The following is a 56178-nucleotide window of genomic DNA, read 5'->3' as shown; positions in this document are numbered from 1 at the left end:
CAACGACCAGCAGGAGGAGGACGGCAAGGACAGCGACGACGATAAAGCCGGTCTCGTTCATCTCCGAGTGCTTTCCTTCGGGCTCGGATGGTTCTCCCTGAGGAACGACAGAACTTCCGAGGCCGGCACGTCCTTGGCGATGAAGGCTTGGCCGATGCCGCGCGTCAGGATGAAGGTCAGCGCGCCGCGCGACACCTTCTTGTCCTGGGTGATGAAGGCAAGCAGGGTTTCGGCGTCCGGCAAATCGCCCGGGATATCGGCCATGCGCCAAGGCAGGCCGACGGTGCGCAGATGTGCCTCGACGCGTGCGGCATCGTCGGGACTGGCCAGGTTGAGCCGCGACGAGAACCGATGTGCAAGGGCCATGCCAATGGCGACACCCTCGCCATGGACGAGGCGGGATCCGTCATACAGGGTGGCGGCTTCCAGTGCGTGGCCGAACGTGTGGCCGAGATTGAGCAGCGCGCGGTCGCCGGTCTCGAACTCGTCGCGCGCAACGACGTCGGCCTTGGCCCGGCAGGCTTCGGCAATGGCCTGCGCCCTCTCCGGTCCGCCGGCAAAAACCTGGCCCCAGTTCTCTTCCAGCCAGGCGAAAAACTCCGGCCGGTCGATGAGCCCATATTTGGCGAGTTCGGCATAGCCGGCGCGGAATTCGCGGATCGGCAGCGTGTCGAGCACTCCGGTGTCGGCCAGCACCAGCTTCGGCTGATGGAAGACGCCGACAAGGTTCTTGCCGCGCGCACTGTTGATGCCGGTCTTGCCGCCGACGGAGGAATCGACCTGCGCCAGCAGCGAGGTCGGGATCTGCACGAAATTCATGCCGCGGCGCACGATGCCGGCTGCAAAGCCGGCAAGGTCGCCGATAACGCCGCCGCCCAAGGCGATGACAATGTCGCCGCGCTCCAGTTTCGCAGCCAGCACGCCATCCACCACCTCTTCGAGATGGGCAAAGCTCTTGGTCTTCTCGCCGGGCGGCAGCGTGATGACGGCCGACTCTATACCGCCCGTTTCGAGGCCGGCCTTCAGCACATCGAGATGCGCTGCCGCGACATTGGCGTCGGTGATCACAGCGGCGCGGGTGCCCGGCAGGCGGCGCGAAATCTCCGCGCCGGCGCGTGACAGCAGTCCCGACCCGATCAGGATGTCATAGGTCCGCTCGCCGAGGCCGACTTGGACAATGACTGGCTGATCCAGGCTCATGATCTGACCTCGCCAGTCGCGGCAGTCTCATCGATGCCGAAATGCCGACACAGCGCCTCCACCACCTCGGTTGCGATGATCTCCTTGCGATCGTCGCGGGTCGGCACCGTGACATCGGATGTCGCATAGACCGGATAGCGCTCGCTCATCAGCCGCTCCAGCACAGCGCGGGGATCGGCGCTTTTCAATAGCGGCCGGTTCTGCTTCTTGGAGACGCGGTCCATCAAAAGGTCGAGTTCGGCCTTCAGCCACACCGACACGCCGTGCGCAGCGATCGCCTCGCGCGTCTGCGCGTTCATGAAGGCGCCGCCGCCCGTCGACAACACTTGTGGGCCATTTTCCAGCACGCGCAGGATGACGCGCTGCTCCAGCGCTCTGAATTCGGTCTCGCCGTAGCGCTCGAACAGCTCCGGAACGGTCATGCGCGAGACGCTTTCGATCTCCTGGTCGCTGTCGATGAAGGGCAGCGACAGCATCGTCGCCACCTTGCGGCCGATCGCCGTCTTGCCGGCGCCCATCAACCCGACAAAGACGATGGAACGGCTGCCCAGCCGACCGAGCAGCACGGCGTGGGTCTCGTCTGGAGGATTTGCTGGCAGCGCGTTCATCGGATGTATCGAGGGCCCTCTTTGCCGGCGTATCGACATGAAAAGCCCGTTTGCGTCAAGCGTGGCAAGCACGTTGGACCCGATATGAGCTGACGGGGTCTGCATCGGAAGTTCCTGACAGGCCTCAGCTTCTTCCTTGAATTGGTCTGATTGGCGTCCCATAAGGGGACAGGGTTTGGAAACGCAGAACAAGAAGACGGGCGAAAATTGATGCCGACACTGTTTCGCTTTGTCGTGATAATAGCGATTCTGGCCGGCATTGCCTATGGTACGATGTTCGCGCTGGTGATGTTCGTGGAGCCCAAGAAGGGTGAAATAAGCGTGCGCATCCCTCCGGAGAAGCTCAATCCCAAGAAAAGTTGAACGACAAGAAACGTTGAATGAACAGCGCCGCCCGCATCGAAGCCTTTTTGGAAATGATGAGCGCCGAGCGGGGTGCGGCCGAGAACACGCTTTCCTCCTACCGCCGTGACCTCGAAGACGCCTCTGGCGAGATCGATGGCGGGCTCGCCGGCGCGACCGCCGCCGATATCCGCGCCTATCTCGACGACATCGCCGCGCGCGGCTTCGCCGCCACGTCGCAGGCGCGCAAACTGTCAGCGATCCGCCAGTTCTTCAAATTCCTCTACGCCGAAGGCCTGCGCGGCGATGACCCGACCGGCACGTTGGACAGCCCGAAAAAGCGCCGTCCGCTGCCCAAGACGATGAGCGAGGCCGACACCGGCCGGCTGATCGACCGCGCGGCACTTGAGGCCGGCGATCCCAGTCTCGGCAACGATGCCCGGCTGGGCAAGAGTGAGTGGCTGGCGGCACTGCGGCTGCATGCGCTGGTCGAGGTGCTTTATGCCACCGGCCTGCGCGTTTCCGAGCTGGTTGGCCTGCCGGTGACGGTGGCGCAGCGCGACGACCGCTTCTTCATGGTGCGCGGCAAGGGCGACAAGGAGCGTATGGTCCCGCTCTCGCTCAAGGCGCGTGCGGCGATGAAGACGTGGCTTGCCGCCCGCGCCAAGATTCCAGCTTTCGCCGACAGTCCGTTCCTGTTTCCCGCCGCATCCGACAGCGGCTATCTCTCGCGCCAGGTCTTTGCTCGCGACCTGAAAGGGCTTGCGGCAAGGGCCGGCATCGCCTCGGCGAAGATCTCGCCGCATGTGTTGCGCCATGCTTTCGCCAGCCACCTCCTGCAGAACGGCGCCGATCTCAGGGCCGTGCAGCAGTTGCTCGGCCATGCCGACATATCGACGACACAGATTTACACCCATGTGCTGGAGGAGCGGCTGGTGCGGCTGGTCAACGATCATCATCCGCTTGCCGACTAGGCCTCATATCGCTATGTGAGGACGACGTTTCACCGCCCGGAGCCTTGGATTCAAGGGTTCCGTCAGCCATTGCCTTCCGATGTATCGGTCCGCTCACGCATGTATAATTACCTCGATTTCGAAAAGCCGGTGCAGGACCTCGAGGGCAAGATCCTCGAGCTGAAGAAGCTCGCCGAGAATGGCGAAGCGGTCGATGTCGGCGACGAGATCAGCCGGCTCGAGAAGCGCTCCCGCGATGCGCTGCGTGACGCTTACAAGGCGCTGACGCCATGGCAGAAGGTGCAGGTCGCTCGCCATCCCGACAGGCCGCATTGCGTCGACTACATCAAGGGCCTGTTCAACGATTTCACGCCGCTGGCAGGCGACCGAAATTTCGGCGAGGACCAGGCGATCGTCGGCGGCTTCGCCCGCTTCCGCGGCGAGCCTGTTGCCATCATCGGCCAGGAAAAGGGTTCCGACACGACCAGCCGCCTGAAGCACAATTTCGGCTCGGTGCGGCCGGAAGGCTACCGCAAGGCGGTGCGGCTGATGGAACTCGCCGACCGGTTCAGCATCCCGCTGCTGACGCTGGTCGACACCGCCGGCGCCTATCCCGGCGTCGGCGCCGAGGAGCGCGGCCAGGCGGAAGCCATTGCCCGTTCGACCTCCGCATGCCTTAGGCTCAGGGTGCCGTCGATCTCGGTTGTCATCGGCGAGGGCGGCTCAGGCGGCGCCATCGCCATCGCCACTGCCAACCGCGTCTACATGCTCGAACACTCCATCTATTCGGTGATTTCGCCGGAGGGCGCGGCCTCGATCCTGTGGCGCGACACGACGCGATCCAAGGACGCGGCGACGAACATGAAGATCACCGCCCAGGATCTTCTTGAGCTGAAGATTATCGACGCCATCATTCCCGAGCCGCTCGGCGGCGCGCACCGTGGCGCCGAAACCGTGATCGCTGCGACCGGCGACCTCATCGCCAGGACGATGAAGGAATTTGCCGGCGCCAACACTGATTTCCGCGAGCAGCGCCGCGAGAAATACCTGGCAATGGGCCGCAGCCTTTAGATCATGATCCGGTCCCGGCGCCACAATGTGGCGGCGCGGAGCATTTTCGCCACAAAAATGCCGCTGCATTCGGCTCAATGAGACTGCCGCTGGGGGATGCGTCGGCACTTGCGGTAAGGAATTTGTTAGGGTTAACGGGCTTAGGGTCCGTCCACGTTCAGTGCAGTAGCCGGGCATGAATTGCCCTCGCGCCAGAGAAAAGACGATATCCGCAGCCATGTTCGCCAAGCTTGCCCGCACCGGAATCCTGATAACCGCCCTCGGCGTTGCCGGCTGCAACAATTCATCGATGAAGGATTTCGCGCCGGAGGCCAACAAGCCGCTGCCCGACAAGATCCTCGCCGACATGAGGGCCAAGGGTATGGTCCGCACCTCGTCGGTGATGGCCCGCATCTTCAAGGAAGAGGGCAAGCTCGAAATCTGGAAGGCCAAGACCAACGGCCGCTACGACATGGTGGCCAGCTACGACATCTGCAAATGGTCGGGCAAACTCGGGCCGAAATACACCGAAGGCGACCGCCAGGCGCCGGAAGGCTTCTACACGGTGCGTCCGGCGCAGATGAACCCGCGTTCGAACTACCATCTGTCGTTCAATATCGGCTATCCCAACGCCTATGACCGCGCCAATGGCCGCACCGGCTCCAATTTGATGGTGCACGGCGCCTGTTCGTCGTCGGGCTGCTATTCGATGACCGACGCGCAGATCGAGCAGATCTATGCCTTCGGCCGCGACGCTTTCCAGGGCGGCCAGACCGAATTCCAGATCCAGGCGTTTCCGTTCCGCATGACCGCCGCCAACATGGCGCGCTACCGCAATGATCCGAATTACGAATTCTGGAAGATGCTGAAAGTCGGCTACGACAATTTCGAGATCACCAAGGTGCCGCCGAAGGTGGATGTCTGCGAGAAGCGCTATGTCTTCAACCAGGTTGCCGCCGACGGCCAGACATTCGATCCGACCGGTGCCTGCCCGGTGACGACGCAGCCTGATTCGCTGAAAAGCGCCTACAATTCCTACATGAGCACCTACGACGCGGCGTTCAGCGGCGCGGTCAAGGCCAGCGTGCCGGCGCCCAAGCCGACCATCGCTGGCGTAAAGGAAGCCAGCATCGTTTCCGACTGGTCCAAGCGCAGGGCGCGCGGCGAACGCGTGCCGATCGACCCGCCGTCGCTCAACAACGACGGCTCCGTCACCGAGACGACGCGCATGGGCCGTATCGATTCGCCGGCCGGCCGCAAGATGGCCGCACTCGACGCCGAAAAAGCCGCCAAACAGAAGGCCGAGGAGCAAAGGCTGGCGGCCATAGAGGTGGCCAAGCAAGCCAAGGAAGCCGCCAGGGCGCAGGCTCTGGCTGAAAAGGAGGCCGAGAAGGCCGCCAAGGAAGCCCCTGTCGCCACCGCCACCGTCACACCCCCTTCCGAAGCCGCGCCAGTGGCAGAAACGCAAGCGGCGAGTGCCGACGAGAGCCGGGTGACAAAGCTGAAGAACAAGCTGCTCGGCATGTTCGGCGGCTGATTCACCGTGGCTGACCGCGCCGCTGTCTATGACCTCAGGGGGCTGAACTGTCCCCTGCCCGTGCTCAAGGCCAAGAAGCGTCTCGCCGGGATGCAACCGGGCGGACGGGTCTGGTTAGAGACCACTGATCCGCTCGCCGTCATCGACATTCCGGCATTCTGCTCCGACAACGGCCACCAACTCATCGAAGCGTCAGCGGTTTCAGGCGGCCATCGCTTCTTGGTCGAACGGGGCGAGCCACAACCATAGAGGTCAACGCCCGGCAATCGCCAGCGGGTTGTTTTCCAGCGCCGCGCGGTCGGGTGTATCGATCGACGGCCGGTTGGTGAAGGCGGCGAACAGCCGGCGGATATAGTCTTCCGACATGTCGAGCGTGATCAGCACTAGCCGCGTGCCACGCTGGCCATCGGGCCAGGCCGGCAATTGCACCGGCGGATGCAGGATTTTCTGCACGCCATGGATCACCAGCGGCCGTGATGGGTCTTCGCTGAGTTCGATGACGCCCTTCATGCGCAGCAGATGCTCGCCATGCGTCGAACGCAGCAGGTCGAGAAACATTTCGATGGCTGAAAACGGTACCGGGCCATCATGCACCAGCGAATAGGACCGCACACGCGAATCGTGGCGATGGCCGTGACCGCGGCCATGCTCGTGATCATGCCCGTCATGATCATGATGGTGGTCGTGATCGTGCGCCGCTTCGTCGCCGAGCCAGCGCCGCACATCGGCGGATTTGGTGGAGGGATTATAGAGGCCGCAGTCGAACAGCGCCGCCACGCCTGTCCCCGTGTCGCCGGCGTCGAACAATTCGGCGCCCGGATTGATCTCCCGCAGTCGCGCCCGCAGCGTTTCCAGTTCATGCGGATCGGTGACCAAATCGGCTTTGCTGAGCACGATACGATCGGCGACGGCAACCTGCTTGACCGCCTCGACATGGGCATCGAGCGTCGCTTCCCCGTTGACGGCGTCGACCAAAGTGATGACGCCGTCGAGCCGAAAGGCCTGGACCAGCGCCGGGTGCGCCATGATCGACTGCAGCACCGGCGCCGGGTCGGCCAGCCCCGTTGTTTCGACGATGACACGGGCGAGCCGGGCGATGCGGCCGGTCTGTAGCCGGTCGACCAAGTCGGCCAGCGTGTCGACCAGTTCGCCGCGCACCGTGCAGCACAGGCAACCATCGGAAAGCTGGATGATGCCGTCGGAAGACTGCTCAACCAGCAAATGGTCGATCGCCACCTCGCCGAACTCGTTGATGATGACCGCCGTGTCGGCCAGCGCCGGATCCTTCAACAGCCGGTTGAGCAGCGTCGTCTTGCCGGCGCCGAGAAAACCGGTCAGCACCGAGACGGGGATCGGGAAGCCGCTCATTGGTCTCTATCTGTCTGTCTGAGCATGGTCTCTTCCGAAAACGTACCAAGTTTCGCTGTCACGGACCTTCGGTTCGGGATCGGGCTCTAGTTCGCGACCTTGACTGGCTGGTCGCCCTGCGCGGCGGAGCCGGCAATCTTCGGGCCCGGGCCGGCCGGTGCCGGTCTGTCGGGCCGCCAACTCGGAATAGGCACGTCGGCGTAGTCCTGGCCGCCCTGGTCGAGAATAGCTTTCGGCGCTGGACCCGTGGCGCCGCCAAGGCCGACGGCAACCAGCGTCGGCACATGGTCGAGCTTTTTCTGATAGGTCGATTTCGGCACGTTCTTGGCAACAACTGGCGGCGCTTCGGACTGTTCCTGACGCGCCTTCTTCTTGCAGATCTCGTCATGCATGTCGTTGGGCGAGACCAGATCGCCGTAGGGCGCCAGCGTGGTGACGGTGTCCGAGCCGGCGGCAGGCGTGTCAAATCCCTGGTCCAGCAATCGCGCGGCGGTCTCGGCACGAGTGACCGCCGACTTTTCGCCAAGCACCACCGCGACCAGCGTGCGCCCGTTGCGGGTCGCCGACCCGATCATGTTGAAGCCGGAGGGGCAGACAAAGCCGGTCTTCATGCCGTCGGCGCCGGGATAACGGCCGATCAAGAGATTGTAGTTGGGAATAGCCTTCTTGCCGACGGCAAGTCCTTCTATCGAAAACCAGGACGCATATTCCGGGAACTCGCGCCGGATGGCCATCACCAGGACGGCGAGGTCGCGTGCCGTCGTGTACTGGTCGGGCGAATAGAGCCCGTTAGGATTGACGAAATGCGTGCCGTTCATGCCAAGCCGCGTCGCCTCGGCATTCATCCGATCGGCAAAGGCTGCCTGGGAACCGCCGACATTTTCGCCGACGGCCATCGCGATGTCGTTGGCCGATTTGACCAGCATCATCTTCAGCGCATTGTCGAGCCGCATCACGGACCCTGGCTTGAAGCCCATCTTGCTTGGCGGCTCGGAGGCGGAGTGTTTCGTTACAGTGATCGGCGAATCGAGCTGGACCTCGCCGGCCGCGATCGCCCGAAAGGTCACATAAGCGGTCATCAGCTTGCTCAGCGACGCCGGATACCAGCGCTTGAATGCATCCTGATGCTGCAGGATCTTGCCGGTGCCCAGGTCGAACACAATCACCGGATTGGCCAGCGCCGGCCCGACCAGGACCGACAGCGCTATTGCGCCAGCCGAGAATAGCTTGAGGAAATGCCTATGCCGCATGATCAAATCCGAAATCGCCTCTTGCCGTAGTCGCCCCTGGCTCCGTAAGATTTCGTTACGCGATCGCCAGCATAATGGTCCGACCCTCAAAAACCGGACCGCATTGATGCGGTGCTATTTACCCTATGTGACGCCAAGATGGCAAAGTGCCTGGCGATCACAATTGCAAGCAGCGGACAACAGTCCGCTTGTCCCAACAGCGAGATGGAACCACCATGCCAATCCTGAACCGTGCCGCCGAAATGCAGGACGAAGTTGCTGGCTGGCGCCAGCACCTGCACCAGACGCCAGAACTCAACTTCGACGTCTTCAAGACCGCCGCCTTCGTCACCGAGAAGCTGAAAGCCTTCGGTTGCGACGATGTGGTCACCGGTCTCGGCAAGACCGGCGTCGTTGGCATCATTCGCGGCCGCCAGGGCGAAGGCCCCACCATCGGCCTGCGCGCCGACATGGACGCGCTGCCGCTCAACGAGATATCAGGCAAGCCCTACGCCTCCACCGTTCCCGGCAAGATGCATGCCTGCGGCCATGACGGCCACACGGCAATGCTTTTGGGTGCCGCGAAATATCTCGCCGAGACCCGCAACTTCACCGGCTCCGTCGCGGTGATCTTCCAGCCGGCGGAGGAAGGTGGCGGCGGCGGCAACGAGATGGTCAAGGACGGCATGATGGACCGTTTTGACATTTCCAAAGTGTTCGGCATGCACAATATGCCGGGCCTGCCTGTCGGGCAGTTCGCCATTCGCCCAGGCCCGATCATGGCCGCAACCGCCGAATTCACCATCACCGTGCGCGGCAAGGGCGGCCATGCGGCGATGCCGCACGGCACGATCGACCCGATCGTAATCACCAGCCAGCTGGTCGGTGCCTTGCAGACGATCGCCTCGCGCAGCACCGACCCGGTTGAGGCCGTGGTGGTGTCGGTGACCAAGTTCCACGCCGGCGATGCCTACAACATCATCCCGGAAACCGCCGAAATCGCCGGTACGGTGCGCACCTTGCGCAAGGAAATCGCCAAAAAATCGGAAGAGCGCATCCGAACCATCTGTGCCGGGCTGGCGACCGCCTTTGGGGCCAGGATCGAGGTCGACTACCAGGCAAATTACCCCGTGACCTTCAACCACGCGGAAGAAACGATCTTTGCCAGCGATGTCGCAATCGGTGTCGCCGGCGATACCCATGTCCACCGCGGCATCCAGCCGGTGATGGGCGGCGAGGATTTTTCCTACATGCTGGAAGCCCGCCCAGGCGCCTTCATCTTCATCGGCAATGGCGACACCGCCGGTCTCCACAACCCCGCCTACGATTTCAATGACGAGGCGATCCCGCACGGCATGAGCTATTGGGTGAAGCTGGCGGAAACGGCGCTGGCCGCCTGATTGTTCTCAGCTAAGAGGCTAGCCGAATTGCGTTCGGCCTGCCTCTTGGCGAAACGATCCGAAGCGGCTATGTGTCTGGCCGCGTGGTCCCGTAGCTCAGTAGGATAGAGCGGCAGATTCCTAATCTGTAGGTCACAGGTTCGATTCCTGTCGGGATCACCAATGCTTTCAAGGACTTAGCGAGAAACCCGCCGTATTTTTTTTCGAATTTTTTGCGAATTTAGTACGGCGAATTTCTTAGACCTTCAGACTCCTGGCAGGCCTACCCAAGAATCAAGGGCCTAAATCCGTGGCGAAGCGGGGAGGCACGATTGCGGAAGCTGCTATCGCAGTTGTGTGCGTCGAGTTCCGCAAAATGGCGTGGCAGTAGCTGTGACGTCGGCATGTCCGCGGCGCAGCTCCCGTATTTAGTGGAGCGGCGGACACATGACGGTCCTCAGGCGGCCAATGCTCTCAGGCTCTCCTTCTTGTGCTCACGCAGATGATCCATGTTGAGCTCCACCCTCGCCGTCTCGCTGCGATCCTTCGCGTAGCGGCTGAGATCGCGACTCACCCGATGAATTACCCGAGACTTTGACTGGCGAGGGCGTAGGTCACCGGTGCAACTGCACCGCGGACGGCAAAATCGGCGAGGCGTTTGCCCATCGACATGGTGAGCACCGTGTCGAAAACAGGCATTCCGCTGTGCGACAAAAAGGCAGCGAACTCGCCATGGTCCATGTGGGTGTCGATCCGCAGGAAAGACCCCGAATGGTCGGCAACGTGCGGCCGGACGATCACCACGGCGTCGGCGTCGCTTTCCGCCACGACCGGCCCCACGACGTGGCCCCGTCCGAACGGCCGGCAGAGCGCGAATGCGCTCAGCCTGCCATCCTTGAAAAGACCGTAGCCGGCCGAGTGTGCGAAAAGTCTTTCGATGAGGGCCGCCCGCCTCACGCCAAATCCTGCAGCGTCGAGCGCTATTGCTGCGGGAATGTCCCTGGCTTCCAAAGTCCGGACATCACCTCGAATAGGTCTGTCCGTTGGTTGCAGGCGGGCGATGCCCTGGCAATGATAAACGGTCTTCTCTGGCTGGAAGTCGAGCGAGAGATAGAGCCGCCTTGCCGCACGCGTTGCGTTGAGACGCAGATCGCAGCCAACGACGTTCTCGAAGACCCGCTTCATCAGCCATTGCCCCGCTCCCAGCGTCTGGAGCCGCGGCGAGGTGATGACCATGCCCACGGTTGCGAAATCGGTACCGTGGGCGAACCACATGGCCGAGCCGAGAACCCGGTCGATCTCGTCGAGCGCCACGAACCCCTCTCCCGATTGGCGCAAGAACTGCCAATCCTCGGCGCGATGCGGCCATCCCACGGAGAGCGATAGCGCGTGCAAGCGGTCCAGCTCGACGCTTTGGATGTCGTCGATCCGCATCGAGAAGGTATCGATTTTCAAGCTCTCGGAAGGCTTCAAGTCCATGCCCCTGAAAGATTACCACGCCAGAGCGGCCATTCTCTGCCGCCACGCTAAACGAGCAGACCGGTAAGATTTGCTCAAATGCCGCGCAGCAACGCAAGATTCAACTGAAACATTTCAGCTTTCGGCACGCAATCGCGAAAGAACGCGCACATCCTCTCTGGAAATCTAGCAGCAGATGGTCGACGGCACCGATCCCGGCGAACGCGAAACAGTTGAGGGCTGGAATGGACGTCTTCGACATCCTCGACCGTCTCGTCGCCTTTCCATCGGTCGCCGGTAGGCCGAACGCTGATATCGCCGGCTGGATAGCGACCTATCTCGCTGAACACGGAACCCAGGTTACCGTGCTTCCAGGGCCGGAAGGCGATCGTTCCAATCTTTTCGCGACGATCGGCCCCGCCGATGTCCCGGGCTACATGCTGTCGGGCCATATGGACGTTGTTCCCGCCAGCGAGCCGCAATGGAGTTCGGCGCCTTTTGCGCTGCGCAAGGAGGGCGAACGGCTCTACGGACGTGGCACCACGGACATGAAGGGGTTTCTTGCCACGGCACTCGCGGCCGTGCCCATGCTGGCGGGGCTGCGCCTCGCCAGGCCAATCCACCTCGCCTTCTCCTATGACGAGGAGGTGGGATGCCGCGGCGTGCCACACCTGATCGCCCGGCTTCCCGAGCTTTGCGCAAAACCACTCGGCGTCATCGTCGGCGAGCCGAGCGGCATGCGCGCCGTGCGCGGCCACAAGGGCAAGGCGGCCGCCCGTATAACCATCAAAGGGCGCCCCGGCCATTCTTCACGGCCTGATCTTGGGCTCAACGCCATTCATGCGATGTCCGAAGCGCTGACCGCGACTGTGAACGAAGCCGAGCGGCTGACGCACGGCCCGTTCAACTCCGCCTTCGAGCCGGCCTACTCCTCGTTGCAAGCGGGCGTGGTGGCGGGCGGACATCAGGTCAACATCATCCCCGACACCTGCACGCTGGACCTGGAGGCACGCGCCATACCTGGCGTCGACCCGGCAAGCCTGCTGGCGCCTGTAAGAGCGCGCGCAGAGGCCCTTGCGGCCAATGGCTTTCGCATCGAGTGGACACCGATGAGCGCCTATCCGGCGCTGTCGCTGCCGCAGGATGCGCCGCTTGCGGGACTGCTGCGCGAATTGACCGGCGAGGTGCCACTCGCCGCCGTCAGCTACGGCACGGAGGCCGGACTTTACCAGGCCGCGGGGTTCGAGGCGATCATCTGCGGCCCCGGCGACATAGGCCGCGCCCACAAGCCGGACGAATACATTCTCGCCAGCGAACTCGCCGCCTGCCAGCGATTGATCGAGACACTGGGCGCCCGTTGCGCGACTTGAAGGGGCAGCCAGAATGACATTCCTGTTCAATTCGGATGCGCCCCGCGGGGCGATCTTCGCCGATGTCTTCGCGAGAGACCTGCCGGACGTCCCCTTCGCGACCAATGCCGCAACGGTCGATCCCGAGGCCGTGCGGTACCTGATCAGCTGGACCGTGCCGGACAAGCTCGCCCGCTACAGGAACCTGGAAATCCTGTTTTCCATCGGCGCCGGCGTCGATCAGTTTCGCCTCGATGCGGTGCCTACGAACGTGAAGATCGTGCGCATGATGGAGGAAGGCATCGTGCGCATGATGCAGGAGTATGTAACGCTGGCCGTGCTTGCGCTGCATCGCAACCTGCCGGCCTATCTGGCGCAGCAGCGCGCCGGCGAATGGCAAGATATTGCCCAACTTCAGGCCGGGTCGCGCCAGATCGGCGTGCTTGGCCTTGGGCAGCTCGGCGAGGCCGTCCTCGACCGATTGAAGCCCTTCGGGTTCCCACTTGCCGGATGGAGCCGCTCGCCGCGGCAGATCGAGGGCGTGACCTGTTATCATGGCGAGCCTGGGCTGGAACAGATGCTCGCGGCCAGCGACATACTGGTCTGCCTGCTGCCGCTGACCGAGGAGACGCGAGGTTTCCTCGATGCCGACCTGTTTGCGAAGCTGCCCAAGGGGGCGGCGCTCGTCCACGCTGGCCGGGGGCCGCAGCTCGACCACGAGGCGCTTCTCGCCGCGCTCGACCGCGGCCAACTCTCGGCGGCGATGATCGACGTCACAGATCCCGAACCACTGCCGGCGGGCCATCCGTTCTGGTCGCATCCTAAGATCATTCTGACCCCGCATATCGCCAGCGTCACCCAGCCCGCCGGCGCCGCACAGGCCGTTGTCGAAAACATCAGGCGTTACCGCGCCGGTCTTGACCTCATCGGGCTGGTCGACCGGTCGCGCGGCTATTGAAGTTCAACATGAAAGGCCATCCCTTGTCCCTGCTCAAGACCGTCGACACCAGTCCTGCCTTCCAGCCGCGCGAATCCGGGGCGCTGCCTGAACGGCTGATTTCCGGCAACCCCGCCTTCAAGACCTGGACGCAGGATGTCGCCAAGGGCGACCTCGTCCATACCGGTGTCTGGGAGGCGACGCCTGGGGAAACGCGTTCGATCAAGGGCGACACTTTCGAGTTCTGCCACATCCTCTCCGGCGTGATCGAAATCACGCCCGACGGCGGCAAGCCGGAGACCTACCGCGCCGGCGACAGCTTCGTGATGAAACCTGGCTTCACCGGGATTTGGAAGACCATCAAAACGGTACGCAAGATCTACGCAACTGTGGGGTAGCGGGAGTGCGCGAAGCGCCGGCCTCCGCAACAGATTTTGCCGTCTGTCATCGCCGGCACACAACAATCATCCGCGACCGATCGCCGAACGGTGCATGCTGCGCTGCTGCCCGCGCTAGGCTCCCGCAGAACATTCCAGAGTGGGTGCCATGAGCCTGAGCTTCGACCCGGATACCGTCTCCCTTCCCGTCGGCCATTTCATCGGGGGCGAACTGGTCGCGGCCGAGGGTGCGATCGAGTTGCGCCGACCGTCGGACGGCAAGGTGTATGCCGCCTGCCCAGTGGCCGGCGTCGATATTGTCGACCGTGCCGTGGAAAGCGCCAAGGCGGCGCTGAAGTCCAGCAACTGGAGCAATGTTCGCCCGCGCGAACGGACGAAGGCACTCCAGACCTGGGCCGACCTGATCGAGGCGGAAGCCGAAACGCTGGCCAGGATCGAGGCGCTGTGCTCGACGCGGCCCGTCGGGCAGCTCGTCGCCGGCGACATCGCCATAACCGCCGAACAGATCGGCTTCTTTGCCGAGTTCGCCGACAAGGAAGGCAGCGAGCTTGTGCCGACCGACAACGTCAGTCTCGGCATGATCATGAGCGAGCCCTATGGCGTGGTCGGCGCGATCACGCCCTGGAATTTTCCCATCTCGATGGCGGGATGGAAGCTTGCGCCCGCATTGGCCGCGGGCAATGCGGTCATCCTCAAGCCGTCGGAAATGACGCCTTATTCGGCGGTCTTTATGGCGCAACTCGCCGTTAGAGCGGGCCTGCCGGCAGGACTCGTGAACGTGGTGCTGGGGGACGGTCCGACGACAGGCACGGCGCTGACCGGCCATCCCGAGATCGCCAAGATCTCCTTCACCGGCTCGACCCGCGCCGGATCGGCAATCATGGAGAATGTCGCCCGCACCGGCGTCAAGCCGATGACGCTGGAACTCGGCGGCAAGAGCCCGCAGATCGTTTTTGCCGATGCCGATCTGGACAAGGCCGCAATGGCCATCGCCGGCAGCGTCACCTTCAATGCCGGTCAGGCCTGCGTGGCCGGCACGCGCCTGATCGTCGAGAGGAGCGTGGCCGCCAATTTGACGGCCGCCATCCTGGAGCGGATGAAAGCTGTGCGGCCCGGCCCGACCTGGGACGAGGCGACACAGTATTCGCCTGTCATCTCGGAGCGGCAGCGGGCGCGTATCGACGGCATCGTCAAGGCCGCGGTCGAGGCAGGCGCCGAATGCCTGACCGGCGGCAACGTCATTGACAATCCCGGCTATTTCTATGAGCCGACGCTGATCGCAAATGTCGACCACCCCAATCCGGCGATCGTCGAGGAGATCTTCGGCCCGGTCCTGACCATCCAGACCTTCGAGACCGAGGAGGAGGCGCTGGCGCTATCCACCCATCCAACCTACGGGCTGGCTTCCGGCCTGTTCACCTCCGACCTGTCCCGTACGATCCGCTTCGCGCGCAAGCTCGAAGCCGGCACTGTCTGGGTCAACCGCTACAGCCGCTCGCGCGACCATATCCTGCCGACCGGCGGCTACAAGCGCTCCGGCATCGGCAAGGATCTCGGCCGCGAGGCCTATCACGCCAACCGCAGGACCAAGAGCGTCCTGATCAGCCTGTAGAGAGATGTCGATGAAGTCCTATTCGATCGCCCTGATCCCCGGTGACGGCATCGGCAGCGATGTGACCGCCGCCGCCTGGACGGTGCTGGAGACCGCAGCCAAACGCGCGGGCTTTGCCTTGACCGGAACCGAATTCCCGTGGTCCTGCAAATTCTTCAAGGAAACCGGCCGTATGATGCCCGAGGACGGCATCGAGACCTTGCGCGGCTTCGACGCCATTCTTCTCGGCGCCGTCGGCTGGCCGGCGGAGGTGCCGGATTCCGTTTCGCTGCACGGTCTCCTGCTGCCGATTCGCAAGGCGTTCGTGCAATATGCAAACATCCGGCCGCACCGCCTGCTGCCGGGCGTGACCGGCCCGCTGCGCACTGAAAACTTCGACATATTGTGCATCCGCGAGAACACCGAAGGCGAATATTCCGGTGCCGGCGGGCGCGTGCATCAAGGCACGCTGGACGAGGTCGCCGTGGAGACCTCGATCTTCACCCGCGCCGGCGTCGAGCGCATCCTGCGCTTCGGCTTCGAGCAGGCGCGGTCGCGTCGGGGCAAGGTGGCCTCGGTCACGAAGTCCAACGCGCAGAAATACTCGATGGTGTTCTGGGACGAGATCACGCGAAAGGTGGCTGCGGACTATCCTGATGTCGAAGTCACCAGCTATCATGTCGATGCGCTCGCAGCGCGCATGATCATGGCGCCGGAGAGCCTCGACGTGGTCGTCGCCTCCAACCTCTTCGGCGACATCCTGACCGATATCGGCGCGGCGATCCAGGGCGGGCTCGGCTACGCCGCCTCGGCCAACATCAATCCCGGCCGCTCGGCGCCGTCCATGTTCGAGCCGGTACACGGCTCGGCGCCCGACATCGCCCATCTCGGCATCGCCAATCCGATAGCCGCCATCTGGTCCGGCGCCATGATGCTCGATCATCTCGGTGAAAAGACTGCGGCCGACCGCGTTGTGAAAGCGGTCGAAGCCGCAACCGCCAGGGGCATAGGCACCATCCCCGGCAAGGACCGGACGGAGGCCATTACGGCCGCCATCGTCGCTTCCCTCACCTGATTGCAAGGTCGTTTTTCGATGAAAAACCTGAAGGACAAAAGTCTCTTCCGCGAAGCCGGCCTGATCGGCGGCCAGTGGGTCGCAGCCGGCTCCGGCAGGACGGTCGACGTCATCGATCCGGCGGCCCAGGCGGCGATCGGCACGGTGCCCGACATGGCCGGTCCGGACGCCCGCGCGGCCATAGAGGCCGCGGCTTCCGCCTATCGCGATTGGAGAAAGAAAACCAACGCCGAGCGCGCAGTCCTCCTGGAGGCCTGGCATGGGCTGATGCTGGCGCACCTGGACGATCTGGCGTTGATCCTGACGACTGAACAGGGCAAGCCGCTGGACGAGGCCAGGGGCGAGATCCGTTACGGCGCTTCTTTCGTCAAATGGTTCGCGGAGGAGGCGCGCCGCATCAATGGCCACACAATCCCCTCGCCCACGTCCGACCGCCGCATCATCGTCCTGAAGGAACCGGTAGGCGTTTGCGGTATCATCACACCATGGAACTTTCCCAATGCGATGATCACCCGCAAGGTCGCGCCGGCGCTGGCCGCCGGCTGCACGGTGGTCATCAAGCCGTCAGAGTTCACGCCCTATTCGGCGCTGGCGCTCGGCGTGCTTGCCGAGCGCGCCGGCATCCCCGCCGGCGTCATCAACATCGTCACTGGCATGCCAGCCGAGATCGGCAACGAGATCATGGCGAACGAGGCCGTTCGCAAGATCTCGTTCACCGGTTCGACGCGGGTCGGTTCGCTGCTGATGCGCGGTGCGGCCGACAGCGTGAAGCGGCTCAGCCTCGAACTCGGCGGCAACGCGCCCTTCATCGTCTTCGATGATGCCGATCTCGAGCTCGCCATCGAGGGCGCGCTGGTCTCCAAGTTCCGCAATGGCGGCCAGACCTGCGTCTGCGCCAATCGCATCCTCGTCCAGGCCGGTGTCTATGAAGCCTTCGCCGAGAAGCTTTCCGCCCGCGTCAACGCCATGACGGTGGGGCCGGGCACGCAGCCAGGCGTCGCCATCGGGCCGATGATCAACACGGCAGCGGTCGAGAAGATAAACCGCCATGTCGAGGACGCACTCGCCAAAGGTGCTGCGATCGTCACAACCAGGCCAGCATTGCCCGCCGGCCTTCAGTACGTCGCGCCACTGGTGCTGACCGGCGCCACAAAGGACATGCAACTTGCCGGCGAGGAAACGTTCGGCCCTGTCGCGCCACTTTTCCGCTTCGAGACGGAAGAGGAGGCGATCACGCTGGCCAACGGCACGCCCTACGGGCTTGCTTCCTACTTCTACACCGAAAACCTGAAACGCGCCTGGCGCGTCGGCGAGGCGCTGGAGTTCGGCATGGTCGGTCTCAACACCGGCTCTGTGTCGATGGAAGTGGCCCCCTTCGGCGGCGTCAAGCAGTCCGGCCTCGGGCGTGAAGGGGCGCAGGCCGGCATCGAGGAATATCTCGAGATGAAGAGCTTCCACATCGGTGGGCTGGGCTGAGGCAATTTGGCTGAAGCCCCGGAGCGGCGATCACTGAATCCGGTCGAGCGCCTTGTAGTAGAGGCCGACCATCGGCAGGAACCAGGGCTTGCCGGAATAACCGGGAATGGACGGCCACTCGAGCCCCTTCAGCGGATTGCGGTCCTCGCGGCCGAGCATGGCATCGGCCATGATCATGCCAAGATGAGTGGACAGCTGCGCGCCGTGGCCGGAATAGCCCATCGCGTACCAGACCCCATCATGATAGCCGGCGCGCGGAAAGCGGTCCTTGGTCATGTCGACCAGCCCACCCCAGCAATAGTCGATCTCGACCTTGGCGAGTTGCGGAAAGATCGCGGCGAGGCCTGCCCGCAAGATCTGTCCGCTCCTGGCATCGGAGCGCTGGTCCGATGTCGCGGAGAAGCGTGCGCGGCCGCCGAAGATCAGGCGCTTGTCAGGCGAGACCCGGAAGTAGTTGCCGATGTTCATCGAGGTCACGCATGTCCTGTTGCCCGGCATGGTCGCGGCGATCTCGGCGTCGCTCAGCGGGCGCGTGGCGATGATGAAGCTGCCAACAGAGATGATCCTGCGGCGGAAATAATCGAAATTGGGTGTGGTGTAGGCGCCGGTCGCCACCAGCACATTGTCGGCGCTGATCTGGCCTCGGGAAGTGGTCAGCTCATGCCGCTTGCCAGCCTGCTTGCGGTCGGTCACCGCCGCATTCTCGTGGATGGCGGCGCCGTGGCGGGCGGCTGCAGTGGCAAGACCCGCCACATAGCGGCCCATATGCATCATGGCGCTCTTCTTCGACAGCATCGCGCCGTGGAAGGGCGAAGCGATCTCGGACTTGAGATCAGCCGCCGACAGCAGCGCCGTATCCGGATCCACCTCGGCATGGAGGGCTTCGAAGTTGCGGGCGATCGCATCAAAATGCTGCGGCTTGGAGGCGAGCTTCAGCTTGCCGGCGCGGCGGAAATTGCAATCGATGCCTTCCTCCGCGACCAGCGCCTCTATGGTGTCGACGGAATCGTCCAGTGCCCGGTAAAGCGCGATTGCGCGATCCTTGCCGAGTTCCGCCTTGGCGGAGAGGTAGCTGTGGGCGAGGCCGTTGTTGAGGTGCCCGCCGTTGCGCCCGGATGCGCCCCAGCCCACCCGCTCCGCCTCCAGCACGATCACCTTCGCGCCGGCCTTTGCCAGTCGGTGTGCGGCGGCAAGGCCGGTGAAGCCGCCGCCGATGATGGCGGCATCGTAGTGTCCCTCGACCGGGCCTTGCGCCCCGCCGGAAAAGACTGGGGCGGTGTCGTGCCAGTAGGAGACGAACTTCATTGGCAATCCGCCTGTTTCAGAGACCGACCACGCCTGCAAGACCCGAAATGTCCGATATCTCGACATAGCCATAGTACGGGTTGGCCGGTTCGTGGCCACGGTTGACCCATACCTTGTTTTTGATGCCGAGATCATGTGCCGACATCAGGTCGTAGCGGAACGAAGACGAGCAGTGAAGAACATCCTGCGGGCCGCAGCCCAGCCTGTCGAACATGTATTCGAAGGCCTTGAAACGGGGCTTGTAGGCCTGCGCTTGCTCAGCCGTGTAGACGGCATGGAACGGCGCACCGAGCTTATCGACATTGGACATGATCTGCGCATCCATCGCATTGGACAGGATGACCAGCGGAATCTCCCTGGCGACCTTCGCCAGGCCGGCCGGAACGTCGGCGTGAGGCCCCCAGGTCGGGACGCGCTCGTAGACCATCCTCGCGTCGTCGGCGTTGAAGGCAACACCGTTGCGCTTGCAGGTGCGCTCGAGCGCGTTGTGGATGACGTCGGCATACGGCTTCCAGTCGCCCATGATCTCGTCAAGCCGATAGGCCGAGAAGTTCTTGATGAACTCCTGCATGCGCGGTTCGTCGAGGCGGCTGCCGTAGAGGTCGCGCGCCGCTTCCGCCATCTGAAAAAAGGTCAACGTGCCATAGCAATCGAAGGTAATGTATTTGGGCCTGAAGGAAGCCATGTTCGTCGATCTCCGGTGGAAATACATCCGTGCAGGGATGTATTTCATCATAGGACGGCAGCCGGCGATCCACCTGACCGAAATCGCCCTCACGAAAGCAGAAAGTTCCGTATCCGCCATCTGGTTTGGCACGCTGTAGCATCTGGCTTGCCGATCGCGGCGCCGCGATCGGCGTGAAGCGCCTCCGCCGCGGACTGCGCCAGCACAAGATGCGGCACACCCCTCGCGCTACGGCGAAAGATACCGCCGAAGCCAGAGCCTTCAGATGATCTGAGGCGCGCCGATGGCCGAGACTTGGGCACTAGACGGAAGGATGCCTCATGCAGCAGGGCGACATCGAACTCCAGGCCTTCGGGCCCGACCATATCGAGGGAGCCGTAATGCTTTCTCGCCAGGAGAATTGGCCGCATCGCGCGCAGGATTGGCAGATGGCGCTGCAGCTCTCGAACGGTGCGGTCGCGCTTGACCATCAGGGCCGCGTCACCGGAACCATCCTGGTAACGCCCTACGGCACGGATTGCGCCATGATCAACATGGTGATCGTCGACAGGAATGTGCGGGGCAAGGGGGTCGGGCGCCGGCTCATGGAACAGGCCTTCGCCCTTGCCGAGGACCGCCCGCTACGGCTCGTCGCGACAGCGGACGGCATGCCTCTCTATGAAAAGCTCGGCTTCGTGCCGTCCGGTACGATCCGGCAACATCAGGGCAGCGTTGCCAGGCTTGGCGCGCCCGATGGCGTGGAAGCCGCAGGCATCGCCGATCTCCCGGAAATCAAGGCGCTGGACCGCGACGCCTACGGCGCCGACCGTGAAGCTTTGATCGATGCGCTGGCCGAGCGCGGGCAATTCGCCGTCATCCGCCGCGATGGCGCCATCGAGGCCTATGCCGCGATCCGCCCGTTCGGACGCGGCGAGGTGATCGGTCCGGTCATCGCGGGAAGCGCGGAGGCCGCCAAAGACCTGATCGGCTTCTTCGCCACGTCGCGTCTCGGCGCCTTCCTGCGCGTGGATACCGGCAGCGGGACCGGCATAGCCGGCTGGCTCGAGGAAATCGGCCTCGCCCATGTCGGCGGCGGCGTGGCCATGGACCGTCCGCCGAAGAATGACGTGGAACACGCCAGGCCAAAAGTTTACGCCCTCGCCAACCAGGCGCTAGGCTAGCCGGAGAACAACAATGCTCGCCAATTCCCTGATCGAACTCGATCGCGCTCATCTCATCCATCCGGTCTCTTCATACCGTGGTCATAAGGCGCTTGGCGTACGTGTGCTGAAATCAGCGAAGGGAGCGACCGTGACCGATGCCTCCGGCCGGCAGCTTCTCGACGGCTTCGCGGGGCTGTGGTGCGTCAATGCCGGCTACGGCCACGACAGCATCGTCGAGGCGGCGGCCAGGCAGATGCGCGAGCTTCCCTACGCCACCGCCTATTTCGACCTCGGTTCGGAGCCGGCCATTCGGCTCGCCTCGGAGCTGGCCGAGCGCGCGCCAGGCGACCTCAATCACGTCTTTTTCACGCTTGGCGGGTCGGACGCGGTCGACAGCACGATCCGTTTCGTCCGCTACTACTGGAATGCCAGGGGCGAGCCGCAACGCGACCAGTTCATTTCCATCGAGCAGGGTTATCACGGGTCGTCGGTGGTTGGCGCGGGCCTGACCGCCCTGCCTACCTTTCACGCCGGTTTTGGCATTCCCTTCGAATGGCAGCACAAGGTCCCCTCCCCCTATCCCTATCGCAACCCGGTGGGTGACAACGGGAGCGCGATCATCGCCGCATCGCTCGGCGCGCTGAAGGCGAAGATCGAGGCGATCGGTCCTGAGCGGGTTGCCGCCTTCTACGCCGAGCCGATCCAAGGTTCGGGCGGAGTAATCGTCCCGCCGAAAGGCTGGATCAAGGCGATGCGCGAGCTCTGCCGCGAGTATGGCATCCTGTTTATCGCCGACGAGGTCATCACTGGGTTCGGCCGCACCGGACCCCTGTTCGCCTGCACGGACGAAGAGATCATTCCCGACTTCATGACGACCGCGAAGGGGTTGACCTCGGGTTATGTTCCGATGGGCGCGGTATTCATGTCCGATCATGTCTATGACGTCATCGCCGATGCCGCGGGCAGCGCGACGGTCGGACATGGCTACACCTATTCCGCCCATCCCGTCAGCGCCGCAGTCGCACTCGAAGTCTTGAAACTCTACGAAGACGGCCTTCTGGAGAATGGTATCAAGGCCGGCGCCCGCCTGATGGCTGGACTGGCAAGCCTGAGCGACCATCCGTTGGTCGGCGAGGTACGCGGCCGCGGCATGCTTGCCGCGATCGAACTGGTGGTCGACAAACAGAAGAAGACACCGCTTCCGGCGTCGGCCATGCCGGCGCGGCGCATCTTCGACAGGGCCTGGGACAACGGCCTCATCATCCGTGCCTTTGCGCATGGGGTTCTCGGCTATGCACCGCCGCTCTGCTGCACCGACAGCGACATCGATGCGATCATCGAGCGCACGCGCCGGACCCTCGACCAGACGCTGGCCGATCCCGATGTCCGCCACGTGATGGCATGAAGGCGGCGAAATATGTCGTGTCTCGAAATATCGCCGGGGCAGACGATTTCGCAATTTTGTGCCGCCTCCTCACGCCTTTTCGGCGAATCCAGCGCGGGGGAAGTGCCAGACTGCTCATAAGACAAGGCCAGAAGGCCCGAATTTCAGAGCCTTCGAAAAAGACCGACGCCCCGGACAGCACGGAATTATGTTCTGTTCAACACATGCAATTCGGCCGCGCGCAGAGGAGAGCCAGGTTTGGCCAGGGACTTTAGCGAGTTCAAATACATGACCTTCGATGTCGTTGGCACGCTGATCGACTTCGAAGGCGGTATAACAACCTGCCTAGCCGCGATTGCCGCCGAAGCCGGCGTTTCCATCGATGGCGAAGCCGCACTGGCCTTGTATCGGCAGGCCCGCTACATGCCTGGTGCCGGGCTATTCCCCGACGATCTCGCACGTGTGTACATGCTCATTGCGCGGCGGCTCGGCCTGCCCGCCGAGGAAAAATATGGCGTACGGCTGCGGGATTCCGCCAGCATTTGGACAGGTTTCCCAGACAGCGCCGCAGCATTGGCGGACCTTGCGAAATCGCACAGATTGATCGCCATGACCAACGCCCGGCGCTGGGCGCTAGATCATTTTGAGAAACAACTGGGATCGCCCTTCTTCGCCACCTTCACGGCCGACGATACGGGCACGGAGAAACCAGACCCAGCATTTTTCCGGAAGGTCTTCGATTTCGTGGCCTCCAGGGGCGACAGCAAGGATGACATCCTGCATGTCGCGCAAAGCCAATATCACGATATCGGCATATCTCGCGCGCTTGGCTTGACCAATTGCTGGATCGAGCGTCGGCATGCCCAGAAGGGCTATGGCGGCACGATCGAGCCAGAGCGCTTCACCGTGCCCGACTACCACTTCACCTTGATGGCCGCGTTGGCGGCGGCCGTGCGGGAAAGCCTGAAGGAACGAAGCTGAGCCCAACCCCGGAAAAGCCGCAGCAAGACGAGCGAACCGGAAAAACAAACAGAAAGGGGAATGATATGACCGATAAGATCACGAACTGGACCGGTGCAGACGATGCCATGGTCGAAAACGCCATTCGGCGGGGCGCGAGCCGCCGCGAACTCCTCAAGATGTTGCTGGCCGGTGGAGCCGCGATTGCCGCGGGTAGCCTGGTGCTCGGCCGCGCCACGAATGCCGTCGCCGCCACGCCGGCTTCCGGCGGCAGTTTCAAGGCCGCCGGCTGGTCGTCCTCGACCGCCGACACGCTCGATCCGGCGAAGGCATCGCTCTCTACCGACTATGTCCGCTGCTGCTCGCTCTACAACCGCCTTACTTTCCTCGACAAGGACGGCGTCACGCAGATGGAACTGGCTGAAAGCTTCGACAGCAAGGACGCCAAGACCTGGACCGTGAAGCTGCGCAAGGGCGTCACCTTCCACGACGGCAAGGACCTCACTGCACAAGACGTTATCTACTCGCTGAAGCGCCATCTCGACAAATCGGTTGGCTCCAAGGTCGCCAAGATCGCCGCGCAGATGACTGGCTTCAAGGCGGTCGACAAATCGACCGTCGAAATCGCGCTTGCCGACCCGAATGCCGACCTCCCGACGATCCTGGCGCTGCATCACTTCATGATCGTCCAGGATGGCACCACCGACTTCTCCAAGGGCAACGGCACCGGCGCCTTCGTGCTGCAAACGTTCGAACCGGGCGTGCGGTCGGTCGTCACCAAGAACAAGAATTACTGGAAGTCGGGCAAGCCCTATCTCGACTCGTTCGAATTCATCGCCATCAGCGACGACAGCGCCCGCGTCAACGCTCTGCTTTCCGGTGACATCAACTTCGCCGCCTCGATCAATCCGCGCGCGATGAAGCTCATCGGCGGCCAGCAGGGCTTCGAATTGTCGAAGACGACCTCGGGCAACTACACGGACCTCAACATTCGGCTCGACATGGATCCGGGCAATAAGGCCGACTTCGTGGCCGGCATGAAATACCTCGTCAACCGCGAGCAGATCGTCAAATCGGCATTGCGCGGCCTTGGCGAAGTCGGCAACGACCAGCCCGTCTCGCCGGCGAACATCTTCCACAATGCCGACCTCAAGCCGAAGGCTTTCGACCCGGACAAGGCCAAGTTCCACTTCAAGAAGTCGGGCCTGCTCGGCCAGTCCATCCCAGTGGTCGCCTCCGATGCCGCGACCTCGTCCATCGACATGGCGACGATCATCCAGGCCGCCGGCGCGGACATCGGCATGAAGCTGGACGTCCAGCGCGTACCGTCCGACGGCTATTGGGACAATTATTGGCTCAAGGCGCCGATCCATTTCGGCAACATCAATCCACGCCCGACGCCGGACATTCTGTTCTCGCTCCTCTACGCCTCCAACGCGCCTTGGAACGAAAGCCAGTACAAGTCCGAGAAGTTCGACAAGCTGATGATCGAGGCGCGCGGCTCGCTCGACCAGGCCAAGCGCAAGGAAATCTACGGCCAGATGCAGACCATGGTCTCCGAGGAGGCCGGCACCATCATCCCGGCCTACATTTCCAACGTCGATGCCCTCTCCAGCAAGGTGAAGGGTTTGGAGGCGAACCCGCTCGGTGGCATGATGGGCTACGCAATGGCGGAATATCTCTGGCTTGAAGCCTGAGACGCGCCAGCCGGGGACCGGCCAACTGGTCCCCGGCACCACTTGCGCAACATGGCTTGGCCGAACGCAACCGCAGGAGCGCTTCCATGACATCTGGGGTTTTCAACCTCGTGCTGAAGCGGCTGGCAATCGCGGTCGTTACACTTCTGATCGTTCTGTTCGCCGTTTTTTTCGCCACCAGCATGCTGCCCGGTGACACCGCGTCGATCCTGCTTGGCCAGGCGGCTACCCCCGAGGCGGTTGCCGGCTTGCGCGAGGCCATGCATCTAAACGATCCGGCAATCCTGCGCTTCCTGCGCTGGCTTCTCGGCCTGTTGCACGGCGATCTCGGCACCTCCTACGCCAATGAAATGCCTGTCGCGGCGCTGATCGGCGGGCGCTTCGTCAACACCATGGAGCTTGCCGGCATCACCACGCTGCTCTCGGTACCGCTGGCGCTGACGCTGGGGATCACCTCTGCCATGTTGCGCGGTTCCCTCTACGACCGCACCGTCACTGTCCTTTCGATCGGCGTCATCTCCGTGCCGGAATTCATGGTCGCGACCCTCGCGGTCCTGCTTTTCGCCGTTTATCTCAAATGGCTGCCGGCGCTGTCCTCGGTCAACGAGGCGCATTCGCTGACCGACCTCGCACGCATCTATGCGATGCCGGTGATCACGCTGACCTTCGTCATCTCCGCTCAGATGATCCGCATGACCCGCGCCGCCGTGCTCGAAACGCTCTCCACCCCCTATGTCGAGATGGCGCTTCTCAAAGGCGCCTCGCGCAGCCGCATGGTGCTCAAGCACGCGCTTCCCAATGCACTCGGGCCGATCGTCAACGCGGTTGCGCTATCACTGTCTTATCTGGTCGGCGGCGTCATCATCGTGGAGACGATCTTCAACTATCCCGGCATCGCCAAGCTTATGGTCGATGCGGTCGCGACCCGCGACCTGCCGCTGATCCAGAGCTGCGCGACGATCTTCTGCCTCGGCTACCTCTTGCTCATCACGGTTGCCGACATCATCGCCATCATGTCCAACCCGAGGCTGAGGTGACGATGGCGCGCGCGGCAGCTTCCCGACGGTCCTTCCTAGGCCATAGCTACAATCTCGTGGGCGTCGTGGCCTCGCTGGTCATCGTGGCGTGGACACTGATCGCCATCTTCGCGCCTTCCATCACTCCCCATTCAATCGGCGACATCGTCGACGACGATTATTTCGGCCCGATGCGTCAGGGCCTGTGGCTCGGCTCAGACTATCTGGGACGCGACATGCTCTCGCGGGTGCTGATGGGCGCGCGCTACACCGTCGGCATATCGCTCGCCGCCGTCGTCATCGCCTGCTTCTCGGGCGTGGTACTGGGGATGATCGCGGCCGTCACCGGCGGATGGTTCGACAGCTGTCTCAGCCGCTTCCTCGACGCGATGAACTCCATCCCCAGCAAGCTGTTTGGCCTTGTGGTCGTCGCCGCGGTCGGCTCGTCGATCCCGGCGCTGATCATGACGCTCGCCGTCATCTATATCCCCGGCGCCTACCGTTTCGCGCGGGCGCTCGCCGTCAACATCAACACCATGGACTTCATGACTGTCGCTCGCGTCCGTGGCGAAAGCACCTTCTATCTCATCGGATCCGAAATCCTGCCCAACATCATCCGCCCGGTGCTGGCCGACTTCGGCCTGCGTTTCGTCTTCATCGTGCTCTTGCTCTCCGGCCTGTCCTTCCTCGGCCTCGGCCTGCAGCCGCCGCTCGCTGACTGGGGCGCGCTGGTGCGCGAGAACATCGGCGGCCTGCCCTTCGCGGCGCCCGCCGTCATCGTTCCGTCGCTGGCGATCGCCAGCCTCACCATCAGCGTCAACCTGCTGATCGACAACCTGCCGCAGAAGATCAGGGACAGGGACGCATGACCAATCTCGTCGAGGTCAGGAACTTGCAGATCGAGGCGACGACCGATGCCGGACGCGTCGTCGAAATCATCAAGGGCGTCAGCCTCGACATCGCCGATGGCGAAATCGTCGCCCTGATCGGCGAGAGCGGCTCCGGCAAGACGACGGTGGCGCTTTCGCTCATGGGCTATGCGCGACCTGGCTGCCGCATCACTGGCGGCGACATCAATGTCAACGGCAAGAACTTGGCGGCACTTTCCGAAAAGGAACGCGCCAGGTTGCGCGGCACCGTCATTGCCTACGTTCCGCAAAGTGCCGCGGCTTCCTTCAACCCCTCGTCCACCATTATGGAGCAGGTGATCGAGGTTACGCGCATCCACGGACTGATGTCCCCCGAGCAGGCGCGAAGGCGCGCGGTCAAACTGTTCAGGGCCTTGTCGCTGCCGGATCCGGAAGGAATCGGCGCGCGTTATCCGCACCAGGTTTCGGGCGGGCAATTGCAGCGGCTGTCGGCGGCCATGGCGCTCATCGGCGAGCCCAAGTTGATGATCTTCGACGAGCCGACGACGGCACTCGACGTGACGACACAGATCGACGTGCTAAAGGCCTTCAAGTCGGTCATGCGGGCAGGCGGGATAGCGGGTGTCTACGTTTCGCACGACCTCGCTGTCGTCGCCCAGATCGCCGACCGCATTGTTGTGCTCAAGGGCGGAGAAGTGCAGGAGACCGGCACCACGGCACAGATTCTTTCGGCTGCCCAGCACCCCTATACGCGCGAACTGCTGGCCGCCTTCGAACCGAAGCCGCGGCAAGCACATGCGGACACAGATGCCGCCGTGAAGCCGTTGCTGCGCATCGACAATGTGACGGCAGGTTATGGCGCGGTCCGCGATAACGGACTGCCACTCATTCGCGCTGTGGATTCCGTCAGCCTGGTCGTCGAGAAGGGGCGCAACCTCGGCATCATCGGCGAATCCGGCTGCGGAAAATCGACGCTCGCGCGCGTCATCGCCGGCATCCATCCGGCGGCGGCCGGTGACATCGTTTTCGACGGCAAGCAACTGGAGCGCGCCTCGGGGAAACGCAGCCAGGACCAGTTGCGCGAGATGCAGATCGTGTTCCAGTATGCCGATACCGCGCTCAATCCGGCCAAGGCTGTGGAGGACATCATTTCCCGGCCGCTGGCCTTCTATCACCGGCTGGACAGGCAGGCGCGCTCGAAGCGCGTCGATGAACTGCTCGACATGGTCCGCCTGCCCAGGACGCTGCGCTACCGTCGCCCGTCGGAGCTCTCGGGCGGCCAGAAGCAGCGCGTGAACTTCGCGCGCGCCCTGGCGGCCGGACCCAAGCTCATCATCTGCGACGAGATCACCTCGGCGCTCGACACAGTGGTGGCGGCCGCGGTAATCGAACTGCTCAAGGAGTTGCAGCGCGAGTTGGGCCTTTCCTACATTTTCATCAGCCACGACCTCTCGGTCGTCGAAGCGATCTGCGACGAAATCATGGTTATGTACAATGGCGAACGGGTGGAGCAGATCACGCCCGACAAGCTGAAGGCGCCCACCCACCCCTATTCCAAGCTTTTGTTCTCCTCCGTGCCTAAGCTCGATCCGACGTGGCTCGACGGCCTCGTCCGCGACCCCGAGTTGGTCAGCCAGTACGGCCATCGCTGACGAAACGGCAGCCTTACCTAGGAAACAGGCTGGGCAACGGTATATGCGCCTTGACGATGGGAGACTTCAGCACCACGAAGCTGAAATACTTGTCGATGCCGATATCCATGTCGGTCAGCCGCTCCATGATCGTCTGATACTCACCGATGCCGGCGGCCACGAACTTCATCAGATAGTCGTAGCCGCCCGACACGAGGTGGCACTCAATGACCTGGTCGATCTTCTCCACCACCGCGAGAAAGCGGGCAAAGTCCACCTGGCGATGGTTCTTCAAGGTGATTTCGGTGAACACGGTCAGCGTCTGGCCAAGCTTGCCGATATTGACCTGCGCGGAATAGCCTTCGATGTAGCCTTCCGACTGCAGTTTCTTGACCCGCATCAGGCACGGGCTCGGCGACAGATGCACCAGATCAGCCAGTTCCACATTGGTGATGCGGCCGTTCTTCTGCAATTCGTGTAGAATCTTGATATCGATCCGATCCAGTTTCACGCTCGTCTCCGCAGAACGCACGCCACAGCACAAAATGCTGCCTTGCTCATAGGCATTGACACTACCACAGCCCGCTGGCCTGTCCATCCAAGCGGACAGCGCTTTGAAACGCATCGGCTCCCGATTTCGACCGAGCTGCCGGAATAAAATTCTGCTTCGGCTTCAACTGCGGCAGCGGCTGCCTGCGCAACACGGTAGATTGGCACTTCAAGGCAGAGAGACCATGCGCGCACCATTGCAGCAAATCGAGACATCTGGCGACCTGCCACAGACCGCGGACGCGGTGGTGATCGGCGGCGGCATCGTCGGTGTCTTCGCGGCCTATTACCTGGCACGGCGCGGCATGAAGGTCGCGCTTGTCGAAAAGGGACGCATCGGCGCCGAGCAGTCCTCCAGGAATTGGGGATGGTGCCGGCAGCAGAACCGCGACGCCCGCGAGTTGCCTATGGCGACCCGCAGCCTCGATCTGTGGGACAGTTTTGCAGCGGAAACCGGCTTTCGCCGCTGCGGTCTGCTCTATCTCAGCAATGACGAGGCGGAACTGGCCGGCTGGGCGCGCTGGCGTGACTTCGCCAGGACGGCCGGCGTCACCACGCACATGCTCGACGGCGCCGGAGCCAGCGAGCGAGGCCGCGCCACGGGCCGGACCTGGAAGGGCGGCGTCTTCTCGCCGACCGACGGCACCGCCGATCCATCGCGGGCCACGCCCGCGGTCGCCCGGGCCATCCTTGAGCTTGGGAGCTCCGTGCACCAGAATTGCGCCGCGCGCGGTGTCGAGACCGAGGGCGGACGCCTGAGCGGCGTGGTCACCGAAAGTGGAACGATCCGGACCAAGGTGGCGGTGCTGGCCGGCGGCGCCTGGGCCTCCTCCTTTTGCCACCAATTCGGTTTCCGTTTTCCGCAGGCGTCGATCCGTTCCTCCATCCTGTCCGTATCGCCCGGCGCGGAGGGTCTGCCGGATGCGCTGCACACGGCGAATATCTCGGCCACGTGTCGTAGCGATGGCGGCTACACGCTCGCCATAAGCGGACGCGGGCGCGTGGACGTGACGCCGCAGCAGTTGCGCTTCTCGCCGCAATTCCTGCCCATGTTCCTGAAGCGCTGGCGCAGCCTCGCGCCTGGCGGCCTGCAAGGCATGCGCTCCGGCCACGAAACGCTCCGACGCTGGCGGCTCGACCGGCCGACGCCGATGGAGCGGATGCGTATTCTCGATCCGGCTCCGAACCAGGCGACCATCCGCCTGACCCACGCGCGAGCGCTCGAGCTGCTGCCGGCGCTGCGCCGGACCAGGATCAGCGCGGCCTGGGCCGGCTACATCGACAGCACGCCGGACGGCGTGCCTGCCATCGGCGAGATCGATACAGTTCCGGGTTTCTTCCTGGCTGCCGGGTTCTCTGGGCATGGCTTCGGCATCGGACCCGGCGCCGGGCATCTCGTCGCCGATCTGATGACCGGCTCCAAACCGATCGTCGATCCGCAATCCTATGATCCCAGGCGCTTCGACATTTCGGCCTGGGGGAAGGTTGCCGATTTCTAGATTTGATACAGGCAGACATTCCAGGGCGGCCCGGACCTGCATCAGCCTTCGCGCAGAAAGGCGCCGATAGGCGCCGGGCGGACAGGCGCTTGCCCGCGGAACCGGCCGACAACGCCAGGCGTACAGCCGGCCTGTGCCGCGATAAGTTCGACGGCAGCCAACTGACAATAGCGCCCCTGGCATCGCCCCATGCCGACGCGCGACAGCGATTTCACCCTGTTCGCTTCGCTGCCGCCGAAATCTGTGCTTTCGCGCAGGGCCGCGGCGGTCACATTCTCGCAGCGGCAGACGACCGCGTCGTCGGGGAGTGCCCGCACCATCGCTGCCGGCCAGGGAAAGGCGCGAGCCAGGCCGCGGGCGAAGCGCTCGAGCCGCGAGAGCTTGCGCAGATCGCCCGCCGTGGAGGGCGCGGGAAATCCAAGATCAGCAAGGCATGCCGCCGCAGCCAGACGCCCCGCGACCTCGGCGCCGTCCGCTCCCAAAAGACGAACCCCATCGCCTGCTAGGTAGACGCCCCTGCCGGCACGCCCCATCCGGTCGGTCTTTGGCAGCCATTGCCGCCACCGCTCATCATAGGTGAAGGCGCATCCCGCCAGGTCGGCCAGATGCGTCTCCGCCCGCAAGTGCCAGCCCATGCCTATGGTGTCGCATGGGGTGAGGTGCTGCCTTCCGCGGGCGTCGCGCCAGCGCATCGCTGTGATACCCTTCCCGTCGGCATCGATCCGTTCGAGCGTCACGCCCGCATGGTAGCGGCCGCCGAGCCTCGCCCGCAGGGCCACGCCGCGCAGCGCGACCAACGGCCGGGCGGCAAATCCCCAGAACCCCCGCACCTGATGGCGCCAGGAGGAGGTATCCAGCACCGCAACCACATTCGCTCCAGCCTTGACAAGCTGGGCGCCGACCAGCGTCAGCAAAGGCCCCGATCCGATCAGGACGATACGCCGCCCGAGCGCCACGCCCTGCGCCTTGAGTGCTATCTGCGCCGCGCCAAGACTGTAGACGCCGGCGCTCTGCCAGCCCGGGACCGGAGCGACACGGTCGGATGCGCCAGTGGCAAGGATCAGGCGGTCATAGCTGACTAGCTGCATGCCGCCCTCCCCCAGCACGTGCAGCCGACCTCCCTGGACTGCGATGACCGAGCTTCCCGCGCAATGGGTGAGCCGCCCCTCCTCGGCCAGTCGGTCGAAGAGCGCATGCAATGCGCGCGCCTTCGCCGCCTCCGACCCGTACAGCTGCTCCGGCGTGCGTACGAACCCGTCAGGTGGGCGACGATAGATCTGGCCGCCGGCGCGCTGCCCTTCATCGATCACCACCGGATGGAGGCCCGCATCGACAAGAGCCGCCGCCGCCCTTATGCCGGCCGGGCCAGCGCCCACGACCACGATTCGGGACGACGGGGCCTCACTCACGGCCAACTCTGCGGCGGCGTGGTGCGCAACCGCATGCCTTCGGCGATCAGGGTTGTGCACGCCCGCAGGCGCGGCCCCTCCTCCTGCCATATCCAGCAATCCTGGCAGGCTCCCATCAGGCAGAAGCCGGCGCGCGGCTCGGGTCCGAACTCGGACATTCGCAAGGCGTGTCCTGACGCCAGCATCGCGGTCAACACAGTATCTCCCACGAGAGCACTATCGATCTGCCCATCGAGAAAGAAATGCACCGCCGCCCGGTCGCGCTCGGCCAGCCGGACGATGCGGCCGGCCGTGATCATTCCGCGGCCTCTCGCACAGGGTGAGGACGCGGCAGTTCGGGAAAGCGTTCGCAAACGGCATCGAAAGCCGCCTGGACACCCTCCGGCCCGGAGCGTCCCTTCATACGGCGGAAGATTTCCGTCTTGGCGAAGAAGCGCCAGTGGATCGGCAAGACCCCTAGTATCGCGGTGAACCGGTCATACGCCGCCGGCGTCCACTGGGCTTCGTAGCCGTCGCGCTCCGGACCGAAATGGAAATGTCCGGCGGCCGGCTCGTGATGCGCACGCAATTGCCTCGTCGCCTGCTCGTCAACTCCTCCGCCCCGGAGGACGACGCCGTAGTCGCGTTTGGCCGCGCCCGGCGAAAGATAGCCGCGCCGCACATCCTGCGCGACCCGCCAGGCCTCGCGTTGATGCGGATCGCCGCGCCCGCCGCCTCCGGCGGAGCGGATCTCGAGCACGTCGCCGGGCTGCAGAACCGCGGTGTCGATGTTGCCCAGCCGCCGCTCGTGCTCGGTCCCTGGATTGACGACCATGTCCGACAGGCCGGCGGCCTTGCCGCCCAGCACGCCCCAGGGACGGAAGAAGCTGCGGTCGCGGTTACGCGCCGTGATCCTGGAGTCGGGAGCAAAGACGCGGAAGGCCATCTCGGTCGCCAGCCCGCCGCGCCAGCGGCCCGCCCCGCCGCTGTCCTTGGCGAGCCCGTATTTCACGAATTCGACCGGGGTCTCGGTCTCCGTGATCTCGATCGGCGTGTTCTTGAGATAGGCGGCATCGGCGCCCGATCCGTTGGTCCCGTCGCGATGCGGCATCGCCCCGCCGCCGCCCACCACCGGATTCACCGCTGTGATGATGGTCCGGTAGGTGCGCTCGTCCGTGGTCATGACGTTGACGATGCAGTTGTTGCCGGCCGGCGCCGCGGGCAGGCGCTCCGGCAGTGCCTGCGAGAAGGCGCCGAAGATGACCGACCGCAGCCGGGCGCAGGTCAGCGAGCGCATGCCGACAGCCGCGGGGTGTATCGGATTCAGCACCGACCCCGTGGGTGCGATGCAGGTGAACGGCCGCGTCAGACCCGTGTTGAGCAGGATCTTCGGATTGAGCGTGTAGAGCACGTAGTAGACACCCACCAAAAGCATGGTGTGTCGCGGGTCGCCGCCCGAAGGCACGTTGAGCGAGGAGCCGAGCTGCGGATCGGAGCCGGTGAAGTCGAGCACCGCCTCATCGCCCTTGATCGTCAGCGTCAGCTTCAGCCGGCACGGATTGGCCTCGACGGAATCCTCGTCGGCATAGTCGCAGAATTCCCATGTGCCGTCGGGCATGGAGCGCAGCACGTCGCGCGCCTGCGCCTCCGCATGATCGAGAAGACCCGCAACGCCTTCAACGAAGCCGGCCTTGCCGAACTTCCTCACCATTGCCTGGACCTTGCGCTCGCCGGTGTTGAGCGCGCCGACCAGCGCCTTGATGTCGCCGATGTTGAGATCTGGCTTGCGCACATTGGTGCTCATGATCCGCAGGATCGTCTCATCGAAGACCCCTTCCCGCACCAGCTTCATCGGCGGAAAGCGGATACCCTCCTGATGAATTTCGGTCAGCGCGCGGCTGAGCGAGGCCGGCACCGCGCCGCCCATGTCGGTATTGTGGATGTGCCCTCCCGTCCAGGCGACGATCTCGCCATCGACGAAGACGGGCTTCCACAAATGGGTGTCGGGCGCGTGCGTGGCGACGTGGCCTGAATAGGGATCGTTGGTGAAGGCAACGTCACCCGGCCGGTAGTCGCCGACCATCGCGATAGCGCGGTGATAGGAAAGCCCCGGATACCAGGTAGCGCCAAGCTCCATCGGCACGGCGAAGGTCGCTCCCGAACGATCCATCAGCATGACCGTAAAATCCTGCGTCTCCTTGACGAAGGCGGAGTGCGCTGTGCGGTGCAGCGTATGAGCCATGTTTTCAGCCGCCGCGCGGGCATGGTTCGCGAGAACCTGAAGGTTTGTCCGATCAAACATGGCCTCACTCCGCGAAGGTCAACAGAAGGTTGAGATAGCGGTCGACCCGTGCATGCGCTCCTGCGGGAATGGCGAAAGTGGTGTCTTCCTGAACGACCACGGCAGGTCCGTCGAATGTGCTGCCCGACACGAGAGCCTGGCGGTCGTGGAGATCGACGGTTTCGACGCTCGCACCGGTGTAGACCGGGAGACGGCGCGCCGGGGTGGCCGCAACGTCCACCTCTTCGGTCTCCGGAAGCGAGAGTTTCGGCCCGGCGCCTATGGCAGACAGCCTGATATCCACAAGCTCGATCTCGCCGTCCGGATCGTGGAAATCGTAAAGCCGCTGGTGGGTAAGATGGAAGGCCTGCTCGATAGCGGCTACGTCGCCGTCTGTCAGCCATTGCGGCGAAAGGACGACTTCGATCTCATAGCTTTGGCCGAAGTAGCGCATGTCGCAGGAGAGAGTCAGTTCCGCTGCCGAGTCGTGCCCCTGCGCCGCAAGCCAGCCGCGCCCCTCATGCGCGAGCGCCTCGAACGCCTCGCGAATTGCCGGCAGCATAGCGCCCGACAATGGGGTGAAGACCGTGCGGATGAAGTCGCCGCGCAGATCCGCCACCAGACCGCCCAACGCCGACACCACACCAGGACGGCGCGGCGCCATGACGCGCTTCATGCCGAGCTCGCGGGCAAGAAAGGCGCCGAGCATCGGGCCGCCGCCGCCGAAAGGCATCAGCGTGAAATCGCGCAAATCGACGCCGGCGCGCGAAGCAAGCTTCTCGACCTCGACGAACATCTCCGACACCGCGATGTCGAGTATCGCCTGCGCGGTCTGCTCAATGGGCCGGCCGAGCCCGGCGGCAAGCTCGCCGACCGCACGATGCGCCAGGCCGGTATCGATTCTGAGCTGGCCATAGGCCATCTCGCTGTGACCAAGCCATCCGCACACCACCATCGCGTCCGTCACCGTCGGCCGCTCGCCGCCACGCCCGTAGCACGCGGGTCCTGGCGTCGAACCGGCCGATTCCGGTCCGACCCGCAGCACCCCCTGCGCATCGACACTGGCGATGGAGCCGCCGCCGATACCGATCGAGCTCACCGACACGGAGGGGATATGGAGCGGAAATTCGCCGATCAGCTCGCCTGTCCCGAATTGCGGCTCGCCGTCGATGATGAGAGCGAAGTCGGCCGAGGTTCCGCCAATGTCGAGGGTAAGGATCTTGTCCTCTCCGGCCTGACGCGCCAGCCACGAGGCGCCGATGACGCCGGAGGCAGTTCCCGACAGCAGCATGTTCACGCAGGCGCGCTTGCCTTCGGCAGCATTCATCAGTCCACCGTTCGACTTCGTCAGCATGGGGCGTGCCGGCACGCCGTGGTCCTTCAGCCGCTCTTCCAGCGCCGTCAAATAGCCCGAGACGCGCGGATGGACATAGCCGTTGAGGATGGCGGTCGAGCTACGCTCATATTCACGGATGACCGGCCAGACCTCGGCCGAAGAGAAGACGAATAGCTCGGGCGCAAGACGCGCGATCGCCGCCTTCACCGAGGCTTCCTGAGCGGCGTTGCGCCAGGCATGGAGGAAAGACACGATGATACCTTGCGCCCCGTTCGCCTTCGCCACTGCCACCGCTGTTTTTACCGCCGCCATGTCCGGCGCCTGGGATTCGCTCCCATCGGCACGCATGCGGGCCGGAATGCCGAAGACCATGTCGCGCGAGATCAGCGGCTCCGGCCGCGAGCAGAAGAGCGAATACATGTCCGGCATTCGCAGCCGCGCCAGCTCGATCACGTCCTCGAAGCCGGCATTGGTGAACAGCGCGAGCGCTGCGCCCTTGCGCTGGATGATCGTGTTGATGCCGACGGTCGTACCGTGCACGAAGCGCGTCATGCGGGTAGGATCGAAGCCTTCACGTTCGCCAAGAAGCGTGAGGCCCGTGATCAGTTCGGCACCCGGATCTTCCGGCGTCGTCAGCACTTTCAGCGAGGCGACCCGTCCGGAACGGGCTTCCAGCGCGCAGAAATCGATGAATGTCCCGCCGATGTCGACGCCGATCTTCCAGTCGGCTTCGTTTTGCACCTCATCCGCCGTGCAAGCGATGGCACCGTCCATGCCGCGTCCCTTCCCGTCTGCCTGCTGAAAACTGGCATGGCCGGGTGGGAGAGGTCCAAGACGGATGACGACGAACGATATAAGTCTTGCTTATGCCCTTGCCTTGTTAGTGCCCAGCACGAGGGAGCAGGCCGCACGGATTTGATCGCGCATCATCTCATCGGCCCGCGAAAGAGCCCGCGTGCGCGACGTCAGCAGCGCGATCGGAAACTCCGGGCCTGCCGCGAGCGGCCGGACGGCAATCCCGGCAAACTGATGCCAGGGCAGCAACGCGTCGACGAGCGCGATGCCCAGACCGGCCTGGACGAAGCCGACTGCCGAAATGGAGACATCGATCTCAAGCGACGGCGAAAGCGCCACACCTTGTGCGCGCGCGGCATGGGCCAACTCGTCGGCGGGGCGGGTGTTTCCGCGATAGGATATCAAGTCCTCGACCGCGAGATCGGCGAGCGTCAGCTCGGTCTTCCCGGCCAACCCATGCCCGGTCGGCAGCAGGCAGGCGAAGCCGACGCTGCCGATCACTTCCGCCTCGATGTCCGGAGGCAGCCGGTCGTCCATGGCCACGCCGAGGCTGACGTCGCCGGCACGCAGCATGTCGACGATCGCGGCGATCGGAGCCATATGAGACCGTAGCAGTATCTCTTGATGCTGCGCCCGAAAGCCGGTGAAAGCGCGCGGCAATATCGCCATGGCGGGCGGCGGCGAGGCCGCGACCCGCACCAGCCCCGTCCGGCCAAGACGCAGGTCGGTAGTCTTGCGGCGCAAACCCTCCAGCCCCGCCGACAGCCTCTCGGCATCGGCGAATATCTCGAGCGCCTCCGGGGTCGGCCGCAGCCGGCCCTTGACGCGCTCGAACAACGTGAAGCCGAGTTCATCCTCAGTGTGGATGACGATCTGGCTCAAGGCGGGCTGGGAGATGTTCAGCATCCGGGCCGCGGCAGTCACGGTGCCCGCGCGCATGACGGCGATGAAGACTTCAAGCTGCCGGGCCCGCATTGCCACTCCATAGGTAGAGCTTATGGCTTCTGTCCAAACGCATCTTTGACGCAACACCGCGGCGCGAACAAGATGGGCACATCCAAGGATCAGCCGCTCTGCACTGGGAAACGACTATGGATGTGATCGTGCTGGGCGGCGGGCTTATGGGAACGGCTTCGGCCTATTTCCTTGCTAGGCGTGGCGCGCGCGTAACGCTGGTCGAGCGCAACCGGATCGGCACCGGAGCGACAGTCGCCTCCTTCGGCAACATCCGGCGCACGGGGCGCCATCTGTCCCAGCTTCCACTCGCCCACCGCTCGCTCAGGCTGTGGGGCAAGGCCGAAAGAATGCTTGGCCGTGACGTGGAATTTCGCGCCACCGGTCACATCCGGTTGATCTTCGATGAAGGAAGCCTTGCCGACATGCGGGCCTATGCGCAAGCCACGCGACCGTGGGGGCTCGATCTGGAGGAACTCCGCCCACGCGAGATTAGCGCGCGCTTTCCCGGACTCGGTCCCGAGGCGATCGCGGCGTCGTTCTCGCCGCAAGATGGCAGCGCCAATCCGCGGCTGATCGCGCGGGCCTTCGCCGAAGCTGCACGCAAGCTCGGCGCCGAAATCGTCGAGGAAGCCGAGGTGGACAAGATCACGTACACGGGCTGCGGTTTCCTTGTCGCCAGTTCGAAAGGTGCATTCGCCGCCGACTGCCTGCTCAACACCGCCGGAGCCTGGGGCGCGCGCATTGCCGCACAGTTCGGCGAAGAGGTACCGATCGACGCCCGCGGTCCGCAGATGGGTGTTACCGAGCCGCTGCCCAATCGGATTCTGCCGGTGGTGGGCATCTGGACGCGCAACAAGGAGCATGGCGCCTATCTGCGCCAGGTCGAGCGGGGCAACATCGTCTTCGGCGGCGCGGCCGAAAGAGTGTCGGCAAGCCTCGATCCAGGCCATGCGGTCGCCGATCCCATGGGCCTTGCGTTGCAATTGCGCGCCGTCGCGCGGCTGCTGCCGGCAATCGCCCGGGTCGCAGTCATCCGCACATGGTCCGGCTGCGAGGGCTATATCAGGGACATGCTGCCGGTCATGGGGCGCTCGGCGACGACGCCGGGCCTGTTCCACGCCTTCGGCTTCAGCGGACACGGCTTCCAGCTCGGCCCGGGCGTGGGCGACGCCATGGCCGAACTCATCATGACTGACCGTTGTGAAACGCCGCTCGGCGATTTCAGAATCGATCGATTCAACCAAGGCATCTGAAGCTGCGGCGAAAAGCTTCAGTCCGCGTCACACCCGAGAAGGCACGGAACGTCAGGCTCAATCATGGCGCCGGATGAACTGTGCTTTGGGCAAATGCTGCCGCCGGCAACGTCTGCGGTTGCCTTGCCTTCTCCAGCCTTCGCTTCGCACCTCAGACTAAGATTAGGTTGTCAGCCGGTTTCAGTTGCCTTGCTCGGTTCAACCTTAAGCCCGTGCGCCGGTCGGCTTGGCATCTCAGCCATCCTCTTCGCGCTTTATCGACTGAGAATTTTCAATAGCAGAGTAAAACACGCAATCTGGTTTCTCTATAGAATTTGTAGAATGACTACTCTGTCGTCGTTGTCGTGACTGCGACTGACTTTTTCCAAGAGCCGACAGGACCGAACCATTATGCCCAAGAATATCGGCCAGTTCCTCCCTACGCCGGCAGGCCATCGGCCAGTTTGAGTACTCCCCAACCAACGCTCAATTCGCCTGGAGATTACCATGACAAATCCCGATCTCACCAATGCAGCCGCACTGGAAGTGGACGTCACGCCACTCACAGCACGTGTCGGTGCAGAGATCCGCAACGTACATCTATCCGGTGACCTGCCACATGCGGTCGTGGTGGCAATCAATCAGCTTCTCCTGCGCCATAAGGTCGTGTTCTTCCGCGACCAGGGGCACCTTGACGATGCCGAGCAGGAGCGTTTTGCCCGACAGCTCGGCGACCTCGTTCCGCATCCGACGCAAGGGCCTGTGGTCGGCACAGCGTCGATCCTCGAGCTTGACTCCAGCCGCGGTGGCGGGCGCGCCGACCAGTGGCATACCGACGTCACCTTCGTTGACGCCTATCCCAAGTTCTCGGTCTTGCGCGGCGTGGTTATTCCGTCGGCTGGTGGCGACACGATCTGGTCAAACACGGCCACAGCTTATGAGAGTTTGCCGCCAACGCTGAAGCGTTTCGCGGACGATCTTTGGGCCGTTCACAGCAATGCCTATGACTACGCCGCGGTGAGACCCCGGGCGACCGAAGCCGAAACAAAACACTTCGATGAGGTGTTTACTTCCACGATTTACGAGACCGAGCATCCCGTTGTCCGGGTGCATCCGGAGACCGGGGAGCGCACCCTCCTTCTGGGCAATTTCGTGCAGCGGTTCGTTGGCTTGTCCAGAAGCGACTTCCACAGGGTCTACGAGTTGTTCCAATCCTACGTTACCGCCCCTGAAAACACCGTCCGCTGGCGTTGGCGAGCGGGGGACGTGGCGATCTGGGACAACCGCGCGACGCAGCACTACGCCGTCAATGACTACGGCGATCAGCGCCGGGTCGTGCGCCGCGCCACTGTCGACGGTGACGTGCCCATTGCAGTCGACGGACGGCGCAGCGTCAGCCGTACGAAATCAGCCAAGCCGGCGAGGATCAAGGCCGCCTGAGCAGAGCGAACCTCCTTCAACTCCATGCGACAAAGGAAACAAAGGGAACTGACGATGCCCAGAAAGATCAAGCTTGGCGCCTTCCTGCCTGGTGGCGGACAGCATATTGCCGCCTGGCGCCATCCCGACGCGCCGGCCGACGGCGCCACGAGCTTCGAATTCCATAAGCAGCTTGCATTGACCGCCGAGCGCGGCCTGTTCGACGCTTATTTCCTCGCCGACAATCTGACGGTCGGGCTTGGCGCGCGCGAAGGCGGCAACGCCAAGATCGTTGGTTTCGAACCAGTGACGCTGTTTGCGGCCCTAGCGCCGCTCACCACGCATCTCGGCTTCATCGCCACCGCGTCCACCACCTATGAGGAGCCATATACGCTGGCGCGCAAATTCGCGTCGCTTGATCTGTTGTCCAACGGCCGTGCCGGCTGGAATGTGGTGACCTCGGCCGGCGACGAGACCGCCCAGAACTTCAACCGCGTTGTCCAGCCCAACCATGCCGACCGCTATGCCCGGGCGCATGAACATGTCGAGACCGTCAAGGCGCTGTGGAACAGCTGGGAGGACGACGCCTTCATCCGCGACAAGCAGTCGGGCCGCTTCTACGACAAGGACAAGCTGCACGACGTCAATCACAAGGGGGCGCATTTCAGTGTCAAGGGTCCGCTCAACGTGCCGCGCCCGGTGCAGGGGCATCCGGTGGTGGTGCAGGCCGGGCAGTCCGAGGATGGGCGCGGGCTGGCCGCGCATTCGGCCGAGGTGATCTTCACCGCTCATCAAAAGCTCGAGACGGCACAAGAGTTCTACCGCGACATCAAGGCGCGCGTGGCGGGCGTCGGTCGCGATCCCGACCAGGTGCTGATCATGCCTGGCGTGGCACCCTTCGTCGGCCGTACCGAGGGAGAAGCCCGCGCCAAATATGAGCAGTTGAATGGTCTCATCCTGCCCGAGGACGGCGTCGCCCTGCTCAACGCGCTGGCCGGCCAGGCGCTCGACATCACCGGCTATCCGCTCGACGGACCGCTGCCACCGAGCAGGGAAACGGAAGGCATGAAGAGCCGTCAGGCGCTGATCCGCCAGATTGCCGACGAGCACAACTTCACGATCCGCCAGCTCTACCAGTGGGTGGCGACGGCACGAGGCCACTACACAGTCATCGGCAGCGCCACCCAGGTGGCCGATCAACTGGAAGAATGGTTCACCAATGAGGCGGCCGACGGCTTCAACATCCTGCCGCCGTGGCTGCCGGGCGCGCTCGACGATTTTGTCGATTTGGTGATTCCGGAGCTGCAGCGCCGCGGCCTGTTCCGCACCGCCTATGAAGGGCGGACGCTGCGCGAGAACCTTGGCCTCCGACGTCCCGAAAACCCGTGGGCATCAGCACGCTCGACCGTGCTGGCCGCCGAATAACCCTCTGAAGCGAAGGGCAAGACGATGACTTTGCAGAACGTCGAACAGCCGACCGTCATCGGCACGCACAGAGACCGGACCAACATCGGTATCGATTTGCTGCGCCTCGGCAATTTGACCGCAGGCCGCTTCCTGTCACGTTACGGCGTCCTCGTGGGGTTTCTGGTGCTGTGGCAGGTGGCGAGCAGCGTTGGATGGGTGAATGCCGCTGTGCTGCCGCCCATCGACATGATCGCTGCTGCTCTGTGGAAAGGGCTCGCCGGCGGCGCCTTGCTCGGCGACATCGCCATCAGCCTGCAGCGTGCCGGCATTGCCTTCGCAGCAGCCGTCGCGGTCGCCATTCCGCTCGGCCTGTTCATGGGCCAGGTGCGCGCGGTCGAGACCGCGCTCGACCCGATACTGCAGCTGTTCCGGCAGACCTCGGCACTGGCTCTCTACCCTGTGTTCATCCTGCTGCTCGGGCTCGGCGAAACCTCCAAAATATTTGTGATCTTCTGGGCGACACTGTTTCCGCTGCTGCTCAACACCACCAGCGGCGTCAAGGAAGTCGATCCGAAGCTGCTCGAGATGGCGCGTGTCTACGGCGCGACGCGGCTCACCGTGTTCCGCCGGGTCGTATTGCCCGGCGCCGTGCCGTCGATCTTCGTTGGACTGAGGCTCAGCGCCACCACGGCACTGCTGCTGTTGATCGCCTCCGAGATGATCGGTGCCAACAAGGGGATCGGCTTCCAGGTGATGAACGCGCAGTACAATTTCCAGATCCCGCTGATGTTCGCGGCGATCGTCATCCTCGCCAGCCTCGGCCTGATCGCCAACCAGGTTCTGGTTATGCTGCAGCGGCGGCTGTGCCGCTGGAGCAATACCGTCAACTGAGCAGCCCCTCCTCTCATCCCAGGAAAGACCTGATCATGAAAATCACGCGCCGTTCCCTGCTTGCAAGCGCTCCCGTTGCCGCCGGCATCATCGCCGCCGGCCTGCCCCGCTTCGCTTTCGCGCAAGCCGCAGCCGTCAAATTCCGCTACCTCGCCAGCCGCGGCAGCATCTCCCCGCATGAGTTGGCCGACGAGCTCGGCTACTACAAGGACCTCGGTGTCGAGCTGGAGAATGTCGGCTATGCCACCGGCGGCCCGGAATCGTTGTTTGCACTTTCCTCCGGCAGCGTCGATCTCGGTTCGGCAGCCACGGCCGCTGTGATCAACTCCATCTCCGGCGGCAACGACTTCGTCGCCGCTTACCCGAGCAATGGCATCAACAAGGACGTGAAAAGCGTCTTTTACGTGCTCGCGGACAGCCCGATCAAATCGATCGCCGATATTGCCGGCAAGACCATCTCGGTCAACACACTCGGCGCCCATCTCGACTATACGGTACGCGAAGCACTGCACAGCGTCGGTCTGCCGCCCGATGCCGCCAACCTCGTCGTCGTGCCTGGTCCACAGCTCGAGCAGACCTTACGCTCGCATCAGGTCGATATTGCTGGGCTCGGCTACTGGCAGGCAACTTTCGCCGGCGCGCTGGTTGCCAATGGCGGCGTGCGCGGCGTGTTCAACGATACGGACGTGCTGGGCGAACTCGCAGGCGGCTTCGTCGTGCTGCGGCGCGACTTCATCGCCGCCAACCCGGCAGCTGCCCGTCACTTCGTCGAACAGTCTGCCCGCGCCGCCGATTGGTCGAGGCAGAACCCGGACGAAGCGCGCAAGGTGCTCGCCAGCATCCTCGACAAGCGCGGCGAAAATGGCGACCTGGCGCGTTACTGGACCGGCTTTGGTCTGCGCGAAGGGGCACAAGCGACCGACCGCGACATCGACTTCTGGGTCAGCGTACTGGAGCGGGACGGCCGCCTGGCCAAGGGCAAACTGAAGGCCGCGGACATTCTGTATCGGCGCGGCGAAACCAAGACGAACTGACAGCTGAGATGGACTGGGGACTGAAATGACTGGCACCAAAGGCGGTGGAGAGGTCTCGATCCGCGACTTGTCGAAATCATTCACACTCGGCGGACGTCAGCTTGCCGTTCTGCGCACGCTCAACCTCGATGTCCGTTCCGGCGAATGCCTGGTCATCGTCGGCGCCAGCGGGTCGGGCAAGACCACGCTGCTGCGCATCCTTGCCGGGCTGGAGGCCGCCGACAGTGGCCGTGTCGCGATCGACGGCAAGCCGGTCGACGGTGTCGGCGCCGAGCGGGCGGTGATCTTCCAGGAACCGCGCCTGCTTCCCTGGTTGACCGTACTCGGCAATGTGGCCTTCGGTCTCGAGGTGCGGGGCGTCGCGAAGGCGGACGCCGAGGAGAAGGCCCGCTTCTACATCGCGCTCGTCGGTCTCGCCGAATTCGCCGACGCCTTTCCCCGGCAGCTTTCCGGCGGCATGGCCCAGCGCGTCGGCATTGCCCGGGCGTTGACGGTGCAGCCCGAGATCCTGCTGCTCGACGAGCCGCTAGGCGCTCTCGATGCCATGACCAAGATCGGCATGCAAGAAGAACTGGCTCGCATCTGGAGCGAGGAGAACGTCACCATGGTCATGGTCACCCATGATCTGGAAGAGGCGATCTATCTTGCCGACCGGGTGTTGATCCTGCCCAAGGAGAAAGGCGGTGCGGCGCGGTTGATCGACGTCGACCTGCCACGTCCGCGCGACCGCAGCGAAACCAGGTTCGTGCGCTATCGCGAGGAATTGTTGCGCGAGTTCGGCCTGCATTGACCAAGCCCCCTTACAGGGTACAAGATTCGCACAGTGCCCTCGGCAGTGACTGATCTTTGACAGACGTCCCACAGTGCCAATTGTGCAGGCGCGTTTTCGCGGTGATCGACGGCCGCACCACGGTGCCGGAGCATGGCGATCGCGACATGCCGGTCTGGGGGCGCCAATTCCTTCCTGGCGATACCAGGAAATACGGCCAAAACGGTGGAGAAATCGTCACCACGGAACGTATCCATGGGTTGGCTGGTTATGTCCAGACGCTGCAGCACTAGCGCGCTGATGCGGGACGCCGGCGCGCAACACCGGCACAAAGGAGGCAGACATGATCGTTGAAGACCAGCAAGCCGCTGTCGCTTTTCTGCTCGATCCTGCTTCATATGACACGGCCGGGTCGGTCGAGGCGATCGAAACTCATATCTCGCTTATTTTTCTGGTCGGCCAACGCGCCTACAAGATGAAACGCGCGGTCAAGTTGCCATATGTCGATTTCTCGACACCGACGCTCACGCTGGCCGCTTGTGAGAAAGAGGTGGAACTCAACTCGAAGACCGCACCCGGCCTCTATCTGGGTGTGCGTCGCATCACACGCGAGGCCGACGGCGAACTTGCGTTCGATGGCGCCGGCCGAATGGTCGATGCGGCAATCGAGATGGTCCGCCTCGATCAGTCGAAGCTTCTCGATCAGATGGCAACTGGCGGAGAATTGTCGCCGGCGCTGATGACCGCGGTTGCCCGCATGATCGTCGGCTACCACCGTACCGCCCCGACGATCCACGATGGCAGCGGCTCATCCAACCTTTCGGGCGTGCTGGACATCAATGAGGCCGGCTTTGAGACCAGCCATGTTTTCACAAAAGTGGAGATCGAGACTTTTGCCGAGGCCTTTCGCACCGCCCTCGCCCGCCATGCCGGTTTGCTCGACCGCCGGGAAGCAGCCGGCAAGATCCGCAGGTGCCACGGTGACCTGCACCTGCGCAACATCTGTCTTTTCGATGGCGAACCCCGCCTCTTCGATTGCATCGAATTCAACGACCAGATCGCCAGCATAGATATACTCTACGATCTCGCCTTCCTGTTGATGGACCTCTGGCACCGTGGCTTTCCGGACTTCGCCAATCTGGTGATGAACCGCTATCTCGACGAGGCTGACGACGAGGATGGCTTCATCCTCCTGCCCTTTTTCATGGCCGTTCGAGCCGCGGTGCGCGCACATGTCACCGCAACGCAGGTCGAGGAAGGCAGCGCCGATTCCGACAGACTGATTGCCGAGGCCAGATCTTATTTCGAACTCGCTCGAACTCTGCTCGTACGCGGGCCTCCAAGGCTGATCGCAATCGGTGGCCTCAGCGGTTCGGGCAAGACGACCATTGCAGAGGCGCTCGCCGCCCATATCGGTGCGCCGCCCGGTGCCCGCATTGTCGAAAGCGACCGCGTCCGCAAGGCCATGCACGGAGTGCCGGCCGAAACCAGGCTGCCGGATAGAGCCTATCGACCAGAAGTCTCCGACCGCGTCTACCGCGAAATGGCATGGCGGGCCGGCCTGATCCTTGCGGAGGGTGGATCGGTTGTCGCTGATGCCGTGTTTGACAGGCCCGCCGATCGTGAACTTATCGAGAAGGCGGCACGTGACAGGGGCGTGGCTGTCGCCGGATTCTGGTTGGAAGCGGATCCGCTTGTTCTCTGGCAACGGGTCAGCGAGCGCAAAGGGGGTCCCTCCGACGCCACCATAGATATCCTCTCGCGACAGTTACGGAGAAATGGCACTCAATCCACCTGGCGCAAAGTCGGCGCTGATCGGAAGCCTGCCGATATCGTCGCGGAGTTGAGGAGGTTCTCCGATGGCGATGCCTCCGAAACCCTGCGCACAGCCTCCTGACGGGAAGGTGTTGGACAAGAGGTCGCGCGAGGCGTCCGAACTGCCCGCGGATGCCCATGTTCATCGATATATGCATGACGCCGCGGGTCATGGCTTTGACGAATCGCTTGTCGTTGAAATGCAGTTCCCGACCGTCCCAGCCCTCGGGATTGAACCTGGGGCAGCAGCCGCTGGTGTTGACGCCGGCGTCGTACTGAGCATTCGTCTGCATTGCCTGTCCTCAATTGAACCGCCATCCGACGGGCAATGATCCCGGCCATCATTGATCTCCGTCAACATCGATGCGCATGCCTTGTCGCTGCGGTTGGCCAGGCCGTCGCTGAAGGGGCAGAGCCTGTTGCCGCTTCCCGGAGGAGTGCTCCCCGGTGAGCAGATCGGCGATCGGGCCGGTGTTTCACGGATTGCCAGCCCCGCGATCCATCCTCCAAATCGTCATCAGTATTGCTCAAGTACAGCTGCCAATCCCTGCCATTGACGACGATCATTACGAATTGATCCTGATCAAAGCGGAAATGCCCCAGGGGTTTCTAATCGAAATCATGTCGACGTAGGAGGTGACATCATGGAAATCTCTTTTCGCGATCTTATGACGGTGTTCCACGGTATGGGTTTTGGGGCGCTTTTTATGCTGGCGTTTTCGGCAGCGCTTGCCGAGCTCTATCGAATGTCCGCGCCTGGAGCCGCGTCGGTCCCAACCGCCAGAGAACACAATCTGCTTTTGCTTTACCTCTCGGTGATGGTCGTCCTTGCCTGGGGTGCGGTACTGTCGGGCGCTTACATTGTATACCCATGGTACCGGGCGGTCGTGCCCGAAGGGGTTACCGATCTGGCCGATTACCCGAAGTTCCTACTGACCTCCAGCCCGAAGACGTCCGCGTGGCATAGCTTGGGCATGGAGTGGAAGGAACACGTGGCTTGGCTTGCCCCAATTGCCATGACCATGGTCGCCTATGTCTTTGCTAAATACGGGCCGGCTTTGGCAAAGCAGAAGCAAATCCGCACTGCCGTCATCGGCTTTGCCGTCGTTGCTTTCGTTGCAACAGGAGTCGCGGGAGCCTTTGGAGCGTTTCTCAACAAGTACGCTCCAGTACGTGGTGGCGCAATGATCGAGATCATCGCTGGTGAACAGGAGGGCCAATAGTCATGGCCAATATCACGCCTATCAGGACTAAAGAGGTTCCCAATGGTCCAGGTGCGGCCGCCATCCTGGCCGCCGGAATTGGATCTGCCGCGATGGGGATATTCGCCTTGGCCGGCGATGCGTTTACATCCCTCAATCACTTCTTCACGTTCTACAAGCCAACCGGTGGCCTGTCCGGCGTCTCGACCAGCGCGGTCGTCGTGTGGTTGGTTGCCTGGTTTATCCTTTCGCGCAGGTGGGGCGAAAAGAACGTGGAAATGGTAAAAGTCGTCTCTGTTTCCTTCGCCTTGTTGGCGGTGGGTGTATTGCTGACGTTTCCGCCTGTCATGGACTTGATCCAGGGCAAGTAGAAAGAAACGTACCTGAATTGGCGTATTTAGTCCGTCGAAAGCGGGCCAAGTTCGCGCGAAATTCAAGCGCTGCACAGAAAACAGATGGCCGCTGCGCCAGCGCGCAACATTCTTGCTGAGAACGATGGATCTCGGTCGCAGGCGCCGGGGCGCTCTCAACCAGTCGTGTTCACGCTGGTCTTATCGAGCCAGTTCACTGCTTTGCATGGCCTCTCGTCGATGAACAACCATCCGACAGCTATGAGTCCGGCCGTCATTGATCCCTGTTACTTCGATGCGCATCAAAGCGGCTGCCGCCCTTGTTCCTCGACGGTTTTCAACCGGACGACTGAAACGGAGCAAAGTGCCTGTGCCACGACTTTGGTCGAGACGCTGCCGAGGTGACGGCGGATTGCCGACGACGCTCGGGCGCCAACGACGATGTGTCCGACGTCATTGTGCTCCGCGTAGTTGAGGATCGCATCGGCGGGATTGACCGCCTCAAGCACGTGATAGCTGATGCGGTCTTCCGGTAGATGCAGTGGACGAGCCCAATCCTTTATCGCGACGAGCCGCTTCAAGTAAATTGAGCGCCCGGTCTCATCCGCCGCCGGCGTCTCGCCGATGATTTCGGTCTTCAGGACCGTCACGCAGGCCAACCAGGAATCCTCTCGCGAGGCAAGCACGCGGGCGGTTTCGTTGAGGACCTCGCCTGCCAGCGCATCGCTGCCATTGGCCAGATCGACTGCGGCAAGGACTATTGAAGGGCCGGCGTGTGTCCTCGACGAGGTCGACCTGCCGACAAGCGATCTGTCATCGGTCTTGCGAAACAGCTTGGCGATGGCAGCCCATAACCCCTCGTCTTGGGGCTTGCGCCCGGCAATCACCACCTGATCGGGGTTCTTCAGATCGGACAAGACATGCGCCGCCTCGACATATCGTCGAGATCTATCCACTTCCATGCATCGCAGGATGACGGCTTCCAACCAACGCGGGATGGCGTCGTTGAAATCTCGCGGCGGCTTGGGCGCATGATAGAGCCTGCGCTTCATTCCCACGAAAGTCGTCGGTCGCCCGAACGGCTCCTCGCCCGTAGCCAGCTGATAAAGTATACAACCCAGCGCGAACAAGTCGCTAGCGGGATCGGATCGTTCGCCAAGCACCTGTTCCGGTGCAATATAGGCGGCGGTGCCCATCGGCACCGAGCTTTCCGCGCCGAGAAGATCGGGGAGTTCGGCATGCCGGGCGAGCCCGAAGTCGAGGAGCACCGCGCCGCGCTTGGCGAGAATGATATTTTCGGGCTTGAGATCGAGATGGACGACCTTCTGCCGGTGCAGGGTAGTGAGTGCGGTCGCGATCTCGGCGCCGATCCTTGCCACCTCATCCACAGCCAGTGGCGCATTGCCGACGATATCCGCCAAGCGGGTTCCGGCTACGAACTCCATGGCAATATAGGGGATCTGAACCAGGCTGCCGGACGCCGCAAATCGCGGCACATGCGGTCCCGACAGGCGTTTCAGGATCAGATCCTCCGCCTCGAAGCCGAGGATGACGGAAACGTCCCCACCCGGGTCGAGAAAGGGGATCTTCAGCACAAGCGGGAAATCGTACCGCGGATTGGTCGCCCGCCACAGCGATGCCATGCCGCCGGAGGGCAGCCTTTCGACCAGCTCGAACCCATCTACGACCGCTCCCGCCTCAAACCGTTGCATCAATAGGTCTCCTTGAAGGCTATCGGCCGATCCGCAGACGCATGCCAAGCCATCCAGGCAGGCCGGCGGCGCGGATCTTGCGGGCTGTTTCTTCATGATCATAGGGAACACGAACCATCGTGACCTCGTGGCGCTGCGTGTCGACAAGAACAAAGCACGCCGCCGGGTTGCCATCGCGGGGTTGCCCGACAGAGCCGGCAACCACAAGGTGCCGCCTCAGTTCGGACAAAGGCGCCGCCACATTGTCCAGCGGTTGGAAATGCATCGGTCGGCGTCCGGGCAGAGCATAGTAGATGGCCGGAATGTGAGTATGCCCACAGAAAACGAAACGGGCATCGGTTGAAGACAGGCAGCGTTCTGCCGCGATCGTGTCACGTATGTAAGACCATTTTCCCGGCCGCTCGGCGCTGGCGTGTACGTACAACCGGTCTTCGGATTGTGCCGAAAGCGGCAGGCGCGCCAGGAAATCGACATGCGCCGGCGCGAGGCGTTCGCGGGTCCACTGGACGGCGACCCGCGCATTCTCGGTCATGTCGCCCCGGTTTAGCACGACCGCTTCGTCGTGATTGCCCAGGATGCCGAGCGCACCTTGCGCCGTCAGATCGGCAGCCCTCTCGACCACGTAGATGGGGTCGGGACCGTAGCCGACCAGATCGCCGAGCAATACCAACTCGTCTGGACCGCGTACGTGAACAGCATCCAGGGCCGCGTCGAATGCCTCGCGATTGGCATGGATGTCAGACAGGATCGCAATGCGCATTCAATGTCATCCCAAGCACCGGCAACGTAGTACGGCGAATACAGCGCGTGATTTGATCCTGCTCAAGGGCCACGCGCGCGATCACCGGCAGGGTCTCCGACATGATCGAATGTGATCGTCGACTGTGCGGACATCCGTTGACGACCAGACGGCACGTCCGCCGCTGACGCTCGGCCAAGCCTTAGGCTCATGCGTTATCCGGCAGTCTCAAACGATAACGCGGATGGCCCGTGCTTCAGTTTTCAAATGGCGCTTCAAGTTAGCTGGCGCCCGCCGCTGCGGGAGTACTGGCGTGCCTGTTGATCGGCAATTTCGAGCTTTTGCAACTCCAAGGCTAACAGGCTTTCAATGACGCGCCGCTGTGCGGGATCGGCCTCACTTGCGAGCAAATCCTGGAAATGGGCGATGTTGGCGCGCGCTATCAACCGGTCCACGCAATATTTTACCCGCTATTTCCTTTGCTGTACGAATTATTTCAATGGAGGTCCCTGCCATCATTGGCGCCATACGATCTCTGTCGGAACGCGGTGCTAGTACCATTCACCGCGCTATTCCGGCGCTGCTTAGGTAGTTTCCCGTAGGGATATAACCGAATTTCACGACATCTCGATTCGCGCGATTGCTGTGTCACCGATCAAACCGGGAGAAACAGCCATGCACGCCTATGCGACCTCCAGAATTTTGGTGCCGTCACGGCTCGCCATGCCAAGTCTGGCGGAGACCGTTGAAGCTACAGCGCTGCAGCCACTCAGCTTCTATCCCGCCGGCGCGGAAATCTACGCCCAGGGCGAGTCGGCCGGGGCCCTCTACCAGGTGGAGTTCGGCGCTGTCCGTATCTATCGCCTGCTTGCCGATGGCCGCCGCCAGATCAGCGCCTTTCACCTGGCTGGAGAGACATTCGGCTTTGAAGCCGGCACGACGCATCATTTCTTCGCCGAAGCGATCAACGCCACCAGTGTTCGGGTGTTCCGGACTGCCTCGGGCGTGGACATATCCCGCCAGCTGCTGCCGTTGGCTCTCAAGGGCCTGACGAGAGCACAGGAACACCTATTGGTCCTCGGGCGCCAGAATGCCATTGAACGCATCGCTGCATTCCTGGTCGATATGGCGGAGCGGCAAGGCGGATTGCGGCAGGTCGAGCTGCCGATGTCGCGCATGGACATCGGCGACTACCTGGGCCTCACCATCGAGACCGTGTCACGCGTCTTCACCCGACTGAAGGACAAGGGTGTCATCCGCCTGCTCAACTTGCGCAGCATCGAAATCGTCAGGCAGGACGTATTGCAGATCATGAGTGAATGAGGGTGTTTGCCTCAGACAAAGACGCGGCGTGCGCCGCGCCCTACCTGTCCGCCGGAAGACTTGCGCTTCCGCTTTCTCGGTGCGGCAGCGTGTGCGGTCACGAGGGAAGGATCATTGCTCGGCTTGGAAAGCAATTCGTCCGGCCAATCGGCCATCCGCTCGACATGATTCCAATAGTTATCGAGGGTCCAGTAAAGAACCGCCATAATTTTTTGCCAGATTAGGTCCATTGGAGAGGGTAACGCCATCACGCCTCATGCGAGCATTTGACGATCGTCGGGCCTCAAATTTGAGAGAGAATCCTCGCTTGCGCTGGCATTTCGGCATTCGTCTTCTGCATTGGCTGACCGTGATCGCGCTCGCGGCGCAGATCGCCATTGCCTTCGGACCGATGAACGGGCCGGGGATGGCGATGATGAACTGGCTTCCGCTCCACATGTCGATCGGCGTGACGATCCTTGCCATCATCGTCCTCAGGCTTTGCTGGCGCATTCTCACCCGGCCCCCTGTCCGACAAACTTCACGGCCCATTCGATTTGCGACTTCGTTCTTCCAGGTGCTTCTCTACGTCACGATTCTCGCCGTCCTGATGACGGGATGGCTGGGCTACCGGCCAATGCCTTTGATGCCTCCCGCGCGGCTTTTCGGAGCCTTGCCTGTGCCGCTCGCGCCATCCGTCGGCGCGGCAAGGACTTTCGCGTTCATCCACGCAAAGCTGGTCTGGATACTGCTTGGCTTCGTCGGCGTTCACATCCTGGCTGCGTTTATTCATTTCGTGCTGTTTCGCGACGGTGTCATGCGAAGCATGTTCTTCGGGAAGTCGAACACCGCTTCGCAGCAAGGGAACGTGCGGCTTGCTGTCGACGATGAAGCCGGCTGATCAAGCCATCGCCCACAATCCTCCCGCAATGATCACCGCATAGCGTGCGGCCTTGCCTATTGCGACAAGAACAACGAACACCCCAAGATTCACACGTGCCGTGCCTGCCGCAATGGTGAAGGCATCTCCGACAACCGGCAGCCAGGCGAATAGCAGCGTCCACGCGCCAAAGCGTCGGAACGTCCGGCTTGCTTGCTCATAACGGTCGGAACTTACGGGAAACCAGGGCCTGGTTCGGAGCGTGTCGATGCCACGTCCCAGAATCCAGTTCACCATGGAGCCGAGCGTGTTGCCGATTGTGGCGACCGCAAGGAGCAGCACCGGATCGCCGCGGCCCGAGACGAGCAGGCCGGCGAGCACCACTTCCGATGAGACCGGCAGGATGGTTGCGGCGAGGAACGCGCTGATGAACAGCGCGCCATAGAGCGCCGCCACCTCGGCCTATGCCTGCACGTCGACGATGCCCATCATGCCGAGCTGCTCATGCTCGAGGATGTGGCAGTGATACATCCTCGGCCCCGGCCGATCCTGCCGCAGCACGAGCCGCACCGTTTCGCCGCGTGCCACGTTGACGGTATCCTTCCAGGCTAGGTAGGCAGGTTTCGAGACCTTGCCGTCGCGTTCGTGCTCGACCACCTGGAACTGTGTTCCGTGCACATGGAACGGGTGGTCCATGTCCGCTTTGTTGACGATCTCCCAAAGCTCGACTTGTCCTGCCTTGGCGACGATGTCGACGCGGTTCATGTCGAAGGCCGCGCCGTTGATCAGGAACCCCATCTCCATGCCGCTGGCGTTCATGGCCATGGTTTCGGTGAACACGAAGCGCCGCCTGACGGCAGGAGCGCCGAGGAACGCGATTGGCCGCAGCCTGTCGGGCAGTGGCGGCACCGGCTCGGCCGGCGTCCGCGAAACATTGACCGTGAAGAGAGTCAGCCCTGCATCGACAGGACGTCCAGCGCCCATCCAGCCGCGATCGTAATCGAGCGTGTACAGCGTGTCAGGGCCGGGCTTGTCGAACGACACGATCAGTTCAAGGCGCTCCGCAGGGCTGAGAAGAATTTCCTTGGCTGCAACCGGTGCCTCCAAGAGGCCGCCGTCCGTTCCGATAATCATCATCGAGGCTTGATCGAAGGAAAGTCGAAGGAACCGCGCGTTGGTCGCATTGTAAAACCGGAAGCGCCGCTTCGTGCCGAAGGGGACCGTCAGCACCGGATTCTTCTGTCCGTTGACCAGCACATGATCGCCGACACGCCCGTTCATCAGGTCGGTCATCGTGTTGTCCGGCATCGTGCCATCGGCGGCAAGGCGAAGGTCGGTGAACACCAGCACGGTGTCGCCATAGGCGGCCGGGATCGGATCGATTTTCGGTTTGACGACGAACGCGCCGGCAAGGCCGCGATAGACTTGCTCGGCCGTCTTGCCGTGCGGATGCGGGTGGTACCAGTACGAACCCGCGCTGCCTTCCGGCAGTTCGAAGCTGTAGGTGCGGTCGGCGCCAGTTGCGACGAGGTCCATCGGATTGCCGTCCTGGTCGGCGGGCACCGGCATGCCATGCCAATGGATGGTGCTCGTCTCTTCAGGAATTCGGTTCGCGAAGGTGATCTCGACCCGGTCACCCTCGACCGCCTCGATCAGCGGCCCGGGGCTGGTGCCGTTATAGCCGAGGATCGGCGTGTCCAGTCCTTCGGCAAAACGTACCGAGGCGCGCTGGGCCGTCAGCTTCGCCTTGAACAGGCCGGGGGTGCCGGCTTCGTTGGCAAGGCGGGGCAAGTCGCGAAGCACTTTTCCTTCCGGCAGCAGGACCGTGCTCTGGGGCGCCTCGCCCATGTCGTGCCCTGCGTGGCCACCCATATCCATGCCGGGCATGTCGTCCATCTTCATCTGGGCGATGGCGCGCTGGCTCACAAGAACCGTCGCAAGACCCAGAAAACCGCGTCGATGCATCTGTCGTCTCCTCGATCAGCCATTGAACGCTGAGGTCGATCCTAAGAGGACTGCCGATACCCGGTCAGGTCAATGCGGCGTTTAGGCCATCTGGTCGGCCCAGCATCATGGCCGTTGGAGCTCGTCGGCGATCGAGCAGCCCGCGCAACCATTGCGCCAAAGACCCGCCATGGGCACCAGGGTCAGCGGCTCACGCGAACAGCCCGCCTTAGCCGACCCTGACGACAAAATGCTTCGTCACCGGCTCGATGATCTTCCAGGTTCCCTTGAAATCGGCTTCCACCACGAAGGCGTCGCCTGGGCCTACCTCGACCGGCGTGCCGCCGTCGGGAGTGATGATGATGCGACCGGCGATCATGTGCACGAACTCATAGTCGGTGTAGGTCGCGTGATAGGTGCCGGGCGTCGCTTGCCATGTTCCCGACAACACCTTGCCGTCCTCGGTCGTGTGCTGGACGGCGGTTTGCATGGTCGGCTTGCCCTCGACGACGATCCAGCCAGCCAGGTCGCCGGCGTCCGCGTGCTCGACGGTGCCGAATTTGAGGATTGTCTCGCGTGTCATGTGCTGGGCTCCGCTTGGTGCATTGCGTGGCGTTGTTTGCCTGTCCGGTCAGATAACCGATGCACCTGCCGCGAGCAATGCCGGCGCCATACGGCGCAGGGCAACGAAACTCGGGTTAACGGGTTCCTTCGGCGCCTTTCGCCGGCACGTTGGCTGACGGAGCATCAAACGAAAAACCCGCCTGTGCGGCGGGTTACTGGCGCAAATCAGCACCATGGACGAATATGTACCATAGCTGAGGGCACGGAGTCAAGAAAAAATTCCTATCGCGAAAAACTAGCGTCACAAAAGCTGCCAACACTGACTTCCACGAGGCCTTTTGTTAATCCGAGTTCGGAGCCCTGCCATGCGGCGCACGACACGCTCGCGTCCTTCGGCTCTCGACGGGCGGGTTAGGGTTTGTGCCGTGCCGAAACCAGCTCGGCCTTGCGCCTTGCCGTCTCCAGCCCGAGCCCGATGAAGGCGCGCGCGTGCTTGGCCAGCGCCATGTTGTCCGTCCAGAGATTGCGCCAGATCGCGGTCTTCTTCGACAGGTTCTCGTCGACGATTTCCGAAGAGAAGGATTCGAAGCTGAGGTCGTCGCTGTAGCCGATAGCCGTCAGCGCATCGAAGATCGCGGCGAAGTCGATATTGCCGGTGCCGAGGAAGCCGCGATGGCTTTCGCCGATATGGACATATCCGATCTTATCCGCGGCATGGCGGATGGCCAGCCCGACATCGGCCTCCTCGATGTTCATGTGGAACGTGTCGAGATGCAGGAAGATGTTGTCCGAGCCGGTGTCCTCGATGAAGGCCAGCCCTTGCGCGGCGGTGTTGAGCAGGTTGCTTTCGAAGCGGTTGACGATCTCAAGGTTGAGCGTGACGCCGGCGGCCTTCGCTGTCTCGGCAACCTTGGCCACCGTGCCGGCACTGCGCTGCCATTGATCGTGCGTCGGCGCTAGCGTCTGCAATCCGTGGCTGGTCGAGAGAATGCCGGCGACCTTCCGGCCGCCGAGGTCGCGCGTCAGCGCGATGGTGTCGTTGAGGATTTCGACGCCGCGCGTGGCAATCGCCTTGTCGGCGCTCGAAATATCGCCATCACCAGGCAATCCGATGCTGATCGCCACGCCGAGGCCAAGATCGGCGATGCGCCTGGCAAGCCCGCTTATGTCGACATTGGCGGGGTCGAGATAGGAGAATTCGATGAGGTCGAAGCCGGCCTCTCTGGTGTTGGCCAACGTCCGTTCGAGATCGGCCTGTGCCGAACTCGCCGACCAGACGAAAGAATGGATTCCAATACGCGACATCATCGTCTCCGGCTTCTGCGCATCGGACCCAGAGGCGGAGCCGATGCCTGGACAAGACGTGGGGGGGGGGGGGGGCGCCCGCCGCGCACCCGAGCGCGCGGCGTGGGGGGCGGGGGCGCCCCCGATTGAAGCGACGATATCTGGGGCGAGTGGATGAGGCTAGCGGGAA

Annotated in this window: 56 protein-coding genes, 1 tRNA gene and 1 pseudogene (1 of these 58 only partly in view); 35 read left to right on the top strand and 23 right to left on the bottom strand. The window is 63.1% G+C overall.

The window, feature by feature from the left end:
* The 3 genes in view from NKI20_RS18360 to NKI20_RS18350 are tightly spaced (each overlapping or abutting the next) and all read right to left on the bottom strand, a layout consistent with a single transcriptional unit that may run on beyond the window.
* A protein-coding gene (locus NKI20_RS18360) for an HlyC/CorC family transporter (protein ID WP_352832738.1) crosses the window boundary here: on the bottom strand, positions 1 to 61 show its 5' end (the start). Its footprint begins 833 nt before the window's first position; only the first 61 of its 894 coding nucleotides appear in the window; its start codon is at positions 59 to 61; the stop codon falls past the left edge of the window.
* Entirely contained in the window at positions 58 to 1200 is a 1143-nt protein-coding gene (gene aroB, locus NKI20_RS18355; RefSeq protein ID WP_352832736.1) for a 3-dehydroquinate synthase, read from the bottom strand. The genes NKI20_RS18360 and aroB overlap by 4 nt, the downstream gene beginning before the upstream one ends.
* On the bottom strand, positions 1197 to 1808 hold the full coding sequence (locus NKI20_RS18350) for a shikimate kinase (RefSeq protein ID WP_352832733.1): 612 nt from the start codon (positions 1806 to 1808) through the stop codon (positions 1197 to 1199). Before NKI20_RS18350 ends, aroB begins: the two co-directional genes overlap by 4 nt.
* A 210-nt stretch (positions 1809 to 2018) precedes the next feature.
* Here NKI20_RS18350 and NKI20_RS18345 point away from each other — a divergent pair, with 210 nt between their 5' ends.
* The 5 genes from NKI20_RS18345 (at position 2019) to NKI20_RS18325 (ending at position 5939) form a co-directional block, all read left to right on the top strand.
* Positions 2019 to 2171: a hypothetical protein gene (locus NKI20_RS18345; RefSeq protein WP_023757273.1), complete on the top strand. Its 153-nt coding sequence runs from the start codon at positions 2019 to 2021 to the stop codon at positions 2169 to 2171.
* A 17-nt stretch (positions 2172 to 2188) separates the two neighbouring features.
* Entirely contained in the window at positions 2189 to 3124 is a 936-nt protein-coding gene (locus NKI20_RS18340; RefSeq protein WP_352832729.1) for a site-specific tyrosine recombinase XerD, read from the top strand.
* A 99-nt stretch (positions 3125 to 3223) separates the two neighbouring features.
* Positions 3224 to 4174: an acetyl-CoA carboxylase carboxyltransferase subunit alpha gene (locus tag NKI20_RS18335; RefSeq protein WP_023757275.1), complete on the top strand. Its 951-nt coding sequence runs from the start codon at positions 3224 to 3226 to the stop codon at positions 4172 to 4174.
* A gap of 217 nt (positions 4175 to 4391) precedes the next feature.
* Positions 4392 to 5690, top strand: coding sequence for a L,D-transpeptidase family protein (locus tag NKI20_RS18330; protein ID WP_352832725.1), 1299 nt, complete (start codon positions 4392 to 4394; stop codon positions 5688 to 5690).
* 6 nt (positions 5691 to 5696) lie between these two features.
* Positions 5697 to 5939 (top strand): sulfurtransferase TusA family protein, encoded by a 243-nt coding sequence (locus NKI20_RS18325; RefSeq protein WP_352832722.1) that lies wholly within the window; start codon positions 5697 to 5699, stop codon positions 5937 to 5939.
* A gap of 3 nt (positions 5940 to 5942) precedes the next feature.
* On the opposite strand, the gene NKI20_RS18320 is transcribed toward NKI20_RS18325, so the two are convergent.
* Positions 5943 to 7058: a CobW family GTP-binding protein gene (locus NKI20_RS18320; RefSeq protein WP_352832719.1), complete on the bottom strand. Its 1116-nt coding sequence runs from the start codon at positions 7056 to 7058 to the stop codon at positions 5943 to 5945.
* A gap of 86 nt (positions 7059 to 7144) precedes the next feature.
* Positions 7145 to 8308: a D-alanyl-D-alanine carboxypeptidase family protein gene (locus NKI20_RS18315; RefSeq protein WP_352832716.1), complete on the bottom strand. Its 1164-nt coding sequence runs from the start codon at positions 8306 to 8308 to the stop codon at positions 7145 to 7147.
* Positions 8309 to 8523: 215 nt separating this feature from the next.
* Between NKI20_RS18315 and NKI20_RS18310 the strand changes: the two genes are divergently transcribed.
* Together NKI20_RS18310 and NKI20_RS18305 are read left to right on the top strand one after the other, a co-directional pair.
* Positions 8524 to 9687 carry a M20 aminoacylase family protein gene (locus NKI20_RS18310; RefSeq protein WP_352832713.1) on the top strand — a complete coding sequence of 388 codons (1164 nt, stop codon included), beginning with the start codon at positions 8524 to 8526 and terminating at the stop codon, positions 9685 to 9687.
* A gap of 85 nt (positions 9688 to 9772) precedes the next feature.
* A tRNA-Arg gene (locus NKI20_RS18305) sits at positions 9773 to 9849 on the top strand.
* Between the two features lie 399 nt (positions 9850 to 10248).
* On the opposite strand, the gene NKI20_RS18300 is transcribed toward NKI20_RS18305, so the two are convergent.
* Complete coding sequence (locus NKI20_RS18300; protein ID WP_352832710.1) at positions 10249 to 11145, bottom strand: GNAT family N-acetyltransferase; 897 nt, start codon at positions 11143 to 11145, stop codon at positions 10249 to 10251.
* Between the two features lie 224 nt (positions 11146 to 11369).
* Here NKI20_RS18300 and argE point away from each other — a divergent pair, with 224 nt between their 5' ends.
* The 6 genes from argE to NKI20_RS18270 all read left to right on the top strand — a co-directional run bounded on the left by argE (position 11370) and on the right by NKI20_RS18270 (position 17950).
* The gene (gene argE, locus NKI20_RS18295; protein WP_352832707.1) at positions 11370 to 12494 is read left to right on the top strand and encodes an acetylornithine deacetylase; all 1125 of its coding nucleotides are present in this window, start codon (positions 11370 to 11372) and stop codon (positions 12492 to 12494) included.
* A gap of 13 nt (positions 12495 to 12507) precedes the next feature.
* A complete protein-coding gene (locus tag NKI20_RS18290) occupies positions 12508 to 13431 on the top strand; it encodes a 2-hydroxyacid dehydrogenase (RefSeq protein WP_352832704.1) in 924 nt (307 codons plus the stop codon).
* Positions 13432 to 13454: 23 nt separating this feature from the next.
* On the top strand, positions 13455 to 13808 hold the full coding sequence (locus NKI20_RS18285; protein WP_352832775.1) for a cupin domain-containing protein: 354 nt from the start codon (positions 13455 to 13457) through the stop codon (positions 13806 to 13808).
* Positions 13809 to 13956: 148 nt separating this feature from the next.
* A complete protein-coding gene (locus NKI20_RS18280) occupies positions 13957 to 15420 on the top strand; it encodes an aldehyde dehydrogenase family protein (protein ID WP_352832701.1) in 1464 nt (487 codons plus the stop codon).
* Positions 15421 to 15430: 10 nt separating this feature from the next.
* Positions 15431 to 16474, top strand: coding sequence for a tartrate dehydrogenase (locus tag NKI20_RS18275; RefSeq protein WP_352832698.1), 1044 nt, complete (start codon positions 15431 to 15433; stop codon positions 16472 to 16474).
* Between the two features lie 18 nt (positions 16475 to 16492).
* Positions 16493 to 17950, top strand: coding sequence for an NAD-dependent succinate-semialdehyde dehydrogenase (locus NKI20_RS18270; RefSeq protein ID WP_352832695.1), 1458 nt, complete (start codon positions 16493 to 16495; stop codon positions 17948 to 17950).
* Between the two features lie 30 nt (positions 17951 to 17980).
* On the opposite strand, the gene NKI20_RS18265 is transcribed toward NKI20_RS18270, so the two are convergent.
* The gene (locus NKI20_RS18265) at positions 17981 to 19255 is read right to left on the bottom strand and encodes an NAD(P)/FAD-dependent oxidoreductase (RefSeq protein WP_352832692.1); all 1275 of its coding nucleotides are present in this window, start codon (positions 19253 to 19255) and stop codon (positions 17981 to 17983) included.
* Positions 19256 to 19271: 16 nt separating this feature from the next.
* Complete coding sequence (locus NKI20_RS18260) at positions 19272 to 19940, bottom strand: haloacid dehalogenase type II (protein WP_352607107.1); 669 nt, start codon at positions 19938 to 19940, stop codon at positions 19272 to 19274.
* Between NKI20_RS18260 and NKI20_RS18255 the strand changes: the two genes are divergently transcribed.
* The 8 genes from NKI20_RS18255 to NKI20_RS18220 all read left to right on the top strand — a co-directional run bounded on the left by NKI20_RS18255 (position 19939) and on the right by NKI20_RS18220 (position 28660).
* Positions 19939 to 20079 carry a hypothetical protein gene (locus NKI20_RS18255; RefSeq protein ID WP_352607105.1) on the top strand — a complete coding sequence of 47 codons (141 nt, stop codon included), beginning with the start codon at positions 19939 to 19941 and terminating at the stop codon, positions 20077 to 20079. The two genes, NKI20_RS18260 and NKI20_RS18255, sit on opposite strands and share 2 nt — an antisense overlap.
* A gap of 181 nt (positions 20080 to 20260) precedes the next feature.
* A complete protein-coding gene (locus NKI20_RS18250) occupies positions 20261 to 21100 on the top strand; it encodes a GNAT family N-acetyltransferase (RefSeq protein ID WP_352607103.1) in 840 nt (279 codons plus the stop codon).
* A gap of 13 nt (positions 21101 to 21113) precedes the next feature.
* Positions 21114 to 22487: an aspartate aminotransferase family protein gene (locus NKI20_RS18245; RefSeq protein ID WP_352607101.1), complete on the top strand. Its 1374-nt coding sequence runs from the start codon at positions 21114 to 21116 to the stop codon at positions 22485 to 22487.
* 267 nt (positions 22488 to 22754) lie between these two features.
* Entirely contained in the window at positions 22755 to 23447 is a 693-nt protein-coding gene (locus NKI20_RS18240) for an HAD-IA family hydrolase (RefSeq protein WP_502898136.1), read from the top strand.
* 65 nt (positions 23448 to 23512) lie between these two features.
* Positions 23513 to 25123 carry an ABC transporter substrate-binding protein gene (locus NKI20_RS18235; protein ID WP_352607098.1) on the top strand — a complete coding sequence of 537 codons (1611 nt, stop codon included), beginning with the start codon at positions 23513 to 23515 and terminating at the stop codon, positions 25121 to 25123.
* 86 nt (positions 25124 to 25209) lie between these two features.
* Complete coding sequence (locus NKI20_RS18230; protein WP_352607096.1) at positions 25210 to 26160, top strand: ABC transporter permease; 951 nt, start codon at positions 25210 to 25212, stop codon at positions 26158 to 26160.
* 2 nt (positions 26161 to 26162) lie between these two features.
* Positions 26163 to 27008: an ABC transporter permease gene (locus tag NKI20_RS18225; RefSeq protein WP_352607094.1), complete on the top strand. Its 846-nt coding sequence runs from the start codon at positions 26163 to 26165 to the stop codon at positions 27006 to 27008.
* Entirely contained in the window at positions 27005 to 28660 is a 1656-nt protein-coding gene (locus NKI20_RS18220) for an ABC transporter ATP-binding protein (protein WP_352832682.1), read from the top strand. The genes NKI20_RS18225 and NKI20_RS18220 overlap by 4 nt, the downstream gene beginning before the upstream one ends.
* Positions 28661 to 28673: 13 nt before the next feature.
* Here the strand turns inward: NKI20_RS18220 and NKI20_RS18215 are convergent, their stop codons facing one another.
* Positions 28674 to 29150: an Lrp/AsnC family transcriptional regulator gene (locus NKI20_RS18215; RefSeq protein WP_352607090.1), complete on the bottom strand. Its 477-nt coding sequence runs from the start codon at positions 29148 to 29150 to the stop codon at positions 28674 to 28676.
* A gap of 223 nt (positions 29151 to 29373) precedes the next feature.
* On the opposite strand from NKI20_RS18215, the gene NKI20_RS18210 reads away from it, so the two are divergent.
* Complete coding sequence (locus tag NKI20_RS18210; protein ID WP_352832678.1) at positions 29374 to 30687, top strand: NAD(P)/FAD-dependent oxidoreductase; 1314 nt, start codon at positions 29374 to 29376, stop codon at positions 30685 to 30687.
* 41 nt (positions 30688 to 30728) lie between these two features.
* Here the strand turns inward: NKI20_RS18210 and NKI20_RS18205 are convergent, their stop codons facing one another.
* From NKI20_RS18205 to NKI20_RS18185, 5 genes are all read right to left on the bottom strand, one after another.
* Entirely contained in the window at positions 30729 to 32096 is a 1368-nt protein-coding gene (locus NKI20_RS18205; protein WP_352832675.1) for an FAD/NAD(P)-dependent oxidoreductase, read from the bottom strand.
* On the bottom strand, positions 32093 to 32395 hold the full coding sequence (locus tag NKI20_RS18200) for a (2Fe-2S)-binding protein (RefSeq protein ID WP_352832672.1): 303 nt from the start codon (positions 32393 to 32395) through the stop codon (positions 32093 to 32095). Before NKI20_RS18200 ends, NKI20_RS18205 begins: the two co-directional genes overlap by 4 nt.
* The gene (locus tag NKI20_RS18195) at positions 32392 to 34377 is read right to left on the bottom strand and encodes a hydantoinase B/oxoprolinase family protein (RefSeq protein ID WP_352832669.1); all 1986 of its coding nucleotides are present in this window, start codon (positions 34375 to 34377) and stop codon (positions 32392 to 32394) included. The genes NKI20_RS18200 and NKI20_RS18195 overlap by 4 nt, the downstream gene beginning before the upstream one ends.
* Before the next feature lie 4 nt (positions 34378 to 34381).
* Positions 34382 to 36466 carry a hydantoinase/oxoprolinase family protein gene (locus tag NKI20_RS18190; protein WP_352832666.1) on the bottom strand — a complete coding sequence of 695 codons (2085 nt, stop codon included), beginning with the start codon at positions 36464 to 36466 and terminating at the stop codon, positions 34382 to 34384.
* Between the two features lie 90 nt (positions 36467 to 36556).
* Positions 36557 to 37462: a LysR family transcriptional regulator gene (locus tag NKI20_RS18185; RefSeq protein WP_352832663.1), complete on the bottom strand. Its 906-nt coding sequence runs from the start codon at positions 37460 to 37462 to the stop codon at positions 36557 to 36559.
* Between the two features lie 116 nt (positions 37463 to 37578).
* Between NKI20_RS18185 and NKI20_RS18180 the strand changes: the two genes are divergently transcribed.
* The 8 genes from NKI20_RS18180 to NKI20_RS18145 all read left to right on the top strand — a co-directional run bounded on the left by NKI20_RS18180 (position 37579) and on the right by NKI20_RS18145 (position 46093).
* On the top strand, positions 37579 to 38697 hold the full coding sequence (locus tag NKI20_RS18180) for an NAD(P)/FAD-dependent oxidoreductase (RefSeq protein WP_352832660.1): 1119 nt from the start codon (positions 37579 to 37581) through the stop codon (positions 38695 to 38697).
* A gap of 486 nt (positions 38698 to 39183) precedes the next feature.
* The gene (locus NKI20_RS18175) at positions 39184 to 40116 is read left to right on the top strand and encodes a TauD/TfdA dioxygenase family protein (RefSeq protein WP_023757306.1); all 933 of its coding nucleotides are present in this window, start codon (positions 39184 to 39186) and stop codon (positions 40114 to 40116) included.
* A 54-nt stretch (positions 40117 to 40170) separates the two neighbouring features.
* A complete protein-coding gene (locus NKI20_RS18170) occupies positions 40171 to 41520 on the top strand; it encodes an LLM class flavin-dependent oxidoreductase (protein WP_352832656.1) in 1350 nt (449 codons plus the stop codon).
* Between the two features lie 24 nt (positions 41521 to 41544).
* A complete protein-coding gene (locus NKI20_RS18165; RefSeq protein ID WP_352832654.1) occupies positions 41545 to 42393 on the top strand; it encodes an ABC transporter permease in 849 nt (282 codons plus the stop codon).
* Between the two features lie 35 nt (positions 42394 to 42428).
* Positions 42429 to 43427, top strand: coding sequence for an ABC transporter substrate-binding protein (locus NKI20_RS18160; protein WP_023757309.1), 999 nt, complete (start codon positions 42429 to 42431; stop codon positions 43425 to 43427).
* A 25-nt stretch (positions 43428 to 43452) separates the two neighbouring features.
* Positions 43453 to 44217, top strand: coding sequence for an ABC transporter ATP-binding protein (locus NKI20_RS18155; protein ID WP_023757310.1), 765 nt, complete (start codon positions 43453 to 43455; stop codon positions 44215 to 44217).
* An 80-nt stretch (positions 44218 to 44297) separates the two neighbouring features.
* Complete coding sequence (locus tag NKI20_RS18150) at positions 44298 to 44489, top strand: hypothetical protein (protein WP_023757311.1); 192 nt, start codon at positions 44298 to 44300, stop codon at positions 44487 to 44489.
* Positions 44490 to 44539: 50 nt separating this feature from the next.
* Positions 44540 to 46093 (top strand): bifunctional aminoglycoside phosphotransferase/ATP-binding protein, encoded by a 1554-nt coding sequence (locus NKI20_RS18145; protein ID WP_352832649.1) that lies wholly within the window; start codon positions 44540 to 44542, stop codon positions 46091 to 46093.
* Positions 46094 to 46154: 61 nt separating this feature from the next.
* Here NKI20_RS18145 and NKI20_RS18140 read toward each other — a convergent pair.
* A pseudogene (locus NKI20_RS18140) lies at positions 46155 to 46304 on the bottom strand (hydrolase); the annotation flags it as partial.
* Positions 46305 to 46458: 154 nt separating this feature from the next.
* On the opposite strand from NKI20_RS18140, the gene NKI20_RS18135 reads away from it, so the two are divergent.
* From NKI20_RS18135 to NKI20_RS18125, 3 genes are read left to right on the top strand one after another with little or no spacing between them, the layout of a single operon-like run.
* Entirely contained in the window at positions 46459 to 46644 is a 186-nt protein-coding gene (locus NKI20_RS18135; protein WP_352607067.1) for a hypothetical protein, read from the top strand.
* Positions 46645 to 46655: 11 nt separating this feature from the next.
* On the top strand, positions 46656 to 47234 hold the full coding sequence (locus NKI20_RS18130) for a hypothetical protein (RefSeq protein WP_352832646.1): 579 nt from the start codon (positions 46656 to 46658) through the stop codon (positions 47232 to 47234).
* 2 nt (positions 47235 to 47236) lie between these two features.
* The gene (locus tag NKI20_RS18125; protein ID WP_023757315.1) at positions 47237 to 47584 is read left to right on the top strand and encodes a hypothetical protein; all 348 of its coding nucleotides are present in this window, start codon (positions 47237 to 47239) and stop codon (positions 47582 to 47584) included.
* A gap of 281 nt (positions 47585 to 47865) precedes the next feature.
* Here the strand turns inward: NKI20_RS18125 and NKI20_RS18120 are convergent, their stop codons facing one another.
* From NKI20_RS18120 to NKI20_RS18110, 3 genes are all read right to left on the bottom strand, one after another.
* Positions 47866 to 49275: a protein kinase domain-containing protein gene (locus tag NKI20_RS18120; RefSeq protein WP_352832643.1), complete on the bottom strand. Its 1410-nt coding sequence runs from the start codon at positions 49273 to 49275 to the stop codon at positions 47866 to 47868.
* Positions 49276 to 49294: 19 nt separating this feature from the next.
* Positions 49295 to 50035 (bottom strand): metallophosphoesterase family protein, encoded by a 741-nt coding sequence (locus tag NKI20_RS18115; RefSeq protein ID WP_352832640.1) that lies wholly within the window; start codon positions 50033 to 50035, stop codon positions 49295 to 49297.
* Positions 50036 to 50289: 254 nt separating this feature from the next.
* Positions 50290 to 50469, bottom strand: coding sequence for a hypothetical protein (locus NKI20_RS18110; protein WP_352832637.1), 180 nt, complete (start codon positions 50467 to 50469; stop codon positions 50290 to 50292).
* 220 nt (positions 50470 to 50689) lie between these two features.
* Between NKI20_RS18110 and NKI20_RS18105 the strand changes: the two genes are divergently transcribed.
* On the top strand, positions 50690 to 51337 hold the full coding sequence (locus NKI20_RS18105) for a helix-turn-helix domain-containing protein (RefSeq protein ID WP_352832634.1): 648 nt from the start codon (positions 50690 to 50692) through the stop codon (positions 51335 to 51337).
* Between the two features lie 11 nt (positions 51338 to 51348).
* Here NKI20_RS18105 and NKI20_RS18100 read toward each other — a convergent pair whose 3' ends face one another.
* Positions 51349 to 51567 carry a hypothetical protein gene (locus NKI20_RS18100; protein WP_352832631.1) on the bottom strand — a complete coding sequence of 73 codons (219 nt, stop codon included), beginning with the start codon at positions 51565 to 51567 and terminating at the stop codon, positions 51349 to 51351.
* A 77-nt stretch (positions 51568 to 51644) separates the two neighbouring features.
* Between NKI20_RS18100 and NKI20_RS18095 the strand changes: the two genes are divergently transcribed.
* A complete protein-coding gene (locus NKI20_RS18095; protein ID WP_352832628.1) occupies positions 51645 to 52217 on the top strand; it encodes a cytochrome b in 573 nt (190 codons plus the stop codon).
* Here NKI20_RS18095 and NKI20_RS18090 read toward each other — a convergent pair whose 3' ends face one another.
* The 4 genes from NKI20_RS18090 to NKI20_RS18075 all read right to left on the bottom strand — a co-directional run bounded on the left by NKI20_RS18090 (position 52218) and on the right by NKI20_RS18075 (position 56009).
* The gene (locus NKI20_RS18090) at positions 52218 to 52652 is read right to left on the bottom strand and encodes a YqaA family protein (protein ID WP_352832625.1); all 435 of its coding nucleotides are present in this window, start codon (positions 52650 to 52652) and stop codon (positions 52218 to 52220) included. It abuts the gene before it with no gap.
* Between the two features lie 6 nt (positions 52653 to 52658).
* Positions 52659 to 54161, bottom strand: coding sequence for a multicopper oxidase family protein (locus NKI20_RS18085; protein ID WP_352832622.1), 1503 nt, complete (start codon positions 54159 to 54161; stop codon positions 52659 to 52661).
* Between the two features lie 208 nt (positions 54162 to 54369).
* Positions 54370 to 54723, bottom strand: a complete 354-nt coding sequence (locus tag NKI20_RS18080; RefSeq protein ID WP_352832619.1) for a cupin domain-containing protein — start codon at positions 54721 to 54723, stop codon at positions 54370 to 54372.
* Between the two features lie 392 nt (positions 54724 to 55115).
* Positions 55116 to 56009: a sugar phosphate isomerase/epimerase family protein gene (locus NKI20_RS18075; protein ID WP_352832616.1), complete on the bottom strand. Its 894-nt coding sequence runs from the start codon at positions 56007 to 56009 to the stop codon at positions 55116 to 55118.
* Between the last annotated feature and the right edge of the window lie 169 nt (positions 56010 to 56178).

This window comes from Mesorhizobium sp. M0830 (assembly GCF_040319965.1).
GTDB lineage: Bacteria > Pseudomonadota > Alphaproteobacteria > Rhizobiales > Rhizobiaceae > Mesorhizobium.
This window is presented reverse-complemented; position numbering and strand designations above follow the sequence as displayed.

Coding starts and splice junctions, on each gene's coding strand:
- aroB (WP_352832736.1), bottom strand. CDS start 1,200: ATGAGCCTGGATCAGCCAGTCATTGTCCAAGTCGGCCTCGGCGAGCGG.
- NKI20_RS18350 (WP_352832733.1), bottom strand. CDS start 1,808: ATGAACGCGCTGCCAGCAAATCCTCCAGACGAGACCCACGCCGTGCTG.
- NKI20_RS18345 (WP_023757273.1), top strand. CDS start 2,019: ATGCCGACACTGTTTCGCTTTGTCGTGATAATAGCGATTCTGGCCGGC.
- NKI20_RS18340 (WP_352832729.1), top strand. CDS start 2,189: ATGAACAGCGCCGCCCGCATCGAAGCCTTTTTGGAAATGATGAGCGCC.
- NKI20_RS18335 (WP_023757275.1), top strand. CDS start 3,224: ATGTATAATTACCTCGATTTCGAAAAGCCGGTGCAGGACCTCGAGGGC.
- NKI20_RS18330 (WP_352832725.1), top strand. CDS start 4,392: ATGTTCGCCAAGCTTGCCCGCACCGGAATCCTGATAACCGCCCTCGGC.
- NKI20_RS18320 (WP_352832719.1), bottom strand. CDS start 7,058: ATGAGCGGCTTCCCGATCCCCGTCTCGGTGCTGACCGGTTTTCTCGGC.
- NKI20_RS18315 (WP_352832716.1), bottom strand. CDS start 8,308: ATGCGGCATAGGCATTTCCTCAAGCTATTCTCGGCTGGCGCAATAGCG.
- NKI20_RS18310 (WP_352832713.1), top strand. CDS start 8,524: ATGCCAATCCTGAACCGTGCCGCCGAAATGCAGGACGAAGTTGCTGGC.
- NKI20_RS18300 (WP_352832710.1), bottom strand. CDS start 11,145: ATGGACTTGAAGCCTTCCGAGAGCTTGAAAATCGATACCTTCTCGATG.
- argE (WP_352832707.1), top strand. CDS start 11,370: ATGGACGTCTTCGACATCCTCGACCGTCTCGTCGCCTTTCCATCGGTC.
- NKI20_RS18290 (WP_352832704.1), top strand. CDS start 12,508: ATGACATTCCTGTTCAATTCGGATGCGCCCCGCGGGGCGATCTTCGCC.
- NKI20_RS18280 (WP_352832701.1), top strand. CDS start 13,957: ATGAGCCTGAGCTTCGACCCGGATACCGTCTCCCTTCCCGTCGGCCAT.
- NKI20_RS18275 (WP_352832698.1), top strand. CDS start 15,431: ATGAAGTCCTATTCGATCGCCCTGATCCCCGGTGACGGCATCGGCAGC.
- NKI20_RS18270 (WP_352832695.1), top strand. CDS start 16,493: ATGAAAAACCTGAAGGACAAAAGTCTCTTCCGCGAAGCCGGCCTGATC.
- NKI20_RS18265 (WP_352832692.1), bottom strand. CDS start 19,255: ATGAAGTTCGTCTCCTACTGGCACGACACCGCCCCAGTCTTTTCCGGC.
- NKI20_RS18255 (WP_352607105.1), top strand. CDS start 19,939: ATGTTCGTCGATCTCCGGTGGAAATACATCCGTGCAGGGATGTATTTC.
- NKI20_RS18260 (WP_352607107.1), bottom strand. CDS start 19,940: ATGGCTTCCTTCAGGCCCAAATACATTACCTTCGATTGCTATGGCACG.
- NKI20_RS18250 (WP_352607103.1), top strand. CDS start 20,261: ATGCAGCAGGGCGACATCGAACTCCAGGCCTTCGGGCCCGACCATATC.
- NKI20_RS18245 (WP_352607101.1), top strand. CDS start 21,114: ATGCTCGCCAATTCCCTGATCGAACTCGATCGCGCTCATCTCATCCAT.
- NKI20_RS18240 (WP_502898136.1), top strand. CDS start 22,755: ATGACCTTCGATGTCGTTGGCACGCTGATCGACTTCGAAGGCGGTATA.
- NKI20_RS18235 (WP_352607098.1), top strand. CDS start 23,513: ATGACCGATAAGATCACGAACTGGACCGGTGCAGACGATGCCATGGTC.
- NKI20_RS18230 (WP_352607096.1), top strand. CDS start 25,210: ATGACATCTGGGGTTTTCAACCTCGTGCTGAAGCGGCTGGCAATCGCG.
- NKI20_RS18225 (WP_352607094.1), top strand. CDS start 26,163: ATGGCGCGCGCGGCAGCTTCCCGACGGTCCTTCCTAGGCCATAGCTAC.
- NKI20_RS18220 (WP_352832682.1), top strand. CDS start 27,005: ATGACCAATCTCGTCGAGGTCAGGAACTTGCAGATCGAGGCGACGACC.
- NKI20_RS18210 (WP_352832678.1), top strand. CDS start 29,374: ATGCGCGCACCATTGCAGCAAATCGAGACATCTGGCGACCTGCCACAG.
- NKI20_RS18200 (WP_352832672.1), bottom strand. CDS start 32,395: ATGATCACGGCCGGCCGCATCGTCCGGCTGGCCGAGCGCGACCGGGCG.
- NKI20_RS18195 (WP_352832669.1), bottom strand. CDS start 34,377: ATGTTTGATCGGACAAACCTTCAGGTTCTCGCGAACCATGCCCGCGCG.
- NKI20_RS18190 (WP_352832666.1), bottom strand. CDS start 36,466: ATGGACGGTGCCATCGCTTGCACGGCGGATGAGGTGCAAAACGAAGCC.
- NKI20_RS18185 (WP_352832663.1), bottom strand. CDS start 37,462: ATGCGGGCCCGGCAGCTTGAAGTCTTCATCGCCGTCATGCGCGCGGGC.
- NKI20_RS18180 (WP_352832660.1), top strand. CDS start 37,579: ATGGATGTGATCGTGCTGGGCGGCGGGCTTATGGGAACGGCTTCGGCC.
- NKI20_RS18175 (WP_023757306.1), top strand. CDS start 39,184: ATGACAAATCCCGATCTCACCAATGCAGCCGCACTGGAAGTGGACGTC.
- NKI20_RS18170 (WP_352832656.1), top strand. CDS start 40,171: ATGCCCAGAAAGATCAAGCTTGGCGCCTTCCTGCCTGGTGGCGGACAG.
- NKI20_RS18165 (WP_352832654.1), top strand. CDS start 41,545: ATGACTTTGCAGAACGTCGAACAGCCGACCGTCATCGGCACGCACAGA.
- NKI20_RS18160 (WP_023757309.1), top strand. CDS start 42,429: ATGAAAATCACGCGCCGTTCCCTGCTTGCAAGCGCTCCCGTTGCCGCC.
- NKI20_RS18155 (WP_023757310.1), top strand. CDS start 43,453: ATGACTGGCACCAAAGGCGGTGGAGAGGTCTCGATCCGCGACTTGTCG.
- NKI20_RS18145 (WP_352832649.1), top strand. CDS start 44,540: ATGATCGTTGAAGACCAGCAAGCCGCTGTCGCTTTTCTGCTCGATCCT.
- NKI20_RS18130 (WP_352832646.1), top strand. CDS start 46,656: ATGGAAATCTCTTTTCGCGATCTTATGACGGTGTTCCACGGTATGGGT.
- NKI20_RS18125 (WP_023757315.1), top strand. CDS start 47,237: ATGGCCAATATCACGCCTATCAGGACTAAAGAGGTTCCCAATGGTCCA.
- NKI20_RS18120 (WP_352832643.1), bottom strand. CDS start 49,275: ATGCAACGGTTTGAGGCGGGAGCGGTCGTAGATGGGTTCGAGCTGGTC.
- NKI20_RS18115 (WP_352832640.1), bottom strand. CDS start 50,035: ATGCGCATTGCGATCCTGTCTGACATCCATGCCAATCGCGAGGCATTC.
- NKI20_RS18105 (WP_352832634.1), top strand. CDS start 50,690: ATGCACGCCTATGCGACCTCCAGAATTTTGGTGCCGTCACGGCTCGCC.
- NKI20_RS18100 (WP_352832631.1), bottom strand. CDS start 51,567: ATGGACCTAATCTGGCAAAAAATTATGGCGGTTCTTTACTGGACCCTC.
- NKI20_RS18085 (WP_352832622.1), bottom strand. CDS start 54,161: ATGCATCGACGCGGTTTTCTGGGTCTTGCGACGGTTCTTGTGAGCCAG.
- NKI20_RS18080 (WP_352832619.1), bottom strand. CDS start 54,723: ATGACACGCGAGACAATCCTCAAATTCGGCACCGTCGAGCACGCGGAC.
- NKI20_RS18075 (WP_352832616.1), bottom strand. CDS start 56,009: ATGTCGCGTATTGGAATCCATTCTTTCGTCTGGTCGGCGAGTTCGGCA.